Annotated in this window: 52 protein-coding genes, 2 pseudogenes and 2 riboswitches; of the genes and pseudogenes, 23 read left to right on the top strand and 31 right to left on the bottom strand. The window is 67.3% G+C overall.

What is annotated here, in order from left to right:
- The first annotated feature begins 47 nt into the window (after positions 1-47).
- The 3 genes from phnN (at position 48) to AC3WRR_RS28805 (ending at position 4,125) form a co-directional block, all read left to right on the top strand.
- A complete protein-coding gene (gene phnN / locus AC3WRR_RS28815) occupies positions 48-1,853 on the top strand; it encodes a phosphonate metabolism protein/1,5-bisphosphokinase (PRPP-forming) PhnN (RefSeq protein ID WP_492298760.1) in 1,806 nt (601 codons plus the stop codon).
- A 43-nt stretch (positions 1,854-1,896) separates the two neighbouring features.
- Positions 1,897-2,889, top strand: coding sequence for a tripartite tricarboxylate transporter substrate binding protein (locus tag AC3WRR_RS28810; RefSeq protein ID WP_010810403.1), 993 nt, complete (start codon positions 1,897-1,899; stop codon positions 2,887-2,889).
- Positions 2,890-3,399: 510 nt separating this feature from the next.
- Positions 3,400-4,125, top strand: a complete 726-nt coding sequence (locus tag AC3WRR_RS28805) for a hypothetical protein (RefSeq protein ID WP_492298758.1) — start codon at positions 3,400-3,402, stop codon at positions 4,123-4,125.
- Positions 4,126-4,215: 90 nt separating this feature from the next.
- Here AC3WRR_RS28805 and AC3WRR_RS28800 read toward each other — a convergent pair whose 3' ends face one another.
- On the bottom strand, positions 4,216-5,445 hold the full coding sequence (locus AC3WRR_RS28800) for an RtcB family protein (protein WP_011616675.1): 1,230 nt from the start codon (positions 5,443-5,445) through the stop codon (positions 4,216-4,218).
- Positions 5,446-5,520: 75 nt separating this feature from the next.
- Positions 5,521-6,486, bottom strand: coding sequence for a threo-3-hydroxy-L-aspartate ammonia-lyase (locus AC3WRR_RS28795; RefSeq protein WP_010810406.1), 966 nt, complete (start codon positions 6,484-6,486; stop codon positions 5,521-5,523).
- A gap of 336 nt (positions 6,487-6,822) precedes the next feature.
- Here AC3WRR_RS28795 and AC3WRR_RS28790 point away from each other — a divergent pair, with 336 nt between their 5' ends.
- Positions 6,823-8,274 carry a serine hydrolase gene (locus tag AC3WRR_RS28790; protein WP_492298756.1) on the top strand — a complete coding sequence of 484 codons (1,452 nt, stop codon included), beginning with the start codon at positions 6,823-6,825 and terminating at the stop codon, positions 8,272-8,274.
- Between the two features lie 110 nt (positions 8,275-8,384).
- Here AC3WRR_RS28790 and dmpG read toward each other — a convergent pair whose 3' ends face one another.
- From dmpG to AC3WRR_RS28705, 17 genes are all read right to left on the bottom strand, one after another.
- Positions 8,385-9,449: a 4-hydroxy-2-oxovalerate aldolase gene (gene dmpG / locus AC3WRR_RS28785; protein WP_010810408.1), complete on the bottom strand. Its 1,065-nt coding sequence runs from the start codon at positions 9,447-9,449 to the stop codon at positions 8,385-8,387.
- Between the two features lie 17 nt (positions 9,450-9,466).
- Entirely contained in the window at positions 9,467-10,411 is a 945-nt protein-coding gene (locus AC3WRR_RS28780) for an acetaldehyde dehydrogenase (acetylating) (protein WP_010810409.1), read from the bottom strand.
- A gap of 24 nt (positions 10,412-10,435) precedes the next feature.
- The gene (gene thmT / locus AC3WRR_RS28775) at positions 10,436-10,654 is read right to left on the bottom strand and encodes a 2-hydroxymuconate tautomerase (protein WP_255266301.1); all 219 of its coding nucleotides are present in this window, start codon (positions 10,652-10,654) and stop codon (positions 10,436-10,438) included.
- Complete coding sequence (dmpH, locus tag AC3WRR_RS28770) at positions 10,651-11,439, bottom strand: 2-oxo-3-hexenedioate decarboxylase (RefSeq protein WP_010810411.1); 789 nt, start codon at positions 11,437-11,439, stop codon at positions 10,651-10,653. Before dmpH ends, thmT begins: the two co-directional genes overlap by 4 nt.
- 36 nt (positions 11,440-11,475) lie before the next feature.
- Positions 11,476-12,258: a 2-oxopent-4-enoate hydratase gene (gene dmpE, locus AC3WRR_RS28765; protein WP_011616672.1), complete on the bottom strand. Its 783-nt coding sequence runs from the start codon at positions 12,256-12,258 to the stop codon at positions 11,476-11,478.
- A gap of 9 nt (positions 12,259-12,267) precedes the next feature.
- Positions 12,268-13,722 (bottom strand): 2-hydroxymuconic semialdehyde dehydrogenase, encoded by a 1,455-nt coding sequence (locus AC3WRR_RS28760; RefSeq protein WP_041687992.1) that lies wholly within the window; start codon positions 13,720-13,722, stop codon positions 12,268-12,270.
- Between the two features lie 115 nt (positions 13,723-13,837).
- Entirely contained in the window at positions 13,838-14,773 is a 936-nt protein-coding gene (locus tag AC3WRR_RS28755) for a catechol 2,3-dioxygenase (RefSeq protein ID WP_011616670.1), read from the bottom strand.
- 71 nt (positions 14,774-14,844) lie between these two features.
- Positions 14,845-15,168 (bottom strand): 2Fe-2S iron-sulfur cluster binding domain-containing protein, encoded by a 324-nt coding sequence (locus AC3WRR_RS28750; RefSeq protein WP_454749407.1) that lies wholly within the window; start codon positions 15,166-15,168, stop codon positions 14,845-14,847.
- An 11-nt stretch (positions 15,169-15,179) separates the two neighbouring features.
- The gene (locus AC3WRR_RS28745; protein WP_454749408.1) at positions 15,180-16,247 is read right to left on the bottom strand and encodes an NADH:ubiquinone reductase (Na(+)-transporting) subunit F; all 1,068 of its coding nucleotides are present in this window, start codon (positions 16,245-16,247) and stop codon (positions 15,180-15,182) included.
- A 37-nt stretch (positions 16,248-16,284) separates the two neighbouring features.
- A complete protein-coding gene (locus AC3WRR_RS28740; RefSeq protein ID WP_010810417.1) occupies positions 16,285-16,644 on the bottom strand; it encodes a phenol hydroxylase subunit P4 in 360 nt (119 codons plus the stop codon).
- Positions 16,645-16,676: 32 nt separating this feature from the next.
- Positions 16,677-18,197 carry an aromatic/alkene/methane monooxygenase hydroxylase/oxygenase subunit alpha gene (locus AC3WRR_RS28735; protein WP_058698501.1) on the bottom strand — a complete coding sequence of 507 codons (1,521 nt, stop codon included), beginning with the start codon at positions 18,195-18,197 and terminating at the stop codon, positions 16,677-16,679.
- A gap of 35 nt (positions 18,198-18,232) precedes the next feature.
- Positions 18,233-18,514, bottom strand: a complete 282-nt coding sequence (locus tag AC3WRR_RS28730; protein WP_010810419.1) for an MmoB/DmpM family protein — start codon at positions 18,512-18,514, stop codon at positions 18,233-18,235.
- A gap of 32 nt (positions 18,515-18,546) precedes the next feature.
- Positions 18,547-19,542 carry an aromatic/alkene monooxygenase hydroxylase subunit beta gene (locus AC3WRR_RS28725; protein ID WP_010810420.1) on the bottom strand — a complete coding sequence of 332 codons (996 nt, stop codon included), beginning with the start codon at positions 19,540-19,542 and terminating at the stop codon, positions 18,547-18,549.
- Between the two features lie 50 nt (positions 19,543-19,592).
- Complete coding sequence (locus AC3WRR_RS28720; protein WP_010810421.1) at positions 19,593-19,817, bottom strand: phenol hydroxylase subunit; 225 nt, start codon at positions 19,815-19,817, stop codon at positions 19,593-19,595.
- Positions 19,818-20,319: 502 nt separating this feature from the next.
- On the bottom strand, positions 20,320-22,047 hold the full coding sequence (gene poxR, locus AC3WRR_RS28715) for a phenol degradation transcriptional regulator PoxR (RefSeq protein ID WP_010810422.1): 1,728 nt from the start codon (positions 22,045-22,047) through the stop codon (positions 20,320-20,322).
- A 156-nt stretch (positions 22,048-22,203) separates the two neighbouring features.
- On the bottom strand, positions 22,204-23,199 hold the full coding sequence (locus AC3WRR_RS28710; protein ID WP_492298752.1) for a tripartite tricarboxylate transporter substrate binding protein: 996 nt from the start codon (positions 23,197-23,199) through the stop codon (positions 22,204-22,206).
- A 64-nt stretch (positions 23,200-23,263) separates the two neighbouring features.
- Positions 23,264-24,382 (bottom strand): muconate/chloromuconate family cycloisomerase, encoded by a 1,119-nt coding sequence (locus AC3WRR_RS28705; RefSeq protein ID WP_010810424.1) that lies wholly within the window; start codon positions 24,380-24,382, stop codon positions 23,264-23,266.
- Between the two features lie 112 nt (positions 24,383-24,494).
- Here AC3WRR_RS28705 and AC3WRR_RS28700 point away from each other — a divergent pair, with 112 nt between their 5' ends.
- A complete protein-coding gene (locus AC3WRR_RS28700; protein ID WP_010810425.1) occupies positions 24,495-25,385 on the top strand; it encodes a LysR family transcriptional regulator in 891 nt (296 codons plus the stop codon).
- A gap of 6 nt (positions 25,386-25,391) precedes the next feature.
- Here AC3WRR_RS28700 and AC3WRR_RS28695 read toward each other — a convergent pair whose 3' ends face one another.
- Positions 25,392-25,565, bottom strand: coding sequence for a hypothetical protein (locus tag AC3WRR_RS28695; RefSeq protein ID WP_010810426.1), 174 nt, complete (start codon positions 25,563-25,565; stop codon positions 25,392-25,394).
- 298 nt (positions 25,566-25,863) lie between these two features.
- Here AC3WRR_RS28695 and AC3WRR_RS28690 point away from each other — a divergent pair, with 298 nt between their 5' ends.
- Positions 25,864-26,061 (top strand): hypothetical protein, encoded by a 198-nt coding sequence (locus AC3WRR_RS28690; RefSeq protein ID WP_010810427.1) that lies wholly within the window; start codon positions 25,864-25,866, stop codon positions 26,059-26,061.
- A 46-nt stretch (positions 26,062-26,107) separates the two neighbouring features.
- Positions 26,108-28,312, top strand: coding sequence for a phosphocholine-specific phospholipase C (locus AC3WRR_RS28685; RefSeq protein WP_492298749.1), 2,205 nt, complete (start codon positions 26,108-26,110; stop codon positions 28,310-28,312).
- A gap of 123 nt (positions 28,313-28,435) precedes the next feature.
- Here AC3WRR_RS28685 and AC3WRR_RS28680 read toward each other — a convergent pair whose 3' ends face one another.
- Positions 28,436-29,362 carry an MBL fold metallo-hydrolase gene (locus AC3WRR_RS28680; protein ID WP_058698504.1) on the bottom strand — a complete coding sequence of 309 codons (927 nt, stop codon included), beginning with the start codon at positions 29,360-29,362 and terminating at the stop codon, positions 28,436-28,438.
- A gap of 52 nt (positions 29,363-29,414) precedes the next feature.
- Between AC3WRR_RS28680 and AC3WRR_RS28675 the strand changes: the two genes are divergently transcribed.
- From AC3WRR_RS28675 to AC3WRR_RS28665, 3 genes are all read left to right on the top strand, one after another.
- Positions 29,415-29,627, top strand: a complete 213-nt coding sequence (locus tag AC3WRR_RS28675) for a hypothetical protein (RefSeq protein WP_492298747.1) — start codon at positions 29,415-29,417, stop codon at positions 29,625-29,627.
- 62 nt (positions 29,628-29,689) lie between these two features.
- Positions 29,690-30,664, top strand: coding sequence for a Bug family tripartite tricarboxylate transporter substrate binding protein (locus tag AC3WRR_RS28670; protein WP_010810430.1), 975 nt, complete (start codon positions 29,690-29,692; stop codon positions 30,662-30,664).
- Positions 30,665-30,693: 29 nt separating this feature from the next.
- Positions 30,694-32,145 carry an N-acyl-D-amino-acid deacylase family protein gene (locus tag AC3WRR_RS28665; protein WP_051398593.1) on the top strand — a complete coding sequence of 484 codons (1,452 nt, stop codon included), beginning with the start codon at positions 30,694-30,696 and terminating at the stop codon, positions 32,143-32,145.
- A 13-nt stretch (positions 32,146-32,158) separates the two neighbouring features.
- Here the strand turns inward: AC3WRR_RS28665 and AC3WRR_RS28660 are convergent, their stop codons facing one another.
- Positions 32,159-33,067, bottom strand: a complete 909-nt coding sequence (locus AC3WRR_RS28660) for a LysR substrate-binding domain-containing protein (RefSeq protein WP_010810432.1) — start codon at positions 33,065-33,067, stop codon at positions 32,159-32,161.
- A 192-nt stretch (positions 33,068-33,259) separates the two neighbouring features.
- Between AC3WRR_RS28660 and AC3WRR_RS28655 the strand changes: the two genes are divergently transcribed.
- The 3 genes and pseudogenes from AC3WRR_RS28655 to AC3WRR_RS28645 all read left to right on the top strand — a co-directional run bounded on the left by AC3WRR_RS28655 (position 33,260) and on the right by AC3WRR_RS28645 (position 35,730).
- Positions 33,260-34,726, top strand: coding sequence for an amidase (locus tag AC3WRR_RS28655; RefSeq protein WP_492298744.1), 1,467 nt, complete (start codon positions 33,260-33,262; stop codon positions 34,724-34,726).
- A pseudogene (locus AC3WRR_RS28650) lies at positions 34,641-34,898 on the top strand (hypothetical protein); the annotation flags it as partial. The gene AC3WRR_RS28655 and the pseudogene AC3WRR_RS28650, both read left to right, overlap by 86 nt.
- A gap of 49 nt (positions 34,899-34,947) precedes the next feature.
- Entirely contained in the window at positions 34,948-35,730 is a 783-nt protein-coding gene (locus AC3WRR_RS28645; RefSeq protein WP_492298742.1) for a LysR substrate-binding domain-containing protein, read from the top strand.
- A gap of 31 nt (positions 35,731-35,761) precedes the next feature.
- On the opposite strand, the gene AC3WRR_RS28640 is transcribed toward AC3WRR_RS28645, so the two are convergent.
- A complete protein-coding gene (locus AC3WRR_RS28640) occupies positions 35,762-36,721 on the bottom strand; it encodes an aliphatic sulfonate ABC transporter substrate-binding protein (protein ID WP_454749411.1) in 960 nt (319 codons plus the stop codon).
- Between the two features lie 155 nt (positions 36,722-36,876).
- Between AC3WRR_RS28640 and AC3WRR_RS28635 the strand changes: the two genes are divergently transcribed.
- Entirely contained in the window at positions 36,877-37,242 is a 366-nt protein-coding gene (locus AC3WRR_RS28635) for a glyoxalase superfamily protein (RefSeq protein WP_058698510.1), read from the top strand.
- A 36-nt stretch (positions 37,243-37,278) separates the two neighbouring features.
- On the opposite strand, the gene AC3WRR_RS28630 is transcribed toward AC3WRR_RS28635, so the two are convergent.
- Positions 37,279-38,655, bottom strand: coding sequence for a DUF1214 domain-containing protein (locus tag AC3WRR_RS28630; protein WP_439672449.1), 1,377 nt, complete (start codon positions 38,653-38,655; stop codon positions 37,279-37,281).
- Positions 38,656-38,876: 221 nt separating this feature from the next.
- Positions 38,877-39,485, bottom strand: a complete 609-nt coding sequence (locus AC3WRR_RS28625) for a glutathione S-transferase family protein (protein ID WP_492298739.1) — start codon at positions 39,483-39,485, stop codon at positions 38,877-38,879.
- Positions 39,486-39,601: 116 nt separating this feature from the next.
- On the opposite strand from AC3WRR_RS28625, the gene AC3WRR_RS28620 reads away from it, so the two are divergent.
- The 4 genes from AC3WRR_RS28620 to AC3WRR_RS28605 are packed head-to-tail and all read left to right on the top strand — an operon-like array spanning position 39,602 to position 44,822.
- A complete protein-coding gene (locus tag AC3WRR_RS28620) occupies positions 39,602-40,342 on the top strand; it encodes a DUF3348 domain-containing protein (RefSeq protein WP_058698512.1) in 741 nt (246 codons plus the stop codon).
- 10 nt (positions 40,343-40,352) lie between these two features.
- Positions 40,353-43,490, top strand: coding sequence for a DUF802 domain-containing protein (locus AC3WRR_RS28615; RefSeq protein ID WP_492298737.1), 3,138 nt, complete (start codon positions 40,353-40,355; stop codon positions 43,488-43,490).
- Positions 43,487-44,134 (top strand): OmpA family protein, encoded by a 648-nt coding sequence (locus AC3WRR_RS28610; RefSeq protein WP_010813237.1) that lies wholly within the window; start codon positions 43,487-43,489, stop codon positions 44,132-44,134. The genes AC3WRR_RS28615 and AC3WRR_RS28610 overlap by 4 nt, the downstream gene beginning before the upstream one ends.
- Entirely contained in the window at positions 44,127-44,822 is a 696-nt protein-coding gene (locus AC3WRR_RS28605; RefSeq protein ID WP_011616653.1) for a DUF2894 domain-containing protein, read from the top strand. The genes AC3WRR_RS28610 and AC3WRR_RS28605 overlap by 8 nt, the downstream gene beginning before the upstream one ends.
- A gap of 16 nt (positions 44,823-44,838) precedes the next feature.
- Here the strand turns inward: AC3WRR_RS28605 and AC3WRR_RS28600 are convergent.
- A pseudogene (locus AC3WRR_RS28600) lies at positions 44,839-45,174 on the bottom strand (zinc-binding dehydrogenase); the annotation flags it as partial.
- Between AC3WRR_RS28600 and AC3WRR_RS28595 the strand changes: the two are divergent.
- Positions 45,154-45,576: a LysR substrate-binding domain-containing protein gene (locus AC3WRR_RS28595; protein ID WP_492298735.1), complete on the top strand. Its 423-nt coding sequence runs from the start codon at positions 45,154-45,156 to the stop codon at positions 45,574-45,576. The pseudogene AC3WRR_RS28600 and the gene AC3WRR_RS28595 overlap by 21 nt on opposite strands.
- 21 nt (positions 45,577-45,597) lie before the next feature.
- Here AC3WRR_RS28595 and AC3WRR_RS28590 read toward each other — a convergent pair whose 3' ends face one another.
- Positions 45,598-46,452, bottom strand: a complete 855-nt coding sequence (locus AC3WRR_RS28590) for an amidohydrolase family protein (RefSeq protein WP_058698513.1) — start codon at positions 46,450-46,452, stop codon at positions 45,598-45,600.
- A 119-nt stretch (positions 46,453-46,571) separates the two neighbouring features.
- Here AC3WRR_RS28590 and AC3WRR_RS28585 point away from each other — a divergent pair, with 119 nt between their 5' ends.
- From AC3WRR_RS28585 to AC3WRR_RS28575, 3 genes are all read left to right on the top strand, one after another.
- A complete protein-coding gene (locus AC3WRR_RS28585) occupies positions 46,572-47,321 on the top strand; it encodes a GntR family transcriptional regulator (RefSeq protein WP_010813242.1) in 750 nt (249 codons plus the stop codon).
- A 26-nt stretch (positions 47,322-47,347) separates the two neighbouring features.
- Positions 47,348-48,328 (top strand): tripartite tricarboxylate transporter substrate binding protein, encoded by a 981-nt coding sequence (locus tag AC3WRR_RS28580; protein ID WP_010813243.1) that lies wholly within the window; start codon positions 47,348-47,350, stop codon positions 48,326-48,328.
- Between the two features lie 61 nt (positions 48,329-48,389).
- Positions 48,390-49,379 carry a Bug family tripartite tricarboxylate transporter substrate binding protein gene (locus AC3WRR_RS28575; protein ID WP_011616649.1) on the top strand — a complete coding sequence of 330 codons (990 nt, stop codon included), beginning with the start codon at positions 48,390-48,392 and terminating at the stop codon, positions 49,377-49,379.
- 25 nt (positions 49,380-49,404) lie between these two features.
- Here the strand turns inward: AC3WRR_RS28575 and AC3WRR_RS28570 are convergent, their stop codons facing one another.
- The 3 genes from AC3WRR_RS28570 to AC3WRR_RS28560 are packed head-to-tail and all read right to left on the bottom strand — an operon-like array spanning position 49,405 to position 53,481.
- Positions 49,405-49,908 carry a TlpA family protein disulfide reductase gene (locus AC3WRR_RS28570; protein WP_011616648.1) on the bottom strand — a complete coding sequence of 168 codons (504 nt, stop codon included), beginning with the start codon at positions 49,906-49,908 and terminating at the stop codon, positions 49,405-49,407.
- Positions 49,905-51,128 carry a sialidase family protein gene (locus AC3WRR_RS28565; protein WP_037025598.1) on the bottom strand — a complete coding sequence of 408 codons (1,224 nt, stop codon included), beginning with the start codon at positions 51,126-51,128 and terminating at the stop codon, positions 49,905-49,907. Before AC3WRR_RS28565 ends, AC3WRR_RS28570 begins: the two co-directional genes overlap by 4 nt.
- 25 nt (positions 51,129-51,153) lie before the next feature.
- Positions 51,154-53,481, bottom strand: a complete 2,328-nt coding sequence (locus tag AC3WRR_RS28560) for a TonB-dependent receptor (protein ID WP_492298732.1) — start codon at positions 53,479-53,481, stop codon at positions 51,154-51,156.
- Positions 53,482-53,637: 156 nt separating this feature from the next.
- Positions 53,638-53,736: riboswitch (glycine riboswitch) on the top strand.
- Positions 53,737-53,855, top strand: a riboswitch (glycine riboswitch).
- Positions 53,856-53,911: 56 nt separating this feature from the next.
- Between AC3WRR_RS28560 and AC3WRR_RS28555 the strand changes: the two genes are divergently transcribed.
- Positions 53,912-55,180 (top strand): D-amino acid dehydrogenase, encoded by a 1,269-nt coding sequence (locus tag AC3WRR_RS28555; protein WP_010813248.1) that lies wholly within the window; start codon positions 53,912-53,914, stop codon positions 55,178-55,180.
- Positions 55,181-55,530: 350 nt separating this feature from the next.
- On the opposite strand, the gene AC3WRR_RS28550 is transcribed toward AC3WRR_RS28555, so the two are convergent.
- Positions 55,531-55,748 (bottom strand): T6SS effector amidase Tae4 family protein (locus AC3WRR_RS28550; protein WP_492298731.1); only part of this gene is annotated, 218 nt, incomplete at its 5' end.

Below are 55,748 nucleotides of genomic sequence, written 5' to 3'. Positions count from 1 at the left end.
GCCGGTGCTAGCATAGCCACATAACTTCGACATCTAAGGTAATACTCATGAAGGCGACCGGCACATTCTTCTTTGTTGTGGGGCCCAGTGGCGCTGGCAAGGACTCCCTGATCGACGGTGCACGTGCCGCGCTCGACGGCGACTACGTTTTTGCGCGGCGCGTCATCACGCGTCCCGACGGGTCTGCTGGCGAAGAGCACGAAGGTGTCACGGAGGCCGAGTTCGCGCGGCGCCAGCGAAGCGGAGAGTTCCTGGTGACCTGGGACGCGCACGACCTGCGCTACGGATTGCCCAAGTCCCTGATGTGCGAGCTCGAACGCGGCCGCAACGTCGTGGCCAATGGCTCGCGCGGCGTCATCGCGGAACTCGCGGCGCGCTTGCCCCGTTTCGTGGTGGTCCTGGTAACGGCACCGCATGACGTGCTTGCCCGGCGCATTGCCGCACGCGGGCGGGAATCGGGCGACCAGGTTGCCAGCCGCGTGGCACGCGCGGGAACTCCGGTGCCGCCACACGTCCCGTGTATCACGGTGTCGAACCACAGCACGCTGGAAGCAGGCACGGCACGCTTTGTCGAAGCCTTGCGCACCGGCACCAGGACATCCGCCGCCGAACGGCCGGCCAGCCGCACCAACCTTATGGCCAAGCTGCGCGGCGAGCCGCTCGACGAAGCGGCCTACGTTGCCGTGCTGCAGGACGCCATCGCCGGGCGCTACACCGAGGCCGAGCTGACCCAGTTCCTGGTTGCCGCAACCCGCACGCTCACGGACGAGGAAGTGGTGGCTCTGGCGCGCGCGCGTACCGCCTTCACACCCAGCATCGACTGGGACGAACCGGTAGTCGTCGACAAGCATTCGATGGGCGGCGTTCCCGGCAGCCGCATTACGCTGATCGTGGTGCCGATCGTCGCGGCCTACGGGCTGGCGATGCCCAAGACATCGTCACGCGCGATCACCTCTGCCGCCGGCACCGCCGATGCCATGGAGACCATCGCACGGGTCGACCTGGCGCATGAAGACGTGCGCCGATGCGTGGCCCAGGCACGCGCCTGCATCGCCTGGAACGGACGGCTGAACCATTCCGTGGTCGACGATGTGATGAACGCCATCACGCGACCGCTGCGGCTCGATTCGCGGCGCTGGTCGGTGGCGTCGATCCTGTCGAAAAAGTACACCGCCGGCGCCACCCACGTCATCGTCGACCTGCCCTACGGGCCGCAAACCAAGCTGGCAACACGCGCCGACGCCGAGGCGCTGGGCGCGCTGTTCGAACACGTCGGCAAGGGACTGGGCCTGCACGTACGCGCACTGGTCACGGACGGCAGCGGCCCGATCGGCCGCGGCATCGGCCCCGCACTGGAAGTGCGCGACGTCCGACTCGTGCTCGACAACGCTCCCGATGCGCCCGCCGACCTGCGCGACAAGGCCCTGCGCTTTGCCGGCGAAATCATCGCATTCGATCCCCGCGTGGACTCCCCCGAACACGGCATGCAAATTGCGGCGGCGCTGCTGCATGAAGGCAAGGCCAGGGCCGCGTTCGATCGCATCGCCGCCGCGCAGGGCGTTCGCTGCGATCCAGTGGCGCCGGGTACGCATACGCTGGTCGTTCCCGCCACCACGCAAGGCCGGGTGGCGGGCGTCGATGGCCTGCAGATTTCCGGCGTGGCGCGCGCCGCCGGCGCGCCGCGCGATGGCGGTGCCGGGGTCGACATGCTGTGCGCGATCGGTGCAAAGGTGGCGCCAGGGCAACCGCTCTACCGTATCCACGCGGACTCCGCTGAAGCGCTAGAGGCGGCTGCAGCACTGGTGCGCGCCGGCGGCGAGTGCTGCCAGGCGGTGCGTATAGACCCCGATTGACCGGCTTTCCCGCTTCCTTCACCCTAACCGACGAGGCATATCAATGAGACCCCTATCCGTCGTCAGCAGTCTGGCATCGCTCCTGTTTGTCGCAGGCAGCCTGGGCACCCTGCCCGGGCGCGCCGAAGCCAATATCGCCAGTACCTTCCCGCAAAAGCCGATCCGCATGGTGGTGACGTTCCCGGCCGGAGGGGGGACCGATTCTCTCGCGCGCCTGATCGGGGCCGACATCAGCAAGTCGCTGGGGCAGCCGGTGGTGATCGACAACCGGCCCGGCGCCAGCGGCAATATTGGCGCCGAGTTCGTCGCCAAGAGTCCTGCCGACGGCTATACGCTGCTCATCGTCAACAGCAGCTTTGCCATCAACCCGAGCGTCTTCAAGAAGCTGCAGTTCAATCCCAAGTCCGATTTCAGCGCCGTCATCACCTTCGCTTCGGTGCCATCGGTGATCGCCGTGCCATCGCACTCGAAACTCCGCACCTTCAGCGACCTGCTGGCGGCGGGCAAGAGCCCATCACCCCCCAGCTATGCGTCGTGCGGCAACGGCACCCCGCAGCATCTGGCCGGCGAACTGCTCAAGGTCTCGGCAAGGATGGACATGCTGCACGTGCCGTACAAGGGTTGCGCCCCCGCCATCGCCGACGTGCTCGGCAACCAGGCCGATGTCAGCGTCAACACGCTGACCAACACCATCCCCTACCTGAAAAGCAACAAGCTGCGCGCGCTGGCCGTCACGTCGAAGGCACGCTCGCCGTTCCTGCCCGACGTACCCACCGTGAGCGAGCTTGGCGTGGCCGGCTATGACGTCGACCAGTGGTTCGGCATCCTCGCCCCCGCAAATACGCCGCCCGAGATCGTGCAAAGGCTCAACACGGAAATCGCCAGGGCCATCGCCAGGCCCGAGGTCAAGGCATCGCTGACGCAGCTCGGCTTTGCCACGACGACAAGCACGCCCGCTGAATTCCAGAAGCTGGTGAGCGCCGACATCGATCGCTGGCAGAAATTCACGACGAAGATAAATCTGCTCGTCGACTGACCCGGCTGGGGCACCGGCCAGGCCACAGCAGACGGATCCCCCGACTTCCCGTAGTACATCGTTGCCACGCGGGCGCAAGCCAGCCCCGTGAGAGCGCGTTCGTGCCTGCGGGATGGCCGCGACAATCCGGTGGCACCGGGGGGGCGCATGCCAACTGGCCATCAGGCCGGATCAGAATCCGACCGTCGCCGACATCATCAAGGTTCACCTGCAGCGATGGGGTGCCGATGACGGCGCGTATCAAAAACGGAACCGATCTTGTTGTTTCGCATGTTTGCCGAATATACACGCTTGAAAAAACGTAGAAGAATCAAACGCGATGGCATGGATGGCATATTTGTTGCGCGAGAATTTTCGCGACGCCATCGTAAGCCAAGCCTTCCCGGCAGCCTGGCATTTTGAGGATCGGCAGGAACGAGAAGCCTGCGATTTACGCCAGAGCCTTCCTTTCCTGCCGCGGCGCGCCTTACAAAGATTTCGAATCCGGGGCACTTCCGTCAGGAGCCGGCGATGCCCAAGAGATTCTTATTTTTGTTCGCATTTTCGTTCTTACTTGGCAGCTGTGGCGGCGGCGGAGATGACGGCGGCAGCAGCGAGGCAGCGAGTCCGCCGGCGCAAACTCTGACAGTGCCGCTCACCACCGCCATGGCGGCGCTGGCGGCCAACGGCATAACCGCGAATTTTTCCATCTCCGGTTTAGTCGAGAATAAGCCAGTTTCAGGCTCAGGAACGCTCAACGCGGCGCCAGCCGATTCCGCCACGCTGAACAGCGCCGTTGTCCTGAAGACCACCGAAACCGTCACAGGCACAGTCATCACGAACGGAAACTCGGAGCCGTTTTCGGGCACCAGGTTTATCTTCAGAAACTCGGCAACCTTTGCCGTGGTCGCTATCGACCAGGGGGCGGATGGTTATGCGGCTTTCGCCGACTACACATTCCCGGCAACTGTAAAGGCTGGCGACTCCGGCCCGCTGGCAACCGCCACGATTTTCTCGGACAACACGCAAGCCGCGAAACTGGGCTCGCTCACCCAGTCCTTTTCCGTGGCACCCGATTCTGGGACCACGCTCCTCGTGACATTCCTCAACACAGAGTTCGATAACAACAATGCCCGGGTCGGAGAGGAGGAAACCACGTTCCGGATCGACACCAGCGGAAACATCAGCTTTGTCTCGTCCAAGTTCACTTTCTTCGGTGCAAACGGACAACCGGTGAGCACGCTGATCTTCCAGTAGAGTGGCCCCGGCTGCAATGCCTCTGCGCAGGGCGGATTCAGTGCCGGATGCCCCTGCCAGAGGCCGCTCGGCGGCGGGGGCAACCGCCGTTCAGCCTTTCACGCACACCACCTGCCGCAACGTGTGCACGATCTCCACCAGGTCAGCCTGCGCCGCCATCACCGCGTCGATGTCCTTGTACGCCATCGGGATCTCGTCGATCACCGCGGCGTCCTTGCGGCATTCGACCCCCTCGGTCGCATGCACCTGGTCGGCCACGGTGAAGCGGCGCTTGGCCTCGCTGCGGCTCATGGTGCGCCCCGCGCCGTGGCTGCATGAGCAGAAGGACTCCGGATTGCCCTTGCCGCGCACGATAAACGAGCGCGCGCCCATCGATCCCGGGATGATGCCCAGCTCGCCCACGCGCGCACTGACCGCGCCCTTGCGCGTTACCAGCACGTCGGCGCCGAAGTGATGCTCCTTCTGCACGTAGTTGTGGTGGCAGTTGACCGCCTCCAGCTGCGCCTGGAAGGGCTTGCGCAGCACGCGCTGCGCAGCGGCCAGCACCGCCTCCATCATCAGCTCGCGGTTGCGGCGCGCGTAGGCCTGGGCCCATGACACGGCGAAGATGTAGTCCTCGTAGTGCGTGGAGCCTTCGACCAGGTAGGCCAGGTCGCGGTCCGGCAGGTTGGCGAGGTGCTTGCGCATGTCCTGCTGCGCCAGCGAAATGAAGGTCGTGCCGATGGCATTGCCGACGCCGCGCGAGCCGCTGTGCAGCATGAACCAGACTGACTGGGCCTCGTCCAGGCACACCTCGATAAAGTGGTTGCCGGTGCCGAGCGTGCCCAGGTGATTGCGATGGTTGGTGCGCGCCAGGTGCGGATACTTGTCGGTGATGCGGCGAAAGCCCGGCGCCATTTCGGCCCATGCCGCGTCAACGGGCGCCGGCGCCGAGCCCCAGGCCCCCTGGTCGCGCCGCCCGCCCTGCGCGGTGCGACCGTGAGGCACGGCGTGCTCGATCGCGCTGCGCAGCGGCCCGAGGTTGTCGGGCAGGTCAGCGGCGGTGAGCGAGGTCTTCACGGCCATCATGCCGCAGCCGATATCCACGCCCACCGCGGCGGGAATCACCGCGCCCACGGTCGGGATCACCGAGCCGATGGTCGAGCCCTTGCCCAGATGTACATCCGGCATCACCGCAACATGGCGGAAGATGAACGGCATCCGCGCCGTGTTCAGCAGTTGCTCGCGGGCAGCGCCTTCCACCGGGACGCCGCGCGTCCACAGCTTGACCGGCTTGCCGGCGCCGGTGTCCAGCACGTCATAGTGGCGCTTGTCCGTCATGGCCGCCCCTGGCTTTGTCGTCGCGGATTGCAGGTTAGACGGCCAGGGCCAGTCCAGGATTCCCTGCCGCCCGACTCAGCCCAGCAGGAAGCTGCCGAAGGCGCCCAGGTCGACATTACCGCCCGAGATGATGATCCCCACGCGCTTGCCCTTCACATCCAGCTTGCCGTGCAGCACCGCGGCGGCGGCCAGGCAGCCGGTGGGCTCAGCCACGATCTTCATGCGCCCGGCGAAGAACTTCATGGTGTCGACCAGTTCCGCATCCGACACCGTGACGATGTCCGTCACCAGCTCGCGGATCACGGCAAATGTGTGGTTGCCCAGGAACGGCGTCTGCGCGCCGTCGGCAATGGTGCGCGGGGTGTCGATGCGGACGATCTCGCCGCTGCGCAGGCTGCGCTGGCCATCGTTGCCGGCCTCGGGTTCGACGCCGTACACGGCGCAGCCGGGCGACATCGCCCGGGCCGCCACCGCGCAGCCCGACAGCAGCCCGCCGCCGCCGAGGCACACCACCAGCATGTCCAGCGGCCCGGTTTCCTCGAACAGCTCCTTGGCCGCCGTGCCCTGCCCCGCCATCACGTGCGGATGGTCATACGGCGGGATCAGCGTCATGCCGCGCTCGGCGGCGATGCGCCGGCCCAGCGCTTCGCGATCGTCCTGGTAGCGGTCGTACAGCACCACTTCGGCGCCATAGCCGCGCGTGGCTTCGATCTTGATCGCGGGGGCGTCCTGCGGCATCACGATCACCGCCTGCACGCCCAGCAACCGGGCCGACAGCGCGATCGCCTGCGCATGGTTGCCGGAAGAGAACGCCAGCACGCCGCCCGCCTTCTGCTGCGGCGTGAACTGGGCGATGGCGTTGTAGGCGCCGCGGAACTTGAAGGCGCCGATGCGCTGGAAGTTCTCGGCCTTGAAGAACAGCTGCGCGCCGGTGGCCACGTTCGCGGTGGCGGAGGTCAGCACCGGGGTGCGGTGAGCCGCCGCGCGGATGCGTTCGTGTGCGGCGGCGACGTCGTCGAAGGAGATAGGCAGGGCGGTCATGGCGGTGGCAAGGAGGCTGGGACCGGCCAGTTTACCCGCCCCGGGGCCACCTTGCAGCCAGGCCGGCCCGGCGTGGCGCTATGCCGCGGCCAGCCTGTGCGCCGCGCGCCGCTGCGTGGCCAGCGTATCGGCACCCCGGTCCGTGCTCCTGTTGCGCTGGCTAACGACGCGACGCGCCGAACTGATCCCTACGAGAGAGGGGCATGGCGTGGCCAGCAGGAGGAATGGCTGTCAACGCTGGGGATGTTGCAAGCAAGGCACGGTCACTTCGACCCGGCGATGACTGCGTCGCCAGGACATGGCAGCATACGGAGCCCATGCCCCCAGGAATGCCCCATGCTGAACGGATTCGATGCACTGGTCGAAGAGTCGATGGCGGACTGGAAGATCCCCGGGCTTGCGCTGGCCGTGATCCGCGACGGCGAGCCCGTCCTGATGCTGGGCTACGGCGTCCGCGACAGCGCCGGATCAGCACCGGTGACAACGGCCACGCAGTTCATGCTGTGCTCGATCACCAAGTCCTTCACCGCGGCCGGCCTGGGCCTGCTGGTGGACGAGCGCAGGCTGGACTGGGCCACGCCCGTGCGCGACCTGATCCCGGGATTCCGGCTGCACGATGCCGTCACCACCGAGCGCATCACGGTGCGCGACCTGCTCTGCCACCACAGCGGCATGCCGCGCCACGACTGGCTCCATACCCCGGGCGACCTCGACACCGGCGAACTGCTGGCACGGCTGCGCCACCTGGCGCCCAGCCGTGACCTGCGCGAACGCTGGCAGTACCAGAACCTTGGCTACGTGATCGCCGGCCATGTGGCCGAGCGCCTCAGCGGCCAGCGCTGGGAGGACTTCACCGAGGAGCGCCTGCTGCGGCCGCTGGGTTTCTCACGCTTCGGTTTCTGCGCCGAGGCCCTGGCCGCCGCTCCCGACCACGCGCACCCGCATACGATGGTTGCAAGCGAGTGCTTGCGTGCGAACTGGTCCTCCATTGTGAAGCCGGCCGGTGGCCTCGCCACCTCGGTGGAGGACCTGGCGAAATGGATGCGCTGCCTGCTGGATGAAGGCAAGGTTGGCGGGCGTGCCCTGCTATCGCCGGCGATCGTGCGCGACATGATGACGCCAGGCGTGCATATCGGCATGTCGGAGTTCCCGGAGGTCGGCGATCAGCATTACGGCCTTGGCCTCACGGTCGAGCAATACCGCGGCGAGCGCACGGTCTCGCACAGCGGCAGCTGGCTGGGCTGGGCGGCGCTGATGACGCTGATGCCATCCAGGCGTATCGGCATTGCGGTGCTGACCAACCGGGCACCCAGCGCGGTGACCGCGCTGCTGACCTATGCGGCCCTGGACCAGTTGCGCGGCCATGCGCCCATCGACTGGCTCGGCCGCATGCGCGCCCGGCGCCAGGAAATGCTCGCGCAGCTGCGGGTCGACAAGTCGGCACAACAGGCGCGGCAACACACCGGCACCGCTCCCAGCCATCCGCTGCACGACTACGCCGGCGATTACTCCCATCCCGCCTACGGGCAGATCACCATCGATACCGATGGCGATGCACTCTCCTGGCGCTGGCGCGGCATGTCCGGCCAGCTCGCCCATCGTCATTACGATGTGTTCACCACCGCCGAAAAACCCGCCGAATTCCATCCCGACAACCTGGCCCTCACCTTCCACTACAATCGGGAAGGCACCATCGACCGCATTGCGGCACCGCTGGAACCGCTGGTCGACGATATTGTCTTCCACCGCATGGCAAGCGGCGACGCGACCACGGCGGGGACCGACTGACGCGCAGGTTGCCGCGCAGCCGGCCCTGGCCATCAAGCGTGAGCGCCCGATGCTGGCGATCGTTGCGGCGCGCGCCGCGCCGGCGTCGCCCTGACCGCGCCTGCCGACGGTCAGGCCACCGCCGCCGACGGCACTGCCTGCCCCGCCTGAGCACTGCGCCGCGCCAGCAAATCCAGCGCCACATCCACGATCATGTCTTCCTGCCCGCCCACCATGCGCCGCCGGCCCAGCTCGACCAGGATGTCGACCGTGCCCAGGCCGTAGCGCGCCGCGGCGGCCTCGGCATGGCGCAGGAAGCTTGAATAGACCCCGGCGTAGCCCAGCGCCAGGGTCTCGCGGTCGACGCGCACCGGGCGGTCCTGCAGCGGGCGCACGATGTCGTCGGCGGCATCCATCAGCGTGTAGAGGTCGCAGCCGTGCTGCCAGCCCAGGCGTTCGGCGGCGGCGATAAAGACTTCCAGCGGGGCGTTGCCGGCGCCGGCACCCATGCCGGCCAGGCTGGCGTCGACGCGGTCGCAGCCCTCTTCCACCGCGACGATGGAATTGGCCACGCCCAGGCTCAGGTTGTGATGGGCGTGCATGCCGGTCTGGGTTTCCGGCCTGAGCACATCCTTGAAGGCGCGGAAGCGCTCGCGCACGTCCTGCATGCCCAGCGCGCCGCCGGAATCGACCACATACACGCACTGGGCGCCGTAGCTTTCCATCAGCTTCGCCTGCTGCGCCAGCGCCGCGGGCGTGGTCATGTGGCTCATCATCAGGAAGCCGACGGTGTCCATGCCGAGTTCGCGCGCATATTCGATGTGCTGGCGCGAGACATCGGCTTCGGTGCAGTGCGTGGCCACGCGCACCACGCGCGCGCCGGCATCATAGGCGGCGCGCAGGTCGTGCACGGTGCCCACGCCCGGCAGCAGCAGCGTGGCCACGCGGGCATGGCGCACGGTCTCGGCCACGGCGGCGATCCATTCCAGGTCGGTATGGGCGCCAAAGCCGTAGTTGAAGCTGGAGCCCGACAGCCCGTCGCCGTGCGCGACCTCGATCGAATCCACGCGCGCGGCGTCGAGCGCGGCCGCGATGCGGCGCACGTGCTCCAGGCTGTACTGGTGGCGGATGGCGTGGCTGCCGTCGCGCAGCGTCACGTCCGAGATGTAGAGCTTCTTGGTGGGTTGTGCGGTCATCTTTGTCTCCCTGCGGCTCATGCGGACAGCCGGGTCTCGGCCAGGCGCTCGGCGCAGGCCAGTGCGGCGCTGGTCATGATGTCGAGGTTGCCGGCATAGGCCGGCAGGTAATGGGCGGCGCCCTCCACTTCCAGGAAGATCGAGGTCTTGAGCCCGCTCATCGGTCCCAGGCCGGGGATATTCAATGGCGCCGACGCGGCGATACGCTCGAACTGCACGCGCTGCTTGAGCCGGTAACCCGGTACGTAGCCCTGCACTGCCTGCGCCATCGCTTCGACGCTCGCCGCAATTTCCGCTTCATCGCCGTCCTCCGACAACGTGAAGACCGTGTCGCGCATCATCAGCGGCGGTTCCGCCGGGTTGAGCACGATGATGGCCTTGCCGCGCGCGGCGCCGCCCACCGAGCACAGCGCCTGGCTGGTGGTCTCGGTGAACTCGTCGATATTGGCGCGCGTGCCCGGCCCGGCCGACCTGCTCGAGATCGACGCCACGATCTCGGCGTAGTGCACTCTGGCCACGCGCGACACCGCCGCCACCATGGGGATGGTGGCCTGGCCGCCGCAGGTGACCATATTGATGTTGGGGGCATCCAGGTGCTGGTCCAGGTTGACCACCGGCACCACGTACGGGCCGATCGACGCCGGCGTCAGGTCGATCACGCGCACGCCGTGCTGCTGCAGCACGCGGTTGTGATGCGCATGAGCACCGGCCGAGGTGGCATCGAAGGCGATGCGGATATCGCCGAAGCCCGGCATGCCGACCAGCCCGTCGATGCCCTCGGCCGTGGTCGGCACGCCCAGGCGCGCGGCGCGGGCCAGCCCGTCCGACGCGGCATCGATGCCCACCATGGCGCCCATCTCCAGGCTCCGGCCGTGGCGCATTACCTTGATCATCAGGTCGGTGCCGATATTGCCGGAGCCGATGATGGCCACCTTGTGGTGGCCGCTTGCTTTCATGTCCATGTCGTTGTCCTTATCGCGTGGGCGTCAGCGGCCCAGTTCCGTGGCGGTCTTGCCGCCGATGCCGAACTGCGCCTTCGGCACCTCGGTGATCATCACGCGCACGGTTTCCACCGGTGCGCCCACCGCTTCGACCGCGGCATCGGTGAGCGCGCGGATCAGGCGCGCCTTCTGTTCGTCGGTACGGCCTTCGATCAGGAAGACCTGCATGATTGGCATGGTGTGTCTCCTTGCTACGCGGTTCAGGTGAAGCGCATCGATACCGTGCCCAGGTGCTGGTAGCGAACGGTGATGTTGTCGCCGGCCGCCACCGCGATGGCCTCGGTCACGCCGCCGGTCATGATGAAGGTGCCCGCCGGCAGCTCGCGCCCGCGTGCCCCCAGCATATTGGCCAGCATGGCGACGCTGTTGGCCGGATGCCCGAGCACCGCCGCGCCGGCCGCGGTGGCCACCACCTCGCCGTTCTTCTCCAGCACCACGCCCAGGTTCTTCAGGTCCAGCCCCTCGGCGCCGCGGTGCGTGCCGCCCACGACGAAGCGCGCCGACGAGGTGTTGTCGGCAATCACGCTCTTCAGGTCGAAGCGGAAGTTCTCGTAGCGCGAGTCGATCACCTCCACCGCCGGCACCACGAAGTCCGTCGCGGCCAGCACGTCGCCGATATGGCAGCCAGGCCCCTTGAGCGGCGCCTTCAGCACGAAGGCGATCTCGGCTTCCACCTTGGGATGGATCAGCGTGCCGGTATCGATGGCGGCGCCGTCCATGCAGGCGCCATAGTCGGTGAGGAAGCCGTACACCGGGTCGCTCACGCCCATCTGGCGCATCTTCGCGAACGAAGTCAGGCCCATCTTGAGCCCGGCGATGCGGGTGCCGCGCGCCTCCTTGCGCGCGCGGATGGCGTCCTGGATGGCGTAGGCGTCGTCCCAGTCCATGTCCGGGTATTCGTCGGTGATCTTGCGCACCGCCTCGCGCTGCAGCTCGGCGTTCTCCAGGTGCTCGGCGAGCCGGGCAATGGTGTCGTGTGTCAGGTTCATGGCATGTCCTGCGCTGAATTGAAAAATGGGTCGGGTTCAGACGAAGCGCACGCCGGCCGAGCCGATGCCGCCCAGGCTGATGCGCAGCTGGTCGCCGGCGGTTACGGGCACCATCGCGGCAAGAGAGCCGGACAGGATCACCTCGCCCCGCTTCAGGCCAATGCCCAGCCGGCCAAGCGTATTGGCCAGCCACGCCACCGCATTGACGGGATGCCCGAGCGCGGCCGCGCCGGCGCCGGTCGCGACGATCTCGCCGTTTTTCTCCAGCGTCATGCCGACCGTGCCCAGGTCCACGCTGCGCGGGTCCACCGCGGCATCGCCCAGCACGAACACGCCTGACGATGCGTTGTCAGCCACGGTGTCCTGGATGCGGATCTTCCAGTCGCGGATGCGCGAGTCGACGATCTCGAAGCAAGGCAGCACATAGGCGGTGGCGCGCAGCACGTCGGCATTGGTCACGCCCGGCCCCTCCAGGTCTTCCTTCAGCACGAAGGCAATCTCGCCTTCGGCCTTGGGCGCGATCAGGGTGTCGGCGGGAATCGCCGCGCCGTCGGGGTAGACCATGCCGGACAGCAGGTGGCCAAAGTCGGGCTGGCGCACGTCGAGCATGTCCATCACCACGCGGCTGGTCACACCGATCTTCTTGCCGACCACGCGCTCGCCGGCGTCGAGCCGATGCTGCACCATCGCCAGCTGGATGCGGTAGGCATCGTCGATGCTCAGCTCCGGCCACGATTCGGTCAGCGGCGCCACCGGGCGACGGGAGGCCAGCGCATGGTGCAGGCCGGCGCCGATCTCAAGGATAAGTTCGTTATGCATGACGGGACCTCACAGGCGGACGCAGACGTTGCGCAGCTCGGTGTAGAACTCGAGCGAATGGACACCGCCCTCGCGGCCGATGCCGGACTGCCTGGCGCCGCCAAAGGCGGTGCGCAGGTCGCGCAGGAACCAGGCATTGATCCAGCAGATGCCAACGTCCAGCGCGCTGCCCATGCGGTGCGCGGTGCCGAGGTCGCCGGTCCAGACCGTGGCGGCCAGGCCGTACGGGGTGTCGTTGGCCAGCGCGATGACTTCCTCTTCGGTGTCGAACGGGGCGATATGGCAGCACGGCCCGAAGATCTCCTCGCGGATCACGGCGGCGCTTTCCGGCAGGCCGGTCCAGATGGTGGGCTGCACCCAGGCGCCTTCGGCCAGCGCCCCCGGCATCTGCGGCACGCCGCCGCCGGTGACCACGGTGGCGCCGGCCCCGGCGGCCTTGCGGTAGTAGGACAGCACCTTGTCGCGGTGCTCGTGCGACACCAGCGGGCCCATGTTCACGCCGGGCTCGGTGGGCCGGCCCAGCTTCAGGCCCTCGGCCTTTGCCTTCAGCGCGGCGACAAAGCGCTCGAAGATCGGCCGCTGCACGTAGACGCGCTCGGTGCCCAGGCACACCTGGCCGCTGTTCTCGAACGCCGAGCGCGTGATGCCGGCCACGGCCTTGTCGAAATCCGCATCGGCGAACACGATGCCCGCGTTCTTGCCGCCCAGCTCGAACGACACCGGCCGCACGCCGTTGGCCGCTGCCTTCATGATGGCCTCGCCGGTGCGGGTCTCGCCGGTGAAGGTGATGCCGTTGACCTGCGGGTGCGCGGTCAGGAACGCGCCGGCCGAATCCGGGCCAAAGCCGTGCACCACGTTGTAGACGCCGGGCGGCACGCCGGCCTCGTTCATCACCTCGCCCAGCAGCGTCGCGGTGGCGGGGGTCTCCTCCGAGGGCTTGACCACCACGGTGTTGCCGCAGGCCAGCGCCGGCCCGACCTTCCATGTCATCAGCAGCAGCGGCAGGTTCCACGGGCACACCACGCCGATCACGCCGCGCGGGCTGCGCACCGCGTAGTTGATGGCCTTGCCGCCGTCGGGCGTGTCCATGGCAAAGCTTTCGGTCGGCACGTTGCGGATCAGGTCGGCAAAGACCTTGAAGTTGGCCGCGCCGCGCGGGATGTCGATATGACTGGCCAGCCCGAAGGGCTTGCCGGTATCGGCAATCTCGGCCTGCACGAATTCGTCGAAGCGGCGGTTGATGCCGTCGGCCACCGCGTGCAGCAGCTCGACCCGCTGCGCCACCGTCATGCGGCCCCACGGTCCCTGCAGCGCGCTGCGCGCGGCCCGCACCGCGGCGTCGACCTCGGCCTGTCCGGCCTCGTGCACGTGGCCGATCAGGCTGTTGTCGGCCGGATTGCGGTTCTCGAAGGTCCGCGCGGTGCCGACCCACTCGCCGTTGATGAAGTTCTTGAAGTCTTTCATGTTGTTTCTCTGGTATTGAAGCATTCGTGCACGGCAATCCTCCGCTCATCGATTGGGTGCTCCCTCTCCCGCAAGCGGGAGAGGGAGCAAACGAGCGGGAGGCGAGCGTTCGCGCTCAGGTCAGCACATTCAAGAACGCTTCGTTCAGCTTCCTGTCGTGGTAGAAGATCGCGCGCCCCAGCTCGTTGTCGGTCCAGGTGATGGTGGGCTTGTCCGGGTAGTGGATATAGCCGCCGGAGAAGACCTCGTTGCGGTTGCCCGAGGGATCGAAGAAGTAGATCGTCGCGCCACGCGTAATGCCGTGACGGGTCGGGCCGATGTCGAGCGACACGTCCTTCTTGGAGATGATGTCGGCCGCCTTCAACACTTCGCTCCAGTTATCAAGCAGGAACGAGGCATGGTGGAAGCGGTTCTTCTCCGGGTGGCGGATAAAGGCAATGTCGTGCGCCTTGTTCGAGCAGGTCAGGAAGGCACCGATCAGCATCTCGCCGTCGGCCCCGGCCACGACCTGCTCGGCCAGAGAAAAGCCCAGCACGTCGCGGAACAACTTGACGGTGCCGTCGACATCGTCGCCATACAGCAGGCAGTGGTCGAAGCGGCTGGGCGCCATGCCGCGCAGGTCGTCCGGCCACGGGTCGGGATTGAGGTCGCCGGTCTTGCAGCCAAGCTTGTCCTTGTCGGCAAAGAGTTCGATCGCATGCCCTGTCGGGATGGTGAAGCGAAAGCGCACGCCGGTATGCGGGTGCTCGCCCGCGGCGATCCACTTGCAATCGCTGGCCAGGCCGGATTGCTCCACCTCCTGCGCCAGCCGCTCCAGCGTGTGGCCGCTGTCGACGCGAAAACCCATGTAGTCCATGCCCGGGCTGTCGGCCTCGCGCAGCACCACGCTGTGGTGGTCGTGCTCGTCCCATGCCTTCAGGAACACCCGGCCCTGCGCATCGCGCGCGGTTTCGATCAAGCCGAGTACCTCGGTGTAGTGTTTCAGCGCCGGTTCCAGCTCCAGCACGCGCAGGGCTACGTGCCCCGGTCGCAATACGCCTGTCAATGCCATGATGGGTCTCCTGGTGTGGTGGGGTGGCGTTGTGTGGGTGCCACCTTCCTTGTTTGTGCTTCGTTTGCGTGCTACCGGCCCTGTTCGCGCCACCGCTGCTTTTCCAGGCAGCGCTGCAGCAGGGCCACCGGCCGCAGGCGGATATCGCTGTCCGGGTAGGTCTTGCAGGCCAGCACCAGTCCGTCGCGCTGCTCCGCTTCGGACAGGCAGGCGCGGCTCATCTTTCCGGCGTGAAAGTCGCCGGCTTCGATGCGGACCTTGCACACGCCGCAGCCGCCGCCGCGGCAGCCGGCGGGGATGCCGCGCTGGCCCAGCACTTCCATGGCCCGCAGCAGGTTCTGCTCGGGCGCGCAGGGGTAGCGCAGCCCGCTGCCGGCGATCTCGACGGTATGCATGGCCGGCCTCCTCAGATCTTGAACAGCGGACTGCGCGCGCTGTTCTGCGCATCGGCCGCGGACAGGAACTTCTCGGTGTGGATATCCGCCTCGAACAGCCGGCCCTGCATCAGCGTGCGGATGCAGGCCTCGATCATCGGCGGCGGCCCGCACAGGTAGGCCTTGTGGCCGCGGAAGTCGGCATTGCCGTCCTGCGCGTAGAGCTGGTGCAGCACGTCATGCACGTAGCCGCGCGCGCCGCTCCAGCCGCTGTCGGCGGGTTCGTCCGACAGCGCGGGCACGTAGCGGAAGTTGGGGTGGGCCTGCGCCAGTGCCTGGAACTCGGCGTCGTAGTACAGCTCGCCGCGGTTGCGCGCGCCCTGCACCAGCGTGATCGGCAGGGTCTCGCCGGCGGCCAGCAGGTCCAGGATCATCGCGCGCGGGCTGGACAGGCCGGAGCCGCCCGCGAGGAACAGCATCGGCACCTGCGCCGACTTGCGCACGAAGAAGCGGCCATAGGGCGCTGAGAACGACAATTCGTCGCCGACCGCCAGCTGGTCGTGCAGGTACCCGGTGGCCTGCCCGTCCGGCACGCGCCGCACGTGCAGCTCGACCAGCTCGTCGCCCGGCGCGTTGGCCAGCGAGAACGCACGCGGCTGGTCGCAGCCCGGCACGTTCAGGTTGACGTACTGACCGGCCTGGAAGGTCGTGCGTCCGCCATCCTTCACACGCAGCCAGATGCCCAGGATGGTGGGCGTCAGGGCGCGCGTCTCGACAACTTCGGCGCGATAGTCGGCCAGCGGCAGGCCCAGCGCATCGGCGTCTTCCTCGATGTCGGCCTCGATCACCAGGTCCGACTGCGCGGTCGCGCAGCAGGCCAGGCACTGGCCGTTGTCGCGCTCGAAATCCATCAGCGCGAAGCTGGAGGCCTCGCCCTGCTCGACCTCGCCGTCCACCACCTGCACCTTGCAGGTGGCGCACAGCCCGTGGCAGCAGGCATGGGGCAGCCACACGCCGTTGCGCAGGCAGGCGTCCAGCACGGTCTGCCCGGGAGCGATGGGGATGGTCTGCCCGATCGGTTCAATGGTCAGCGAATACATCTTGGTCTCCTTCCGGTGGTGCGTTCGACCATGCGCCTCAGCTGCGGCTGCCGCCGATGCCGTCCAGCCCCGGCGTGCGGAAGCGGATCACGTCCTTGTGGCCCAGGCCGTTCTCTTCCAGCGAGCGGTCCAGGTCGGGCTGCCAGGGCTGGCCGCCGCGCAGCCACTGCACCTGGCCCCAGTCGATGCGGGCAAAGTCGGGGTGGTAGCCGTAGACGCCGGGCAGCACCTTGTCGACCACGTCGCGCAGCGGCATCGACGGCGGGAACGGGAAGCAATGCGGCGCGCAGAACAGCAGGTGGCCGTCCCAGCCGATATAGAGCAGCCGGTTGCCGTGGAACACGGCCTCGCGGTCGGCCGCCTCGAAGGCGTAGTCGCCGATGGATACGACGGGCATGGTTGTCTCCTTGTCTTGTGATGGGGGCCGCTTCAGGCGGCGTCCGCGGCAGGCCCGATGCCCTTCCACGCGTTCCAGTTGCGCTGGTCCTGCGAGCCCTCGAAGTCCAGGTTGTCAGCGCCCGGGTTCAGCCGGTACCACTTGAGCACGTCCTCCAGCGTGGCGCCGCCGCAGTTGCCCTGGTAGATCTGGTGCACCGGCAGCCAGGCCTGCGCGTACTTGGCGGGCTCGTCGTCGAAGATGTCCTTGCAGCCGTCCGAGCAGAAATGGAACTTCATGCCGTGGTAGCTGCTTTCGCGGTAGCAGGTCTGGGTCGGGTCGTCCGGCTCCGAGAACACCATCGGGATCTGGCAGGTCTGGCACAGCATCGGCAGCGTGGTGTTGTAGAAGCGGTCGCCGGCCTGCTGGCGCTCCTGCCAGTGGTCCAGGCGCGGCTTGTAGTAGTGCTCGAAGGTCTGGGGGTACTTCTCGGCCAGCCATGCCATCTCGTCGGCCTTGGGCACCCAGGTGTGGAAGCCGGCGGCGCCCGCGTAGTTGTAGAAGGTGGCCCAGGCCTCGTGCGTGATGCGGTCCTTGGTCCTGGTGGCCACTTCGTGGTACTTGGGCATGCGCAGGCCGTAGCGCTCCAGGTCCTTGAACAGGGCCCCGCCCGCCTGCTCGAAGTACATCTCCCAGGCCTCGGCCCACGACATCACGCGCTTGGGCAGCATGTAGTCCATCATCATGCCGACCAGCGTGAGCAGTCGGAAGCCGCGCCAGAACCACTTGTCCAGCCACTTCTGCAGGATCGGGATATTGCCGGGGTCCTGCTCGCACAGGAACTTGACCACTTCCAGGCCCAGCGTCATGTGGCGCGACTCGTCGGACTGCGCGGAGAAGCCGAAGGTCACCGTGGCCATGTCGCCGTTGTAGGCGGCGCCGGACATGAACGGCATGAACAGCAGGTTGGTCAGCACATACTCGAACGAGAACGAGATCGCGGTGATGAACTCGAACGGGCCCGCGCTCATCGCGTCCTCGAAGTAGGACTTGGGCACCGACAGGTACCAGACCCGGTCGTGCATATGGCGCCATTCGCCAAAGCCGTGGAAGTACTTGTTGTAGACCGACAGCGTGTGCAGCTGGGTCTGGGCGTGGCGCAGCTCGTCGACCGACTGCATCTGCGCCGCCACGCGCGCGCCGGCGCCGCGGAAATGGCGGCCCAGGTGCGCGTAGCCGCGGTGGGCGGCGTATTCCAGCGGCGTCACGCCGGTCAGGAACAACCGCAGCGCGTTCAGGTAGCGCGGGTCGGATACGTTCAGGTGGCCGTTGTTCTGCACGAACGAGTCGATGATCGCGTACAGCTTGCGCTCCTTCTCCGACTGGTATTTCCAGTAGGCATCCATGGTCATGCGGAACGGGTCTTCCCATTTGTCCCAGTCGTGGATGCGGATGCCCTCGTACTTGTCGAACGGGAAGACCTTGTCCATCGGCTCGTAGGTCGTTTCCCAGGCCAGGTCCCGCGTCATCGAGGCGTACTTCTCGCGCAGGTTGAGCTTCTTGCGTGCGTCCATGATGTCTCCGTGATGTTCTGTGTGCCGCTGCCCGGTCAGGCGTTCCAGCGCAGCGTGAAGGCGTCTTCGTCTTCGTCGATGTTTCCGCACAGCGAGATCAGGTTCAGGTGGATCTCCTGCAGGTCCCAGTCGCGGCCGAGCTTGCCGGCCACCAGTTCGCGCACGATGGTCAGGTGGCCGGGGGCGTCGATCTTGACCATGGCGGGAAACTGCGACACCACCGCATGCGGGTTGGCCTCGGTGATGGCGTCGATGATGGGTCGGGTGTCGTCGTTGTTCTGCAGGGCGATATAGACGTTGGCAGCGGTGGCTGACATGGCGTGTCTCCGTGGGGTACGTCGTGGGCGGATCAGGCAGCCAGGCCGAGCCTGCCCAGGCGGACTTCGAACTGCTCGCGGCACAGCGCCACCATCTGCGCGCCGTCTTCGCCGGTGAGCGCATCGGCCACCGGCACCAGCGCCTGCGCCACCTCGGCGCAGGCGGCGCGCGCCCAGCCCGACAGCAGCGCGCGGTTGGCGTCGGACTCGGCCGCTGCGGCCTGGATCACGGCATCGACCCAGCGTGCGTGCTCGTCGCGCCAGTCGTTCATGAATTCGGTCAGCACCGCCAGCCCGGTGCCGCAGGCGCGCGCGATCACCGCGTCGGCATGCTGGTAGACCAGCGGGTAGAGCAGTCCGTCGAGCACCAGGTTCTGTGCGACGAAGGTCTCGAACCAGTCCCCGGTGACAAAGGTGTGCTCGACAAAGCGGCGCAGCGGCTGCCACGCGGCGCTCTCCAGCCAGGCCACCCTGGCCCGCTCCAGCGCCACGCCGGTATTGCCGTCCAGCAGCATGCCGATGCGCGACAGGTATTGGGCGATACCCAGGCGGTCCATCGCGCAATAGGTGCAGGCCTGCGTGATGGCCGTGCCCCAGCCATAGTCGGCGCAGTAGAAGTTGTTCATGTTGGCGCCCCACTCCACATGGCGCAGCGGCAGCAGGCCAACGGCCAGGCGTTCCTGCCATTCGGCCGGCAGCGCCTGCAGCAGCCCGCGCTTCTCGACGAAAGCAAAGCTCTTTTCGGTTGCATCCTGCTGGCGCCCACGCGCGGTCACGTAGGCGCCGTAGTAGAACTGGCGCGGGTCCTTCAGCGCGTACCAGTCCTGCATCACGATCGCCGTGCGGCGCTTGTCATACAGCTCGAAGCCTGGGTCCCAGGTGGGGCGGTAGTGGAAGTTCACCTCAGACTGCACGTCGTAGGTCGCCTCCTGGTAGCGCGACGCCGGCTTGTCGCCGAAGCGGCGCGCGACATGGCCGTAGGTCTGGCGCAGCGGCTGGATCTGCTGGGTCTTGATATCGACTTGCATCGCTTGGTCTCCTGTATCCCTTCTCTCTTTGTGATGCGGTGGCTGCGGCGTCAGTCGTCGGCTTGCGGCTGCGGCGCGGTTTCCAGCGGGGGCAGGAAGCGCACGCGGTTGACGCAGCAGAAGGCTTCGAACATCGGTTCCGGCATGATCAGTTCGACGTTGAGCTCCGGGTCGGCCACGCTGAAGGCGAACTGCACAAACCCTTCGGGGGTGCGGCCCTCGACCCGCACATAGCGCGGCGTGGCTTCGAACAGGGGAACCGACGGGGTGTTCATGGCGCGCTCCGTTGCGTTGGCTGGACGCAGGCCTTACTGCGAAGACCGTGCCAGCAAGCGCGCAGCGTTGTGGGACAAGGGTTACGGGGAATTGGCGATGGCGAGCGTGCGCGTTAACCCGGAAAGGTCCGCGCGAAACGCATCGATGAATTGATGAAGCTGCGCACAGGTCTTGATCAAATGATCAAAAGCCGCGCCGGGCGGGCGTTTGCGGGCAGCGAGCAGATGCGGATGGGATTGCCCTGCGGCGCAGCAGCGTGCGTGGGCAACCTGGGTGAGAAGACTTGATCTGGCAGGGAAAAATCGCTGGCGCGGTGCAGCATCGGGCAACTTCGGGCCGATGCGCGGCCCGGAGGGGCTGCATCAAATGATCAAGTGGGGAAGAAGCTGGAACTCGAGGCGCGTGGAAGACGCGATCGATGTTGATGACCACCGGCGCGCTCCCTCTCCCGCAAGCGGGAGAGGGGAGCAAACCCTCGGCACTTGAGGCGAGGAAACGGCGTCAGTTACCGTTGCCGTGCCCGTTACCGGCACGCGTACCGCGCATCTTCCACCGATACGCCAGCTGCGGCCGCGTAATGCCGAGCAACCGCGCCGCCTGGCTCATGTTGCCGTCGGCGCGCTGCATGGCCGCCTCCATCAGCACGGTCTCGACGTCGCCCAGCGCCAGCTGCTGCTCTGACATCTGGTCCAGCAGCGCATGGACCGCGGCTTCGCGCAGGTCTGGCAAGGTGCCGCCCGCGCCCAGCCGCGGCGCGGTATCCACCACCGGTGCCACGGTGCCCGGCAGGAACAGGTGGTCGGCGGTGATCTGGCCGCCCTGGCTGGCCAGGATCACGCCGCGCTCGATCACGTTCTCCAGTTCGCGCACATTGCCGGGCCAGTCATAGTGGCGCAGCTCGGCCAGCGCGCGGTCGGTGATGCCGACGATGCGCTTGCCGTGGCGCGCGCCGTAGCGGGCCACGAAGCGCTCGGCCAGCGGCCGGATGTCGTCCAGGCGCTCGCGCAGCGGCGGGATCGTGACCGGGTAGACGTTGAGGCGGTAGTACAGGTCCTTGCGGAAGGTGCCCTGCTTCACGGCTTCGGCCAGGTCGACATTGGTGGCGGCCACCAGCCGCACATCCACCTTGCGCGTGCCGGTGCCGCCCACGCGCTCGACCTCGCCTTCCTGCAGCACGCGCAGCAGCTTGGACTGGGCCGAGGCCGACAGCTCGCCCAGTTCGTCCAGGAACAGCGTGCCGCCATGCGCACGCTCGAAGCGCCCGGGGCGCGACTGGCTGGCGCCGGTGAAGGCGCCCTTTTCCACGCCGAACAGCTCGGACTCGATCAGCTCATCGGGAATCGCCGCGCAGTTCACGGCAATGAAGGGCTTGTCGGCGCGCCCGCTCACGCTGTGCAGCGCCTGCGCGAACCGCTCCTTGCCCACGCCGGTCTCGCCCAGCAGCAGCACCGTCACGTTGCTGGCCGCGGCCCGCTGCAGCAGGCCCCAGGCGGCACGGAAGCCGGGCGAGGTGCCGACCAGGTCGGCCGGCGTGGCCGGGGTGCCCTGCAGCGCGCGCAGGTGCTCTACCTCGCTCTGCAAGGCGATGATGGTTTCGATCACGGGATCGGGCTGGTACAGCGCCAGCGCCTGCGCGCCGTCTTCCCAGGCTTCCACCGGCTTGCCGATGATGCGGCAGTGCGGATGGCCGCAGGCGATGCACTCGACCTCGCGGTACAGGATGGTGCGCCCCATCAGCGCCGAGGTGTAGCCGGTGGCGTAGCCGATCTGCATCCAGCAGGCAGGCTCGTCGACGATGCCGAACAGCTGGCGGTGGACGTCGCCCTCGAAGGAGTCTTCCCACAGGAATTCGCCATCGTAGATGCCGGCGGCGATGTCGATGTCGACCTTGACCGGCGTGACCCGCACCACCCCCTCGATGGTATGCAGGCAGGGCCCGATCTCCAGCTGGCCGAAGTCGCTGTGGCCGGCGCGCAGCTTGCGCGCGACCTCCGCATCGCGCATGCCCGAATGGAAGCCCATGCGCATGAACAGGCCGCGCGCGCGCTCCATGCCCAGGGTGTCCACCAGTTCCTTGCGCAGCGCGCCCAGGGCGGCGGTATGGATCAGGATCATGCGCTGCTCGTCCAGCCAGATCGCACCCTCCTCCATGGCGAAGCGCAGGCGGCGGGCGAGATCGGCCAGGCCATCGCGCATGGTGGCCGAGAACTTGTCGGTTGAACTGCTCATTGTCTCCCCTCAGTGCCGGCGGGTGATCCGCTCGAGTGTGCCTTTCGGCTGGCATCTTACGCACATTATGTGCCAGGGAGACGGGGGCAGGGTAATGACATTCCCCCGGAGCATTTCCGGGGGCGTCTCCCTATGAACCGCGTTGGTCCGGGCCGCTCAATCCGCCCGGATACCCCGCTGGCGGATCAGCACACCCCACTTGTCGGTTTCCTTCGCCAGGTGCTCGCGCAGCACCGCCGGCGAACTGCCGATCGGCTCGGCGCCGATCAGCGCCAGCCGCTTCTGCACCGCAGGCTTGCGCAGCGCCTCGAGCATGGCGCGGTTGAGCGTGTCGATGACCGGCTGCGGCGTCTTCGCCGGCACAAAGGCGGCGAACCACGGCGACAGCTCATAGCCCGGCAGGCCGGCCTCCGCCACCGTCGGCACGTTGGGCAGCGCGCTGGAGCGCTTGCTGGTGGTGACCGCGATCGCCGTCAGCTTGCCCGATTCGATATGCGGCCTGGCCGAGGTGATGCTGTCGAACATGTAGTCGACCTGGCCGCCCAGCAGGTCCGTCATGGCCGGGCCGCTGCCCTTGTAGGGGATATGCAGCATGTCGACGCCGGCCATCGAGGTGAACAGCTCGCCTGCCAGGTGGATCGAGGTGCCATTGCCCGCGGAGGCATAGGTGTACTTGCCCGGCGCCGCCTTGGCGTGCGCCACCACGTCCTTGACGGTGCTTTCCTGGCGCCGCGCCTTGCTGGCCACCAGCACGTTGGGCACCACCGCCAGCAGCGACACCGGCGCGAAGTCCTTGACCGGGTCGTAGCTCAGCCGGCCGTACAGCGCCGGGTTCACGGCCATGCCGTTGGCAACGATGATCATCGTGTAGCCGTCGGCGGGCGCGCGCGCCACCAGTTCGGCGCCGATATTGCCGCCGGCGCCCGGCCGGTTCTCGACCACGATGGCCTGGCCCAGCGTGCGCGACATGTCTTCGCCCAGCGTGCGCGCGATATTGTCCATGGCACCGCCCGCGGGGAACGGCACGATCCAGCGGATCGGATGGTCGGGATAGGCCGCGTGCGCGGCCGGCGCTGCGAACGACAGGCCGGCAGCCAGTGCCAGCGCCCCTGCGCGGCTGGTGCTTGCCAGCCGCTGGAATAACGTCTTCATTGGTCTCCTCACTTGATGCGTGCAGGCACCGGTGTGCCATGCGGGGGGTGCGCTGCCTGCCAGTTCAGCCGCGCCGGTAGTGCGCCAGCTTGTCTTCGTCCAGCGCCAGCCCCAGGCCGGGGCCTTCAGGCAGGTGCAGGCTGAAGTCGCGGTACTCGGGGCGCTGCTGCACGATATCGTCCTTGAGCAGCAGCGGTCCGAACAGCTCGGTGCCCCAGGCCAGCTGCGGCAGCGTGCAGAAGCCATGCGCCGCGGCGATGGTGCCGACGCTGCCCTCCAGCATGGTGCCGCCGTACAGCGCGATGCCGGCGGCGTCGCCCACCGCGGCGGTGCGCAGCATGCCGAAGATGCCGCCGGCCTTGGCGATCTTCAGCGCGAACACGTCGGCGCCGCCGATGCGCGCCAGTTCCATCGCGTCTTCCGGGCCGCACACCGCTTCATCGGCCATGATCGGCACCACGAAGCGCGCGGCCAGCCGGGCCAGCGCCATGCGCTGCTCACGCGGAGTGGGCTGCTCGATCAGGTCGATGCCGGCGGCTTCCAGCATGGCGATGCCGGTGGCGGCGTCGGCCTCGTTCCAGGCCTGGTTGACGTCGACGGTGACGCGCGCCCGCTCGCCCAGCGCGCGCTTGATCGCGGCCACGTGGGCCACGTCGTCGCGCACGCTGCGCCGGCCGATCTTCAGCTTGAAGGTATGGTGGCGGCGCTCGGCCAGCAGTTGCTCGGCCTCCGCGATGTCGCGGGCGGTGTCGCCGCTGGCAAGCGTCCACAGCACCGGCAGGGTCGAGCGCACCGCGCCCCCCAGCAGCGTGGCCAGCGGCACGCCCAGGCGCTTGCCCTGCGCATCCAGCAACGCGGTCTCCAGCGCTGACTTGGCGAAGCGGTTGCCGCGCGCGACCTTGCCCAGGCGCGCCATCGCGCCATGCACGTTGGTGGCATCCTGGCCAGCCAGCGCGGGGGCCAGGTAGGTGTCGATGGTCAGCTTGATGCCTTCCGGACTTTCGTCGCCATAGGACAGGCCGCCGATGGTGGTGGCCTCGCCGATGCCCTCCACGCCGTCGCTGCAGCGCAGCCGCACGATCACCAGCGTCTGCTGCTGCATGGTGGCCATGGCCAGCTGGTGTGCCCGGATGGTGGGCAGGTCCACCAGGATGGCTTCCACCGAAGTGATAGTCGTGGTCATACCTTGTCGATGCGAATTGATCATTGAAGCCAAGTATGCGGCTTGACTTTGCCGGCGTCCAAGACCGATGATGTCTCAATCGATACCCTACAGGTATGGGAGCAGGACACCAATGGAACTCCGGCACCTGCGTTATTTCCAGGTCGTGGCCCAGGAACTCAACGTCACCCGCGCCGCCGAGCGGCTGCATATGGCGCAGCCGCCGCTGTCGCGCCAGATCCGCCAGCTGGAAGAAGAAGTGGGCGTGGCACTGTTCGACCGCGTCGGCCGCGGGCTGCGGCTGACCGAGGCCGGCCGCTTCCTGCTGGAGCAGACCACCCAGCTGACGCAGCGGCTGGAAGAAACCATCGAAGGCACGCGCCGCATCGGGCGGCAGGACAAGCGCTGGTTCGGCATCGGCTTCGTGCCGTCGGTGCTGTATGGCGTGCTGCCGGAACTGATCCGCGAACTGCGCGAATCAGACCGGCACGACCAGCAGGTGGAGGTAGGACTGGCCGAGATGATCACCGTGGAGCAGATCGAGGCGCTCAAGGCCGGCCGCATCGACCTGGGCTTCGGCCGCATCGCGCTGAACGATCCCGCCATCCGCCAGCAGGTGGTGATGGCCGAGCCACTGGTGGCAGCGCTGCCCGCACGCCTGCCCGCGCCGCGCCGCAAGGCGCTGACGCCACAGGCGCTGGCGGCGCAGCCGTTCATTCTTTACCCGGCCCGGCCGCGGCCCAGCTATGCCGACCACCTGCTGTCGATGTTCCGCGCGCAGGGCCTGCAGTTGCGTGTGGCGCAGGAGGCCAACGAACTGCAGACCGCGCTGGGGCTGGTGGCGGCCGGCATCGGCATCACGCTGGTGCCGGCCTCGATCCAGCGCCTGCATCGTGACGACGTGCGCTACTGCCCGATCGACGCGCCGGGCTTCGTGTCGCCGGTGATCATGAGCTATCGCGAAGGCGACACGTCACCGTTCCTGGCGCGGGCGGTGGAATGGGTGATGCGGCAGGCGCAGTAAGCTGCATCAGGTGCCGGTGAACTGCGGCGTGCGCTTTTCCTTCCAGGCCAGCGCGCCTTCGCGGATGTCCTGCGACTGGGTGGCCCGGCTGATGTCGCCAGCCAGCGCCTCGGCATCCAGCGCGCCGCGCCCGATCGCGTTCAGGTGCCGCTTGTGTGCACACGATGGGGCCCCACGCACGCCAGCCTGACTGAGAGCGGGCGGGGCCAGCCAGCAATTGCCAACTCTGCCAGCGCGACACTTTTGGTTACAAAACCAAATCGCCAAATGTGTTTGATGTCAAACATCTGACATTTGACCAATCAACAATCGCTCGCTGTCACGACAAGCCAAGGCCAACCGCACCCGAACCGGCCAGTTCCCCGCGCTTGTCGTCCGCGCGGCGGAAGTCCATGGGCCTGCATCCGATGTCGGCGCATGGGCTCGGCAATCGTTATCCCCCTCAACGACTACAGGGCATGCACACATGAGACCTTCATTGCTGTCGCGTTCCGCCCGGCCATGGCTGGCGGCCGGCACCCTCACCCTCGCACTGATGCTTACCGCCTGCGGCGGCGACGATTCGCCGGGCGCGACGGGCGGCACCCTCCAGCCCAGCGGCGCCAATGGCACCAAGCCGGACCAGCCAGGCAAGCCTGACCAGCCCGGCACCTGCACCACGCGTTGCGCCCCGTGATGCGGGCCCGCTTTCCGATCCAGCGACAGACCGACCAGCGACAGCCATGACCTTCAACCCGTCTAAGCGACATTTCCTCAAGACCAGCCTCGGCACCGGCGCCGCCGCCGCGGTGCTGGCCAGCTTTCCGCCCAGCATCCGCCGCGCGCTCGCCATCGAGGCCAACAACGCCACCGGCACCATCCAGGACGTCAAGCACGTCGTGATGGTGATGCTGGAAAACCGCTCGTTCGACAACTACTTCGGCACCTTCAAGGGCGTGCGCGGCTACGGCGACCGCTTCGCGATCCCGTTGCCCAATGGCAAGAACGCGTTCTACCAGACCGATGCCAACGGCAACCTCCTGACGCCCTACCATCTCGACGAAACCCAGGGCAACGCGCAGCGCGCGGGCGGCACGCCGCACACCTGGCCCGATGCGCAGGCCGCGTGGGACCACGGGCGCATGGACCGCTGGCCGGTCGCGAAGAAAGCGCTGTCGATGGGCTACTACGATGACGCCGAGATCCCGTTCCAGCGCGCGCTGGCTGACGCCTTCACGCTGTGCGATGCCTACCACTGCGCGATGCACACCGGCACCATTCCCAACCGCCTGTTCTACTGGACCGGCAGCAATGGTCCCACCGGCGACAACGTCGCGGTGATGATTAACGAGTTCAACGCGGGCGCGGATGTTGGCCCCTCCACCGAAGGCTGGACCTGGAAAACCTATGCCGACCGCCTGCAGGCCGCCGGCGTGGGCTGGAAGGTCTACCAGAACGTGCCGGACAACTATGGCTGCAACCAGATGATGAGCTTCCGGCACTGGCGCGCAGAGATGGAGAAGATGCCCGTCGGACGCAAGCTCTCCAACACCGCCGGCACCGGCGTCAACCCGCCCTACAACCCCGACATCGACGACCAGTACAGCCCGCTGGCCAAGGGCTTCTGCAACACCATGTCCGACGGCGGCTTCCTGCAGTCGCTGCGCGACGACGTGCTCAACGGCAAGCTGCCCGAGGTGTCGTGGATCATCCCGCCGGCCGAGTTCAGCGAGCACCCCGGCCCGTCCAGCCCGGCCAAGGGCGGCTGGTACGTGCAGGCCATCCTGGACGCGCTGACGGCATCGCCCGAGGTCTGGAGCAAGACCGTGCTGCTGATCAACTTCGACGAGAACGACGGCTTCTTCGACCACAGCCCGCCGCCGACCGCGCCGTCGCGCAACCTGGACGGCACGCTGGCCGGCAAGTCGACCCTCGACGACGCGCAGATGGCGTACGAGTACTTCAACTTCCAGCCCGCCACGGCCAAGCAGCCGCCGCAGGACGGCAAGCCCTTCGGCCCCGGCCCGCGCGTGCCGCTGTGGGTGGTGTCGCCGTGGAGCCGCGGCGGCTGGGTCAACTCTGAAGTGTTCGACCACACCTCGGTGCTGCGCTTCCTGGAGGCGCGCTTCGGCGTGATGGAGCCGCAGATCAGCGCCTATCGTCGTGCCATCTGCGGCGACCTGACCAGCGCCTTCAACTTTGCCACGCCCAACACCGAGATCCTGCCCACGCTGGCCGGCCGCACCACCCGTGCCGACGCCACCAGCCTGACCGCATGGCAGCAGACCCAGCCGGCGATCCCGGTGCCGGCCACGCCCGCGCTGCCTGAGCAGGACACCGGCACGCGTCCGTCGCGCAAGCTGCCATATGAACTGCATACCAGTGCACGCGTCGATGCCACATCCAAGGCAGTCCGCCTGCTGTTCGCCAACGCCAGCACCAACCAGGCCGGCGCGCTGTTCCACGTCTATGACAAGCTGCACCTCGACCGCATTCCGCGCCGCTACGTGGTCGAAGCCGGCAAGACGCTGGACGACGTGTGGAACATCAATGCCGACGGCGGCAAGTACGACCTGTGGGTGCTGGGGCCCAACGGCTATCACCGCTCGTTCTCCGGCGATATCAACGAAGCGGTGACCACGTCCACCGAAATCCAGGTCTGCTACAACCCGTGCAGGAAGCCCACGATCCAGGTGAAGCTGCATAACGACAGCGATGCCGACGTGACCTTCACCGTCACGGCGCTGGCCTACCGCGACGACGGCCCGTGGACCCAAAGCCTGAAGCGGGGCAAGGTGGAAACGCTGGAATGGCCGGTGGCCGACAGCGGCAACTGGTATGACTTCGTCGTGACCTGCGAGGCCAGCCCGTCGTTCGCGCGGCGCCTTGCGGGGCGGATGGAGACCGGCGAGGACGCGGTCAGCGATCCGGAGATGGGAGTGGTTTGATGCCCTGCCTGCGGGGATGAGCGGAGTCCGTCGTGCCTCGGCGTGGCGGGCTCTTGCATGCAGCATGCAGGATCAAGGCGCAGTCGCATCGACTTGCCAGGTACAGCCATCGCATTGACAGCCTCACCGCCCCATGCTGTATTCGGCCGGCACCCACGCGAACCCCTTGCCCTCGCGCCGCACGTGGCCGATACCCGGGAAGGAGATATGCGCCGCGCCCACCCAATAGCCCTTGGCCGCTGCATCCGCCATGGCGCGCTTGCGCATCTTCACCGCGGCCGTGGAATCCACGTCGAAATCGATGGCTACGCCGGGCTCGGGGAACTGCAGGTGCTGCGCATGGATGGTGTCGCCCCACAGTTGCAGCCGCTGTCCTTCGCTACTGATCTCATAGAACGTGTGGCCCGGCGTATGGCCCGGCATGCGCAGCGGACGGATGCCGGGAAACAGCTCATGCTCGTCGTCGAAGCTGCGGACCTTGTCGGCTTTCAGATAGGGTGCGAACACTGCCTCCGCCTGCGCGAAGTTGTGCCGCTGGCCCGATGCCGCCCTGGCGGCGTTGGCCGGATTCAGCCAGAACTCAGCGTCGCGGCGGTCGACGTAGACCACGGCATTCGGGAATATGGCCTTGCCATCGACGGCAAGCCCGCCGGAGTGATCCACGTGGATGTGGGTCAGCAGCACCGCATCGATCTGCTCCGGCTGGTAGCCGGCCGCACGGATGTTGTCCGGCAGCTTGCCGCCCACGCCCGGGCCAAACAGGCTGCCCGCGCCCGCATCGACCAGCACCAGGTGCTGGCCGGCGTTGACCAGGAACGCATTGACAGAGGTCTCGGGCTGAGTGGACTGGTAGTTGCGCGCCTGCACCGACGCAATGTGCTCATGCGACGCATGCTTGAGCAGCTTGCTGATCGGCACGTTGACAGTGCCGTCCGACAGCGCCGTGATCTCGAACTTGCCGAGCTTCATGCGGTAGTAGCCGGGCGCCTGCGTGCCGACCTGGGGTGCGCCGGCATGTGCCGGGATGGCTACCACTGACCAGAGCAGCATACCGACCAGAAGTGCGCGGTGCCACAGGGGGGGCTTAGCCGGGGAATGAGGTGTGTTCATTGTGTTTGCCTGGAAAATGACCGCGAGCGAAAGGGATGCCCGCGTGTTGCGCAGGATTCTGGCGGCCGCGGCGGCATCGCACAAATCGATTGGAATGATTGCCGGTATCGCTGCAGGCGATACCGCAGCGGAGGCTGCGCGAGCCCTGTGGCGCTCGCGTCATTCATTCCGCCACGGAAACTATCGCATCAAAAAACTTCACTAGGCCCGCACGGGGCCGTCGCCGATACTCGTCCACAGTTACACCACGACGACGAGGGAGTCAGCATGAGGAAGTCAGCAGTTCAAGTCCTGGCCGCGGGGATCTTCGGCGCGCTGCCATGGGCACCGGCGGCCGTGCAAGCGGCGTGGCCGGAGAAGCCGGTGCGCCTGATCGTGCCGACCGCGCCGGGCGGCGCGCCGGACATCGTCGCGCGCCTGTTCGGCGATGCGCTGTCCAGGCGCCTCGGCCAGGCCGTAATCGTCGAGAACCGGCCGGGCGCGGGCGGAAATATCGGCATGCAGGCGCTGCTGGCCGCACCGTCGGACGGCTATACGATCGGCTACGGCAACAATGCCACGCTGTCGACCAATCGCTTCCTTTACAGCAAGCTCCCCTACGATCCGGACAAGCTGGTGCCCATCGTCGGCCTGGTCACGACCTTCAACATCCTCGCCGTCAATCCGTCGCTACCGGTCAAGTCCACCGGGGAACTGGTGGCATACTCCCGCGCCAATCCGGGCAAGCTCTCCATGGGCTCGGCGGGCAACGGCACCACCAGCCACCTGGGCGGCGAGCTGTTCAAGGTCATGGCCAATCTCAGCATCACACACGTGCCCTACAAGGGCAGCACGCCGGCGCTGCAGGACCTGGTCGGCAACAACGTGCAGTTGATGTTCGACAATGTGCCTTCGATCGGACCGTACGTGACGTCCAACCGCGTACGCGCGCTGGCGGTGACCTCAAGCAAGCGCTCGCCGCACTTCCCGGATTTGCCCACCATGGCGGAGGCCGGCCTCAAGGGCTATGAACTGACGGCATGGGCGGGCCTGGTTGCCGCGCCGGGCACTCCCACCGAGGTGATTGAGCGGATCAACCGGGAAATCAACGCGATCATCAATGACCCGGCATTCCGTGCCCAACTGGACAAGCTCTCATTCGATCCGCTGGGCGGCACCGCGCGCGACTTCCAGGCGCTGATCGCGAGCGAGACCGTCAAGTTCGGCGAGCTGGTGCGCAAGAGCGGCGCCAGGGTCGATTGAGAGAGAACACCATGCAAACGCACCAAGACCTGCACTTCAAACTGATCATCCGCAATGGCGACGTCATCGACGGCACCGGCGCGCCGCGCCGCACGGCCGACGTCGGCGTGGCGGATGGCGAGATCGTCGCCATCGGCAACCTCGCGGCAGCGCGGGCAGATACCGAAGTCGATGCCACCGGCCTGATCGTAGCGCCTGGGTTCATCGACACGCACACGCACGACGACTGGATGGTGTTCCAGTCCCCCGACATGCTGCCGAAGGTCACGCAGGGCGTGACCACCATCATCGCGGGCAACTGCGGCATCAGCCTGTTCCCGCTGGTCACCGACAGCATTCCGCCGGCTCCGCTCGACATCATGCGTGGCGGCTACCGCTTCGATTCTGTGCGCGCCTACCGGGAAGCGTTTGCGGTGCGGCCGGCGGCTGTGAATGTCGCGGTGCTGGTGGGGCAGTCCACGCTGCGCGCCAGGCGCATGGGACAGCTCGGCCTGCCCGCCAGCGATGCCGAGATCGAGAGCATGCGCCAGGATGTGGAGAACGCCCTGCGCCAAGGCGCGATCGGAGTGTCCACCGGCACCTTCTATCCGCCTTCGGCCGCGGCACCCGAGGATGAAATCGTGCGCATGTGCGAGCCGATGAAGCGGCTCGGCGGTGTGCTGGTGTCGCATATGCGCGATGAGAGCGACAACATCAGCGAGTCGATCGACGAGACCGCGCGCATTGGCAAGGCGCTGGGCGTATCGACCGTCATCTCGCACCACAAGCTGGTAGGCAAGCAGAACCATGGCCGCAGCCGCCATACCCTGGCCCAGGTGCGCAACCTGGCCGAAACCATGCCGCTGTGCCTGGACTGCTATCCGTATGCGGCGTCATCGACCATGCTGCGGCCCGAACGGGTGCATCAGTGCGACCGCATCCTGATCACGTGGTCGGCCCCGCACCCTGAGGCCGCGGGGCGCTACCTGGAGGACCTGGCGCAGGAGTGGGGGCAGACGCGCCATGAGGTTGCAAGGCAGCTGGTACCAGGCGGCGCGGTTTACTTCATCATGGACGAGACGGACGTCCGCGACATCCTGACCTATCCGGACACGATGGTCGGCTCAGACGGCATTCCCTCCGACGAAACCCCACACCCGCGGCTGTGGGGCACGTTCCCGCGCGTGCTGGGGCTGTACTCGCGCGACCTGGGCCTGTTCCCGCTGGAACGCGCGGTCCACAAGATGACCGGACTGCCGGCGCAGCGCTTTGGACTGGAGCGGCGTGGAGAACTCAGGCCGGGCCATGTCGCCGACATCACCGTCTTCGATCCGGCAACGATCCAGGACCGCGCCACCTTCGACGACCCGCAGCAGCCGTCAGTGGGCGTGCGGCATGTGTTCGTCGCCGGTGAGGCCACCCTGCGCGACGGCCTGCCGGCCAGCACCCGTCCCGGGCGCTTCGTCACTTCCACCCTGGTGAAGGCGGACCAGGCCGGCTGAGGACGCGCTTCACCTAGCGCCCGCTTGCATCGGCGCTTTGCTCAAGCAGCCACGCGATGAAGGTCTGCATCGCCGGGCTGTCGCGCTTGTCCTCCGGACAGATGAAGTAGTAGGCCTTGGGTGAGACATAGGGCTCGTCGGACAGGCGCAGCAGCCGGCCGGCCTTGATGTCTTCACCCGCCACATAATCGGGCAGCAGGGCCACGCCCATGCCGCTGACGGCGGCCTGCAGACCCATGGTCAGCAGACCATAGCGTGAGCCGTCGTCGGGATGCGGCAGCTTGATCCCGGCCTGCCGGAGATAGGCGGGCCAGGCCTCCAGCGCGGCGATCTGGTGCAGCAGCGGCAAGCGCTTCACGGCCTTGGCCAGCGTTCCGCCGCCAGGCAGCAACTCAGGCGCGCACATCGGATAGAGCACCAGCGGCATGACCTTCAGGCTGAAATGGCGTGGCGGCGGCCCCGCACAATACATGATCGCCGCATCGAGCCCGGTGCTTTCCAGGTCGACCGGCCCCACCTTGGTCGTGACGTTTAGCTGGATCTGCGGCTGCGCCTTGACGAACCTGAGAATGCGCGGCAACAGCCAGATATTGCCCAGCGAAACCGGCACCGACAGGTTCAGCCGCCCGCCCGCGGCGCGGCCGGACTGCACCTCCATGGTCGCTTCCTCCAGCAGCGCCAGCGCCTTGCGCACGTTCCTGAGGTAATCCTCGCCCGCGGGTGTCGCCGCCACCGCGCCTTTGCGCCGGTTCAGCATGCGCGCGCCGAGGAACGATTCCAGCTCGGTGATCTGCTTGCTGACCGCGCTCTGCGTCAGGCAGAGTTCCTCGGCCGCCCCGGTGACGCTGCCCGTGCGGGCCGTGGTCTCGAATGCGATCAGGTTCGCCAGCGCAGGCAGGTGGCGGCCGTTTGTACTTTTCATGGCGGTAGGGCGTGACGGGAAGCCGACTTCGGTTTGAGGGGCCGTTCGCGTGCTGGCATTGTCATCCATTCATTCCCTGAAGGAAAGAAGCATGGACAAAACTTCCATTGCCTGCCGGCACGGCTGCACCAATACTGGCGTCATGCCGCCTGATTGCCGATGACTCCGATGCCTGCTGCCGCCCCTCGCCTTGTGCCTGATCGTTTCGACCTTCTCGAGGCCTCCATCGGGGAACTCGCCGCCGCCATGCACGCCGGCCGGATCAGCGCAGCGGGTCTGGTGGACTACTACCTCGCGCGTATCGCCGCCTTCGACAAGGACGGGCCGCGCATCAATGCGATCAGTTGCATCAATCCCGCTGCCATGCACGAGGCGCGAGTCCTGGACGACGAACTGCGCACGCACGGCCCGCGCGGGCCTCTGCACGGCATACCGATGGTGGTCAAGGACAATATCGATACTGTCGGCATGCCGACCACTGCCGGCTGCGCGGCACTGCGGCAGGCCTACCCGCGCGCCGACGCGGCCTGCGTGGCGCGCCTGCGCGCGGCCGGTGCCATCGTACTGGCCAAGACCAACATGTCGGAACTGGCCGCCTCTAACGGGCGCTTCGGGTACAGCTCTGCCAACGGCCTGACGTTGAACCCCTATCGCTTATCCCGCAACGCCAGCGGTTCCAGCAGCGGCACCGGTGCGGCAGTGGCGGCCAATTTCGCGGCGTTCGGGCTGGGGACCGATTCGTTCGGCTCCGTGCGCGGTCCGGCATGCGTGCATGCGCTGGCCGGTATCCGGCCTACGCATGACCTGGTGGAGTCGGCCGGCGTACTGCCGCTGGCCACATCGTTCGATATCGTCGGGCCCTTGGCCCGTAACGCCGACGATGCGGCCATGGTCCTGGATGCACTGGTGCCGGGCTCAGGCGTTATCGCACAGCCGGCGTCGCTGGCTGGCCGCAGGCTGGGCATCGTGACCGACTTCGCCGGAGGCAGCGACGAGGTCGACGCACTCTTTGCAACCGCAACGGAGGCGATGCGGGCGGCGGGCGCCGTGACGATACCCGTGCGTCTGCCGGCATTGGCGCTCACGCTCTACGCCGACCTGCTGGACGCTATCGTACAAGCGGAATGGGTGCGTGGGCTCGATGCCTACCTGGGACAGTTGCCTGGCGGTGCTCCGGCCAGCACGGCCGCACTGCTGGCGCACATCACCACCACGGACCTCTCCACGGATGCGCACCAAATGAACCCGCTTACGCTTGCCGCGCTGCGGCATGCGTTCGAGATGCGAGACACGCTGCCCCAAGCCAATGTTGCAGCGGCACGCCGCTTCGGCGCCATGCTCGACGACATCCTGCGCGGGCGTGGCCTGGAGGCCCTGGTATTTCCCACGCTGGCCTGCCCGGCCTCGCCGCGCTTTGACATGGCGGACGCCACTTACCATTGCCGGGCGCAGCAGCCGCTGGCGGCAATGCATATGGCAAGCGCCAGCGGCTTTCCGGAGGTCAGCGTACCCATGGGATTCACGTCGGCTGACATCCCAGCCGGGATGTCGTGGCTTGGACGTCCACGCAGCGATGCCGTGCTGCTGGCCATTGCGTCGGCCTTCGAGCGCGCGACCGGGCACCGCCGCCCACCCGTCAGCACGCCGGCCCTGGCATGACGACGGCCGGCTTGCCGCGGATTGCACGCGATGTTCCAATGCCCTATCTGCGGGGGAGGGTAGCAAGATGAGCATTAAGGAAGGCCATTTTCGCGGCGTCGACCTGAACCTGATGGTAACGCTGACCGTGCTGCTGCGCGAGCGTAGCGTCTCGCGCGCCGCGGCGCGCCTGCACCTGGGACAGCCAGCCGTCAGCGGTGCACTGGCACGGCTGCGGGAAGATGTTCGACGACCCGTTGCTGGTACGCACCGCTCACGGCATGGAGCCGACCGAGCGCGCACTGGAACTCGAGCGGCGCCTGCTGCCGGCCCTCGGCGAGATCGAGGCCGCCCTGCTGCAGCGGCGCGACTTCGACCCGCTTACGTCGGACCGGACTTTCGTGGTCGGGATGCCGGACTGGGTGGAGCTATGGCTCGCGCCGCGCATTCTGCCGAGCCTCAGCACCTGCGCGCCGGGCGTGCGACTGGCCATCGTGCCGACGGACCCGTTCCGTGGCACCGAGATGCTCGAGCGCAATGAGATGGACCTCGGTATCGGGCCATTCGCCAAGGGCGCGGCATGGCGGCGCGAGCGCGCCTGGCAGACCATGGGCTTTCGCTGCGTCTATGGGGCCGCGCCGCTGGATGCCTGCCAGATCCTGTCGCTGCAAGACTATCTGCGGTTTCCGCATGTGCTGGTGTCATATCGCGGCGCTTTCGACAGCACCGCCGATACGTGGCTGGCCACCCAGGGCCAGGCGCGGGACGTGCGCTACAGCAGTGCGCGCTTCGCCAGCGTACCGGCCATCCTGAAGGGAACCGCTGCACTGGCAACGGTGCCGGCGGTGCTGGCGGACCAATGGTGCGCCACCGAAGGCATGCGCCAGCTTCCCTGCCCCGTGCCGATGCCTGACTTCACGGTGACCGCAGTCTGGTCCGCGGCAAGGGACAATGATGCGGGCCTGATGTGGCTGGCAAATACGTTCGCCGGGCTTGCACAGGATGGCGTGCCCGCTGGCATATGACGCTTCCCTGACGGGTGATGCTCGGACCCGGTCAGGCCTTGCGCCAGACTGGCGAAGAAGAAATCGCCACCTTGCGCGGCAGGATCTGCTGCGCGGTGAAGGCATCGGCGATGCGCTGCTGCTCGGCCAGCGCGGCGGCGTCGACCGTGCGCACCGCATAGCTGCGCCGTGCGTTCGCAGCTTCCACCGTGGCCGCATCCAGGCCGATCAGCGGCGCGTGCCAGCGCGCTGCCTCGGCCGGATTGCGCTTGACCCAGTCGCCCGCGTCGCGCAACGCATCGAACACCACCTCGAGCACCTCCGCATGCGCGCGCGCGAACGGCGTCGCCGCCAGGTAGAAGCGCCGATAGCTGGCCAGCCCCTCGCCATCGCGCAGCAAGCGCGCATTGGCCTGGCGCTGCACCGCGGCCAGGAACGGGTCCCAGATCACCCATGCCGCCACGCTGCCGCGCTCGAACGCCGCGCGGGCGTCGGCCGGGCTCAGGTATGCCGGTTCGATATCGCGGATCGACAGACCCGCGCGCGCCAGCGCTTCCAGCACCAGGTAGTGCGCGCCTGCGCCCTTGGCAAATGCCACCCGCTGCCCCTTGAGCTGCGCCACCTCGCGGATCGGCGAGTCGCCACGCACGACAATGGCCTGTGCCTGCGGCGAAGGCGTCTCGCTGGCGTAGTAGGTCAGCGCGGCACCCGCGGCCAGCGCAAACGGCGGCACCGCATCGGCCACGTCGGCGCTCAGGTCGATATTGCCGAGGTTCAGCGCTTCAAGCAGCGGCAAGCCCGAGGTGAATTCGTACCACTGCACCGTCACCCCCTTGGGCGCCAGCGCCTTCTCCAGCGTCTGCCGCGACTTCAGCAGGATCATCAGCGTGGAGGACTTCTGGTAGCCGATGCGCAGCACGGTCTGTCCCTGCCCCCAGCTGACGCCTGGCAGCGCACTGGCGGCGACTGCGGTCAGAAGCAGGCGGCGGCGTGAATCGTGGGTCGGGTTCATGACGGTGCTCCGGGCTTTCATCAGGAGCGCCAGCTTAGTCACGGGCCCGCACAAAGCCAACGAAGATTGTCGCGGATGCTTATGCGCCGCGCGCGCGGATCACCGCGGGCCGGCGCTATCATCTGCCATTCCTGCGCAACTACCGAACGAAAACCATGAACCTGTCTGCCGGCATCCCCATCCTCCGGATCTTCTCGGTCGACAAGGCCAAGGAGTTCTACCTCGACTTCCTCGGCTTCACGCTCGACTGGGAGCATCGGTATGAAGAGGGATTTCCGCTGTACGCGCAGGTCAGGCGCAGCGGCCTGACGCTGCACCTGAGCGAGCATTATGGCGACGCCACGCCCGGATCGACGGTGTTCGTGACGGTGGAGGATGTCGATGCGCTGCAGCAGGAGCTGTCTGCCAAGGACTATCCGTACGCGAGGCCCGGTGTGGCGGATGTGGGCTGGGGGCGGATGCTGCAGGTGGCCGATCCGTTCGGGAACCGGCTGCGGTTTTGCGAGGTGGCGGAGGATTAGGTCAGCACTGGCAGGCGCCTTCCAAGACTGGCCCGCTCAGTTGCGCTTGACCAGCGGCGCCGGGAACCACTCCCCGGACAGGACCGGCTGGTCCGCCCCATAGAGCCGGAACGTCAGGTGGTAGTTCTTTCCCTTGGGCGTGGGCAGCCAGTTGCCGTCAGGCGCGTCCTTCGGCCTGGCAGGCGCGAAGTACAGCGTCAGCGAACCGTCCTCGCCATAGCTCAGCCTGGACTGCTTGTTGATCAGGAACCGGTTCTTCGCATTCGGGATCACGCGGAAGTTTTTGGCATCCACCGCAATCACCGACCAGAAGTATTTGACGTGGCGCGCGGGCAGCTCGTCCTTCGGGAAGGTGATGGTGTAGGTATTGCCGCCGTCGAGCTTGGTGCCGGTCCCGTCTGCATCCGTCTTGAAATAGACGACCTCATCCGTGCTGTTGGCCCAGATCCCGCCCAGGTTGATGCGGGTGCGGGTCTGGTAGTCGCTGCCGTACTTGCCGATGGTAGCGGGCCGGTTCCAGCCGTTCCTGATGGTACCTGCGGTGGAGAACGACTGTAAGAACGCCGGCAGCGTCTTCTCGCGGATGACCTTGTCCACCCGCGCGCGTTCGGCGAGGCTGCTGGCCACCGCGGCACTCACCGCGCGCACCTTGGCCTGGATGGGCTCCATGCCCGGATTGATGTCCGGCTCGGAGCGAAGCGCAACGGCTGCCGAGTCAAAGGCTTCAACGCCGGGGAGCTTGTCATTGCTGAAGGCGGGCGTGGCAGGTACCGGGGCAATCGTCGCCGTGCCAGTGATCCGTGTCGTGATCCGATGCTGCAGGGCAATGGCCTGCTTCTTGTCTGCGCCGATTTCCACCCGGGCCAGCACCCGCGAGGTCTTGCCCGGCAGGTCGATGCGCCTGGCATTGGGCGAAAGTGCCGCAGTGGCACCCTTCAGGCACATCGCGAATTCGCCGCCTGGATGGTCCGGATAGTTGCGTTCGTTGATATTGGCGACGGTTTCGCCCCAGCCGTTCAGGAACTGAATGGTGTAGTAGCGCCCCTTGATGGCCGGCACGCTGAAGACCGTGCAGGTCTTTTCGTCGACCGCAATCCAGGCCTCGCTGTAGGCGACATCCAGATTGGGGTTGGCCCACGACACACCGCCGACGTCGCGATGAATGATCCGGTTCCACTGGAAACCTTCTTTCCGGAAGTCGATTTGCTGCTGGCGCAGGACAAGCAGCCGGCCCAGCAGGTAGATGTAGGCATCGTTGATATCCTGTTCCGACACTGCGGTCGTCGCGGAGCCCGACGTGACAGCCGACGCCGCAGCCAACGCCGCGGCCGACGGGCTATGGCATCCGGCCAGGCCCGCCAACATGGAAACGGCCAGCATGGAGGCAGCGACAGCGCGGTTTGAGATAGACATGGGGCCCTCTCTTTCCAGTATCGCGATTTGCGGTCGCTAGACTGTCGCCGAGAGGTCGAAAAAAGTGAACTAAATAAATTCTTCAGGTGATCTGAATAAAGTCGATCCGGACAATTCTTTCGCCCCGGAGATGCCTGAGTGGGACCTACCACAGGGGGACTGATGTTGCATCGGAATGCCTGCGATTGGCACCCTACCGCGGTAGGCGCGCCAGCGGCCACCTATGCGCAGGGCAATGCCTCGAATGCGGGTAGCCGCTCAAGCGCCGCGGTCAGCGCAACCAGCGCCGGATGCCGCGCCGGATCGACCGCGCCCGGCATCATGAACTGCGCAAAGGTCCAGGTGACCGCGGCGGTCAGCTCGGCCTGGCCGGTTTCCGCCTCGCCAGCCGGGACCGGACGCGTGGCGAGTTCCGCCTCCAGCAGGGCAAAGGCGCTCTCGCGCTGGGCATCGACACGGTCCAGCCACGGCTGGTGCAGCTTGCCCGCCGGCCGCTGGCTGTGCTCATAGAAGTTCTGCACCACCTTCTCGCTCGCCGCCAGCGCCAGCCCGACGATGCGCAGCGCGGCCTGCCGTGACGCGGTTTGCGCCGGCATCAGGCTGCGGCCCGCCAGGGACTCGGCATAGTCGATGATAAGCGTCGAGTCCATCAGTACGGCCCCGTTGTCGCAGACCAGCGAAGGCGCCTTGACCACCGGGTTGATGGCATGGAAGCGCTCGAATTCACGGAAGACGGACACCGACTCATGCGTGAACGGCAACCCGAGCAGGCGCAGCGAGATCGCCGTGCGGCGGACATAAGGGGAATCAAGCATGCCAACCAGTCTCATGGTTTCACTCCGTGGTGGGATGGGTCCGGGACGGATTCCCGCCAATCATCCACCACGCCAGCCGGCCACGCCACCGCCCGGGCGTGTAAACTGCTGGATTTTTCGAATCCGGCGCAATGTTACAAGTGCCCCGGCGCACAGGTTTCAGCGGCCCGACACTCGTCCGCCTGCTGGCTCGCCTGACTGACGCCGATGCCCCTCCTCCTGCAAGCTCGCTCTCGAGCCAGCTGAGCCAATGGCTTGGCTGGGCGGATGCGATCGCGCTGTCATCGGCGCTGAAGGCCAATGCGCCGGCAACGCCGCCTGCCGCACGTGCTGCCGACAGCACTGAGGCACGCGAATGCGCGCGCGTGCGCGCCGCGCTGGCCGATGCCATCGTGGAAGACACCTCGCTTGCCGGCAAGCGGCGCGGGCCGGGCCGGCCGTCCGCGCTGCCCGACCCCGTGGACGCGCAGGTCGACTACGCGGTCTATCGCCAGCGCTACCTCACGCTGCAACAGACCATGGAGACCGCGATCGGCGACCTGCGCAGGCGCCTGCGCGGCGCGTTGTCCGGCCACGCACCCGGCATGGCCAAGCTGGCCATGGTCGATGCCGTGATGGAGCGCGTGCTGGGCGCGCGCGAACAGAGCCTGCTGGGCGCCGTGCCGACGATGCTGGAGCCGCACTTCCAGCGCCTGCGCCAGGCCGAAGCCGCGGCGCTGGCCGAAGCCCAGGCCGCGGGACAGCCCGCAACGGCCAGGCCCGGTGCATGGCTGGGGGTATTCCGCAAGGATATGCAGAGCGTATTGCTCGCCGAACTCGACATCCGCTGGCAGCCCCTTGAAGGCTTGCTGGCGGCGCTGCAGGACAGCTAACCAGAACATCATGACCCGATACCTTACCCATATTGTCGCTTTCCTGGCGGGCCTGGCCATCGTGTGCTGGATCGCCGCCGGCTATGCAGGCACGAACTTCCTGGCGCTGGCCGTGACGCTGCTGATCGGCGGCTGCTACCTGGCGGGGGCGTTGGAGCTGTACCGCTACCGCCAGGCCACCGCCACGCTGGCGCAGGCCGTCGCCGGATTGTCCGAAGCGCCGGCCAGCCTTGGCAACTGGCTGGAACGGCTGCATCCCAGCCTGCGCGACAGCGCCCGCCTGCGCGTGGAAGGCGAGCGCGTCGGCCTGCCCGGCCCCGCGCTGACACCCTACCTGGTCGGCCTGCTGGTGCTGCTGGGCATGCTGGGCACGTTCCTGGGCATGGTGGCGACCCTGCGCGGCACCGGCATCGCGCTGGAGACCGCCACCGACCTGCAGGCCATCCGCGCCTCGCTGGCCGCACCGGTCAAGGGCCTGGGCTTTGCGTTCGGCACCTCGGTCGCGGGCGTGGCCACGTCCGCGATGCTGGGGCTGTTGTCGGCATTGTGCCGGCGCGAGCGGATCCAGGCCGCGCAGGCGCTGGATGCCCGCATCGCCACCACGCTGCGTCCCTACTCGCGCGGCCACCAGCGTGATGAAGCGGTCCGGCTGCTGCAGCGCCAGGCCGACGTGATGCCGGCACTGGTCGAGCGCATGCAGGCCATGATGACCACGATGGCCGAACAGAACGAGGCCCTGACCGAGCGCCTGGCCGCCAGCCAGGACGCCTTCCACGGCAAGACCGAAGTGGTCTACACGCGCCTGGCGTCTTCGGTCGAGCAATCGCTGAAGGACAGCATCGCCGACAGCGCCCGTGCCGCAAGCGCAGCGATCCAGCCCGCGGTGGACGCGACCATGGCGGGCCTGGCACGCGAAACCTCGGCCTTGCGCGACAACGTGACCCAAGCCGTGCAACAGCACCTGGATGGGGTATCGAGCCGCTTCGAGAGCGCCACCGCGGGCGTTGCGGATACCTGGAACCAGGCGCTGGCCGGGCATCAACGCGCGAGCGAGGCACTGGCAGCGGACCTGCGCACATCCCTCGACGGCTTTGCCCAGACCTTTGAACAACGCTCGGCCGGGCTGCTGGACAATGTCGCCACCCGGCTCGACACGGCAGCCGCCAGCGCTGCCGACGCATGGCGCGAGGCGCTGGCGCGCCAGGAGCGCACCGGCGAGAAGCTCGCCGGCGACAACCGGCAGGCCCTGACGGCCGCCGCAGCCGCGTTCGGCGAGCATGCGGCGACACTGGTGCGCACCGTGGGCGAGTCGCATGCCGGGCTGCAGACGCAGCTGGCCGCGCACGACGCGCAGCGCCTGTCGGCCTGGACCGATACGCTCGGCACCATGACGACTGCCCTGCGCCAGGAGTGGGAACAGCTGAACGCGCATACGGTAAGCCGCCAGGACGAGATCAGCACTACGCTGGCGCAAAGCGTGCGCGACATCTCGGCCCAGACCCAGGCGCATGCCAGCCAGACCCTCGCGGAAATCGACCGCCTTGTGCAAGCCGCTTCGGACGCCCCGAAGGCGGCCGTTGCGCTGCAGGCGGAACTGGCCTCGCGCGACGAACAGCGCTTTGCCACCTGGGCCGATACGCTCGACAGCATGACCGCAGCGCTGCGCCAGGAGTGGGAGCAACTGAACACCCACACGGTAAGCCGCCAGGACGAGATCAGTACAACGCTGGCGCAGAGCGTGCGCGACATCTCGGCCCAGACCCAGGCGCATGCCAGCCAGACCCTCGCGGAAATCGACCGCCTGGTGCAAGCCGCGTCGGACGCGCCGAAGGCGGCCGTCGCGCTGCAGGCGGAACTGGCTGCGCGCGATGCACAGCGCTTCGCCGCCTGGACCGATACGCTCGGCACCATGACAGCCGCGTTGCGCCAGGAGTGGGAACAGCTGAACGCGCACACGGTAAGCCGCCAGGACGAGATCAGCACGACGCTGGCGCAGAGCGTGCGCGACATCTCGGCCCAGACCCAGGCGCATGCCAGCCGCACCCTCGCTGAGATCGACCGTCTGGTGCAGGCCGCAACGGATGCCCCAAAGGCGGCCGTTGCGCTTCAGGCCGAGCTGGCTGCGCGCGATGAGCAGCGCTTTGCCGGCTGGACCGATACGCTCGGCACCATCGCCGCCACGCTGCGCCAGCAGTGGGAACAGGCCAGCACGCACGCCGCCACGCGCCAGCAGGAGATCTGCGAGGCGCTGGCGCAGACCGCGCGCGCGATCTCGACCGAGACGCAGGCGCATGCCAGCACCACACTCGCCGAAATCGACCGCCTGGTGCAAGCCGCGGCCGAGGCACCCAAGGCCGCCACCACATTGCAGGCGGAACTGGCATCGCAGGACGCGCAACGCATGGCCGCCTGGACTGACACGCTCGGCACCATGGCCGCATCGCTGCGCCAGGAATGGGAACAGGCCAGCGCGCACACCGTCAGCCGCCAGCAGGAAATCTGCGAGACGCTGGCCGTCACCGCGCGCGACATGGCAGCCCAGGCGCAGGCCCAGGCCACCGGCACCATCGCCGAAGTCGCCCACCTGATGCAGGCCGCATCCGAAGCGCCCAAGGCCGCCGCGGAGGTCATCGCAGAACTGCGCGAGAAGCTCACCGACGGCATGGCGCGCGACAACGCCATGCTGGAAGAGCGCAGCCGCATGCTGGAAACGCTGGGCACGCTGCTCGATGCCGTGAGCCGCGCCTCCACTGAGCAGCGCAGCGCGGTCGACACCCTGGTCGCCACCACGGCGGACCTGCTGGACCGCGTCGGCACGCGCTTTACCGACAAGGTCGAAGCCGAAACCGGCAAGCTCACCGACATCGCCGCGCAGGTCACCGGCAGCGCGGTCGAAGTCGCGAGCCTGGGCGAGGCCTTCGGCGTGGCGGTGCAGCTGTTCAGCGAATCCAACGGCAAGCTGATCGACCACCTGCAGCGCATCGAGGCCGCGCTGGACAAGTCGATGACGCGCAGCGACGAGCAACTGGCCTACTACGTGGCGCAGGCGCGCGAAGTCGTCGACCTGAGCATGCTGTCGCAAAAGCAGATCCTTGAGGACCTGCAGCAGCGCGCCGGCCAGCAAGCGCCCAGCGCAGAGGCGGCATGAGAGAGGACCTTGACGCCGGCGTCGAGCCGACCGTACCGGCCTGGGCCGTCTTCGGCGACCTGATGTCGGTGCTGCTGGGCGCGTTCGTGCTCGTCCTGCTGGGGGTCATCGGCGTGCAGATGGAACTGTCGGCCAGGCTGGAAGCCGAGGTGAAGCAGCGGCAGGAGGAAGCACAGCGCCGCGAGACGCTGGAAAAGGCGCTGGCGGCGCCGCTGGCGGCCGGCCGCGTGACGCTGGTGAACGGCCGCATCGGCATCAGCGGCAACGTGCTGTTTGCGCTCAACTCAGACCAGCTGCAACCTGAAGGCCGCGATCTGCTGAAGAGCCTGGCGCAGCCGTTGTCGGCCTACCTGCGCAGCCGCGACGAGATCCTGATGGTGAGCGGCTTTACCGACGACCAGCAGGTGCGCGAAGGCAACCGCCGCTTTGCCGACAACTGGGAGCTGTCGGCGCAGCGCGCGCTGACCGTGACCCGCACCCTGATCGATGCCGGCATCCCGCCCACCTCGGTGTTCTCGGCCGCCTTCGGTTCGCAGCAGCCGGTGACACCGAATGCCGATGCCGAGGGCCGCGCGAAGAACCGGCGCGTCGAGATCTCGCCGGTGCCGCGTGTGACCGCGGGCACCGTGAAGCCGCATGGCTAGCCTCGACGTGGCAACCGATATCCGCGCGCAACTGGACGCCTGGCAGGCCAGCGGCGCCGATCAGGCCGATCCCGTGCGCTTCCGCCTGATGGAAGCACTGGCCCGCCGCGCCGCCGCACACAGTGGCGCGGTGCGGGGCTTGCTGGATGAGCGCCTGCGTGGCCTGGCCGCCGCGTATGCAGCCATCGTGCAGCGGCACACAGGCCAGGATAGCGATGGTGCCGATGGTGCCGCGCCGTCCGCGCCAACAGCCGGCCCGACAGCCAGCGCGCTTGGCGCACTCGTGCACGACATCACCGCACGCGCCAGGCCCGCCATCGCGATCGCCTCGAACGATGCACGATCGCCCACGCCGGTGCCGGCAACCGCACCCCAGTCCGACGCGCCGCTGGTCGACGCCCTGGCCGACTACTTCCGCGAGACCTGGGCCAGGGTCAGCGTCGAGCAGCACTTCCGCCTGTCGCTGGAACGCGTGCCGGAGAATGCCGGGCCGCTCAATACCGACCATCTCGTGCATCGTTCGCTGTCCCTGATGCGCGAGACGTCGCCGGAATACCTGCGGCATTTCCTGTCCTATGTCGAGGGCATGTCCTGGCTGGAGCAGTTGGGCGCGGCGGCAGCGGCCGAAAAAGAAGCGGCGCGCGCCGCCGCGGCCAAGAAGAGCGTGCGCGGCAAGGCTCGCAAATAGCAGTCCGGCCCGCGCCTCAGCGCAGCCGCACCACCACCTTGCCGAAGGCCCCGCGTTCCAGGTGGTCGAGCGCCGCGGGCAAGTCCCCGAACCCGTACTCGCTCTCGATCACCGGGCGCAGCCCCAACCAGTCCACGGCACGCACCAGGTCCTGCAGCGCGCGCCGGTGCGACACGCCGATCCCCTGCACGGTCACGCGGCCATGCAGCACCGGATAGACGCTGGCGCGCAGCTCATCCCCCTGAAGGTTGCCGATCACCGAGATCCGGCCGCCCTGCGCCAGCGCGGCAAGCGACCGGCCGAAGTTGTCTCCGCCAGCCAGTTCCAGCACATGGTCGGCACCGCGGCCTCCGCGCCCGGCTACCTGCGCAAGCATGGCACGCCGGCCAGCATTGCCGACCTGGCCTCGCACCGCTGCCTCGTCTACATGCATGGCGGCCAGTCCGTGCCCTGGTCACTGGCCGGGCCCGACGGCAATATCGCGCGGCCTGAGCTGGCTCACCATCTCGGCTTTGACGATATCGACACCATCGCCGCGGCAGCCATACGAGGCGCGGGCCTGGTCAATGTCCCCTTGTGGCTGGTGCGGGAACCGCTGGGCCAGGGCACGCTGGTGCGCGTGCTGCCGCAAGCCTCGGTGATCCGGACCCCGCTGCACCTGGTGTGGCCGCGCACCCGTTTCCTGCCGCACAAGCTGAGTGTGACGATCGATTTGCTGGTGGAGGCGATTCCCGGGGTGCTGGCGCTGGATTGACGCCGGCGTGCAAGCCGCCCGCTACCCCTTCACCGCAAACCCGTACAACGCTGCCGCGTTCCGCCACCGGAGCGCAGCGGACAAGGCCGCGCCGGCCTCCTCGCTGTCACCGGGCGCCCCTTGTCCCGGCCATGCGGCAAGCATCCGGCACTCGTCGACCCGAGCCGGCGCCTCGTGGTTGGTCCATGGCCAGTCGCTGCCCCACAGCAAGCGGTCATCGCCCACGACTTCGCGCCATCTCTGCGCAAGCCCGTGCCAGTCCTGAGGGGATGCAAGCCGGTACGGCGCGCTGATCTTCACCCAGACCTGGCGGCGCGCGCGCACGGCAGAGGCCACGTCGAAGATCGCGTCCGCGGTTCCTGCGGGACCGGGCCGGCCAAAGTGGTCAAGCACGACCGGCGCGCCGGTATCGCCAAGGGCCGCGTCAAGCTGCGCCAGCACCATGGCGCCATCGCCGTTGCGGGTATGGAGCTCGACATGCCAGCCGAGCCCGGCGATCCTGGAGAACAGCCCGCGCCACGGCACGGTGGCGATGCGCTGCCAGTCCGGATCGCCGTACAGGTTCAGGCGGATGCCCCGCACGCCGGCCGCGTGCAACGTAGCCAGTTCCGCATCCGTTACCTCAGGGCCGACCACCGCGACGCCGCGCAAGCGCCCGGGCATGGCCTGCAGCGCGGCCAGCAGCGCCGCATTGTCGGTGCCGAGAAAACTGGTCTGCACCACCACCCCATACATGTCCCCCAATCCGGCAAGCCGGGCGTGCCAGTCCTTCAGGTCAGCGGCATAGGGCGGCCGGTAGCGGGCCGATGGCGCGGCCGCTCCGGCATCGAAGACGTGGAAGTGGGTATCCACCAGCGGCAAAGCGCGCTTGCTCATCAGTCAGCCCCTCCGTGGCGCGGCTCAGTGGCGCGGGTATATCCGGATATGGCATCCGTATCCGCGTCAGTATTCTAGTCCTCTAGATGACATCGACATCAATTTAGCACGGGTTCGGCATGCCAGACAACGCGCTGCTCCAGACTACAACCACCGCCGCTGGCCTGAGCCGCTACGGCCAGATCGCGGCGGAACTGCAGGCAAATATTGTTTCGGGCGCGTGGACGCCCGGCAGCGCCATCCCTGCGGAAGGCGCGCTGGCCAGGGAGTTCGGCATTGCGCTGGGCACCATCCGGCAGGCCATCGCCGTGCTGGTCCAGCAGGGCCTGCTGGAGCGCGTGCAGGGCAAGGGCACCTTTGTGCGCAAGGGACTGAGCGGGGCCAGCCTGATGCGGTTTTTCCGCTTCGGCGGCGTCGATGGCGCGCCGGCGGTGCCGCGCTCGGAAATCCTGTCGTGCCGCGCCGTGCGCCTGGACAAGGCCATGGCAACCCGCTTCGGGCTGCCGACCGGCGCGCGCGGGCTGGCGATCTCGCGCCGCCGCTGGCTGGAGGACACGCCCCGGCTGCTGGAATCGATCTGGCTGCCGCTGCCGCGCTGCGAAGCCCTGCAGCAACTCCCGCCGGCGCAATGGGGCGACCTGCTCTACCCGCTGCTGGGCAGCGCCTGCGGCATCACGGTCCATCGCGCCGTTGACGAAGTGACCTTCCGCACGCTGGCAGCAGACGAGGCGGCCTTGCTGGACCTGCCGGATGCGCATCCGTGCGCGGTCGTGACCCGGCATGCCTTCGACCTGGGCGGCAACTGCATCGAATACCGGCTGACGCGGGGCGACGCCTTTGCCTTTCGCTATACCGCGGACGTCCGCTGACGGACCGCACCCGAGGAGACAGACCCATGCACGCACGCCACGCGATCGCCGCCACGGTCGCTGCCATGATCGCCACCACCACGCTGGCGCAGGCCGCCGACACCGCCGCGGCTTGGCCGGCACGGCCCATCACGATCGTGGTGACATATCCGCCGGGCGGCGGCGCGGACCTGATGGCACGGCTGATCGCGCCGGGCCTCGGGCGCGAGCTGGGCCAGACCGTCGTCGTCGAGAACCGCCCGGGTGCCGGCGGGCAGATCGGTGCCGCCTATGTCGCCAAGGCGGCACCGGACGGCTACACGATGATGGTCGATGCCTCCTCTTATGCGGTGAATCCCAGCCTCTATCCGCGCCTGCCCTACGATCCGGACAAGGCCTTCCGGCCGGTCGGCGTGCTGGCGCGCTATCCCAACGTGCTGGTGGCCACGGCGGGCTTCCCCGCCAGCAAGGTCAGCGACGTCCTGGCCATGGCCAGGCAAAAGCCAGGCTCGGTCGCCTTTGCGTCCTCGGGCAATGGCTCGGCGCAGCATCTGGCCGGCGTGCTGTTCGAGCAGCGCGCGGGGGTCGATCTACTGCATGTGCCCTACAAGGGCGGCGGCCCCGCCATGACCGATGTCATCGCCGGCCAGGTGCCGCTGTTCTTTGCCAACGTCGCTTCGAGCCTGCAGCACATCAAGGCCGGCAAGCTGAAGCCGCTGGCGGTGACCAGCCATGCCCGCACCCAGGCATTGCCGTCAGTGCCCACCATGCAGGAAGCCGGCGTGGCGAGCTACGAGGTCTATGAATGGAACGCGGCCTTCCTGCCCGCCGCAACGCCGGACCCGATCGCAGCGAAGCTCGCCGACGCCCTGCGGAAAGTCATGACCAGCCCCGAGATCCGGCAACGCGTGGCCGAGCTGGGCGGCGAGGTCGTGGCTGCGCCGCCAGCACAGGCACGGCAATTCATCGACGGGCAGGCCCGGCTATGGGCCAAGGTCATCCGGGACGGCAACATCAAGCCCGAATAGCACCAATTGGCACCGACTCTGCCCCACCACGGCCCAGCTACAGAACTTTGAGGAGAAATACATGACCCCGATAAATCCCCTTCGCCGCCATCTGCTCAAGACCACCGCCGCGCTGGGCGCGTGCGCGCTGGCACCAACACTGGCCCGCGCACAGGCCTGGCCGGCCAAGCCGATCCGGCTGGTGGTGCCGTTCGCGCCGGGCGGCAGCTCGGAGATCGTGGCGCGCTCCACCGCGGCGGAGCTGACCAAGCTGCTAGGCGTGTCAGTCTTCGTCGAGAACAAGCCCGGCGCGGCCGGCAATATCGCGATGGCCGAAGTCGCGCGCGCCGATGACAACCACACGCTGATCCTCGGCCATATCGGCACGCTGGCGGTCAATCCGTTTATCTTCCCGAAGCTGCCCTACGACCCCGTCAAGGACTTCCGCGCGATCTCGCTGCTGTCCAAGGTGCCGAGCCTGTACGTGGTCCACCCCGACGTGCCCGCGAAGAACCTGAAGGAGTTCGTGGCGCTGGCCAAGAGCAAGCCTGGCAAGCTGAACTACGGTTCGGCCGGCAACGGCAGCGCCGGCCACCTGGCCTTTGAATACCTGAAAGCCGCGAGCGGCACCTTCATCACCCATGTGCCGTATCGCGGCAGCGGCCCGCAGATCACTGACCTGCTGTCCGGAAGGCTGGACGCGGCCGCGGTCGGCGCGCCGGCGATCATCCAGTTCATCAAGGCCGGCAAGGTGCGCTGCATCGCCACCGGCACGACCCAGCGCATTGCCCAGCTGCCTGACGTGCCTACGGTCGCGGAACAGGGCTATCCCGGCTTCGAAATGACGCAGTGGTACGGACTGCTGGCGCCGGCATCGCTGCCGCAGGCGGCCGCCGACAAGCTGGCGGACGTCACCGCAAAAGCCGTGAAAAGCCCGACCTCGGTCGAGCGCCTGAGCGCGGATGCGGCGATTGTCGTGGGCGGCACGCCGGCGGAGTTCTCGCGCTTTATCGCGCAGGAGCAGCAGCGCTGGAAGCCCATCATTGCGCGCGCCGGGATCAAGCCGGATTGAGCGGACAGCCGCTCCCGGCACAGCCTCAGCCGGCGATGCCAGCCCAGCGCAGGTGCTTGTCCCAGTCGGCGTCGCTGATCACGCCGGACACGCCCTGCCGCTGGCCATCGGCGCGATAGAAGTAGGTGCGCGGCATCTCGCCCATCCAGTCCGGATCGACCGCATAGCGCAGCCGCTCCTGCGGCTCGTGCCCGAACACCCACGCGTTGCGCGTGAGCCTGACGCGCTGGAGCAGTTGCTGCACCTGTGGCAGCGCGTCGGGGTTGTCCGTCGCCAGCGTGACGACGCGCAGGTTTGGATGCTGCGCGCGCAGCTTGCCGATGGTGTCGAAGTTGCGCTTGCAATAGACGCAGTCGAGCGACCACACCACCAGCACAAAGGGCTTGCCCTGCTGGCTGGCTGCGAGCTGGGCGGCGCTGGCCGATGCGAACACGGCAACGCGCTCGGCCGGTTGACTGCCGGCATTGGCGGCAGTCATCGCCAGGGTCAGGACTGCAGCGGCGAGCAGCTTGCGGCGGGATGGCATCATGCGCCCTCCTTGCCCAGCGGGAACACCTGGAAGCCCTCGGCCTCGGTACGCCACAGCACGTAGGCGCGGCCGGCGTGCTGCAGCAGGTGCGGCTGGTCCGAGTCGCGCTCCGTGCCGGCCAGCTTGCGCGTCTGCCAGGTCTTGCCGCCATCGTGCGACAGCATGGCGGACAGCCGTGTCTGCCGGCCGTCGAACGATTTCCAGGCCACCGCGATCTCGTTGTCGTTCAGCGCGACGATGTCGGCATGCTGCGCACGCGGATCATCCAGCGGGCGCTGTGCCTGCAGCTTGCCGTCCTTCCAGCGCCCCACCGAGACCGTGGGCTTGCCTTCGCGCACGTTGAACCAGATCATGTGCACCGTGCCATCGGGCGCCACCGAAGCGCCGGGGCCGTGGTGCGGACAGGCATCGATGCGCCAGTCGTCGAAGGTGGCGCGCTGCACCGGCGTGGCCTTGCCGTCGGTGCCCAGCAGCGCCAGCGCGTGGTCGCGCGCGTTGGGCGGGAATACATGGCGCCACAGCGCCAGCATCTTGCCGTCGGGCGTGGGCGACAGCGCGATGCGGCAGCATTCGCACGACTGGTCGGCGACCTTGTAGTCGCCCTGGAAGGTCTTGCCGTGATCGGCCGAGACCGCGTAGTAGACCGCGGCGCCGGCGTACGGCTGCTTGCGCGCCTCGGCGGCAACCACGTCGCGCTTGTCGATCCAGCTGACGAAGACGCGCCCGGCATTGTCCACCGCGATGGCGTCGAAGCGGTGGGCGATCTGGTCGCGGTTGGCATGCACCGTCAGCGGTTCGGCGAAGGACTTGCCGCCATCGGTGGAACGCGCAAAGCGGATAAAGCCGGTCCACGGCTTGGGCAGCGGCTGGGTCCAGGTGACGAAGATATCGCCGTCGCGCCCGGTGGCGACCTTGGGCCGGCTTTCGTGATCGGCGGCGACCTGCTCCGGCACGCTGTTGACATGCTGCGCCGGCCCGAAGCTGCGGCCGTAGTCGGTCGATGCACGTACCGCGACGTAAGGGCCGTCCTTGTAGGCGACCCATAGCTTGCCGTTTCGATCGAACGCGGCGCCGGTGCCCAGCTCGCTCATCTTCGCGGCCTTGGCCTGCGCGCCGTGGCCGCTGTGATCGCCGTGCGTTTGCGCGGTCGCGGCCAGCGCGGCACCGGCCATCATCAGCCCGGCAACGATCAAGCGGAAACCGGGGCGAACGCCTTGCATGGTTGTGGTCAGCCTGTTCACGTGCTCAGAAGGAGAGTTTCGCCTCGGCGTAGAACGTCCGGCCCGGATACGGGTGATAGACGTAGTAGCGCTGGTCGGTAAGGTTGTCGATGCCAAGCCCGAGGCGCACGTTCTTCGCGGGCCGGTACGTCAGCTTGACGTCAAAGGTCAGGAAGCTGCTGGTGCCGCCGAAGGTGTCGGGGTTGACGTCGGAATTGTCGAGCGTATTGTACTGCCGCCCCGAATAGGTCATGGCCAGCGTGCCGGCCCAGGCCGGCGTGATGCGATAGGTGCCCATCAGGTTGGCCCGCCACCTGGGGATGCGGTAGAAGTACTTGCCCACCGAGGCCGGGTTGTTGGCGTTCTCAAGCGTCTTCGAATGGTTGTAGGCCCCGCTGGCCGACAGGTCGAAGCCGCTGACGAACACATCGCGCGCGTCATAGGCCAGCTCGATGCCGCGGGTGCGCACGCGGTCGACGTTCTGAAAGCTGGTGACAGTCGGGAATACCGTGGTGTTGGTCTGGCTGACCAGGGCATCGCGGATATCGTCCTCATACACCGAGACCCGGAAGTATGACGAATCCAGCGTGCGCTCGAAGGTCAGGTCCTTCGAGAACGACCGCTCGGGCTGCAGGTTGGGATCGTTGTTGATCAACGCGGTCCCGGTGATGCGGCCCTGGAACAGCTCGCTGACAGTCGGATAGCGATAGGCCTGGCCCAGCGACAACCGGCCCAGCCAGTCCTGCCCGAATGCCTTCTCCAGCGCCAGCTTGGGCGACCAGTTGGATTCGCTGCGCACCGGGTAGCCGATATCCACGCCGGGCTGGCTGCGGCTGCCGTCATAGGCGCGCCAGTGTTCGTAGCGCACGCCGGGGATCAGCTTCCAGTCCTCGGCAAAGTACCAGGCGTCTTGCGCATACAGCGCCTGGGTCTCGGTCTTGCCGGCAAAGGCGTTGTTGAAGGCGCTGATGGTGGCCGCCTGCCAGTCCGAGGTGTTGTAGGTGGTGTTGCTCAGCCGGTAATTGTCATAGTGGTAGCCGAACGTGACCCAGTGCCCGCCCTGCAGCTGCCGCGGCCGGTAGTCGGCCTTCAGGTCGAGCGTGCGCCAGCCGGTGCCGTCGCCATAGGTCACCGTGCCCGGCCCGCTGCCGACGGTGTTGGCGCTGCGGCTGATGTCCTTGCTGACATCGAACAGCGACGCCACGCCCGAGAAATTCCAGCCGGTCTCGTTGCGCGTACGCAGCGACAGGCCATAGAGCCAGCGCGCGTCCTCGCCATTGCTCGGGGCGAAGGCGTTGGCGGGAATCACATAGCGATAACCGCCGATATTCACGGGACCGCTCGACACAACATTGCCATCGGCATCGCGCAGGTAGCTGCCGGTGGCACTGGAGCGGTCCTGCTGCCAGTAGGCCGCGGTGAACTGCGCCTGCAGGGTATTGGTGATGTCGTAGCCGAGCTTGAGCCTGAGCTGGTCCTGCACGGTATGCGTGACGCCCTCGCTGTTCACGCCCATCACCACGCGCTCGCGGCCGGTCTGGTCCTGGTCGAAGTGCGCGCCGGTGACCGGCTTGTCGGCGGAAGTGGCACGGGCCGTGGAGCGCGCCGCGGTATAGAAACTCAGCGGCTGGCTCTTGCTGTCCTGCCGGTCCACGCTGACCAGCCACGAGAACTGGCCGACGCGGTCGCCCACATAGGCGTTGGCGTGGACCCCGTTGAAGTTGTCGTGCGTGCCATACAGGCTGAAGCGCTGCGTGAACAGCTGCACGCTGGCATCGCCCTCGAACTTCTCCGGCGTGCGCGTGGTGATCAGCACCGTCGCGCCCAGCGAGTTGCCGGGATACAGCGCCGAATACGGGCCGTACAGCACATCCATGCGCTCGATCTCGGCGCTGTTGACCAGCGACCAGCGCGGCGGGAAGCTGAAGTCCGATCCCAGCAGGTTGGACAGCAGCAGGCCGTCCGCATAGACCAGCCCCCGCGCCGACTGGCGCGAACTGGTGCTGCGCACCGAGATGATCGAATTCATATCGCCGATGAAGCGCTTGCGTACGGCGAGGTTGGGCGCGTACTTGAGGGCGTCTTCCGTGTTCACCACATTGAAGTCGGCCATGCGGCGGCGGCTGATGCCGTAGGCCGGCGAGGGCGTGTTGGGCGGTATGGCCGGCGTCTCGGCGCGCTCCGACTTGGCCGAGACCACCACCTCCTGCAGCGGCTCGGGCGCGTCCACCACCTGGGCGGCGGCGACGGCGGGGCCCATCAGCACCGCCGAAACGGCCAGTGCAATGCGATTCTTCTTCACTGGAAAACCTTGTTGTCGTCTTTTTCGACTCACTCCACCTGAGCGCAGCATACGGCGCCTCTCCCCGAGAGCGAGCGCTGACATTTTATGGGGCACGGGCGCGCAGGCCGATGCGACATAGCGACGCGGGCGGCAGGCTGCCTAAGCGTTAACCCGCATATCCAACGTCGAGCCTTGTCACTACATTGCCCGGATTGGCGTCAAGCCAATGTGATGCAGGGAGAGACTGTCGCGGCGCCCGCCGCGGACAGCGCCGAAGGAGCAACCGCCCCGGAAACTCTCAGGCAAAAGGACCGGCATCACCAGTCAGTGCACTCTGAAGAATGCCGGACGCTATCGTCCGCCGGCATACCGAAGGAGCAAGCGCGCCCCGCCCTCGCGGCCGGGTGGCGTGAATCTCTCAGGTCCAGAACAGAGGGGGCGTCCGCCACGCATATTGCGTCCGGGCTCCCACCATCGACGTTCCTGGAACCTGCAGATCATGAAATCAATCGCTGTCATCGGCGGTGGCATCACGGGTGTCACCACGGCCTACGCGCTGGCCCGGCGCGGATTCTCCGTCACGCTGTTCGAACGGCACCGCTATGCCGCCATGGAGACCTCGTTCGCCAACGGCGGCCAGTTGTCGGCCTCCAACGCCGAGGTCTGGACCCACTGGTCGACCCTCGTCAAGGGCATGAAATGGATGCTGCGCAACGACGCCCCGTTGTTGGTCAATCCCCGGCCCAGCTGGCACAAGCTGTCCTGGTTCGCCGAGTTCATCGCCGCGATCCCCCACTACCGCCGCAACACCATCGAGACCGCGCGCCTGGCCATCGCGGCGCGTGAGCACCTGTTCGCCTGGGCGGCGCAGGAAGGCATCGATTTCGACCTGAAGAAGGAAGGCATCCTCCATATCTACCGCGACAAGACCGGCTTCGAGCATGCCGGCCGGGTCTCGGCACTGCTGGCGCAGGGCGGGCTGGAACGGCGCGCCGTGACGCCCGAGGAGATGCGCGCGATCGAGCCGACGCTGGCCGGCTCGTACTACGGCGGCTACTTCACCGAGAGCGATTCCACCGGCGACATCCACAAGTTCACCAGCGGCCTGGCCGCAGCCATCGATCGGCTGGGCGTGCGCTGCCTGTACGGCCAGGACGTGCGGGCGGTGAAGACCGACGGCAGGCGCGCCACCGTGACCGTGCAGGACGGCGCCGACACGGCCACCTCCACCTTCGACGGCGCCGTGATCTGCGCCGGCACCGCCAGCCGCGCACTGGCCGCGGGGCTGGGCGACCGCGTCAACATCTATCCGGTCAAGGGCTATTCAATCACGGTCAACCTGACCGATGAGGCCAGCCGCGCCGCCGCACCGGTGGTCAGCCTGCTCGACGACGAAACCAAGCTGGTCACCAGCCGCCTGGGCGACGACCGCTTCCGCGTGGCCGGCACCGCCGAGTTCAACGGCTACAACCGCGATATCCGCGCCGACCGCATCCGCCCGCTGGTGGAATGGGTGCAGCAGTGCTTCCCCGGCGTCAGCACGCGCAGCGTGGTGCCTTGGGCCGGGCTGCGGCCGATGATGCCGGATATGCTGCCGCGCGTGGGGCGCGGGCGTGCGGCATGCATCTTCTACAACACCGGGCATGGGCACCTGGGGTGGACTTTGTCGGCGGTGACGGCGGATATGGTGGCAGGGGTTGTCGACCAGCATCTCGGCGCGAGGGTGGCAGTCGCGGCGGGTGCGCCGATGGCATTGGCCAAGGCTTGAGTTCGCGGGTGTTTTCTCCCCCTCTCCCATTTGTGGGATAGGGGCCACCGTGCTCGAACAGCGCCGCGTCATGATGGAAGCATGGCGCGGCGCATGTATACGCTTGAAAAATAGTGGATGTGTGCCCTATTTTCGCCCGGATGAATACCCAAGCCATCCACCAATTAATGAGGCTGCGACCATAGACACGAACCAGCCAACAAAGAACAGATTCGCTGCATGCTGATTCGTGTCGAACAAACTTCCTGTCCCGCGCAAAACTACAACGCCGAAGAGATATAACCCGCCCCAAGCAGCAAGCGTAGCCAGGACAGCACCAGTCATAGCGCCGATGACTGCTCTCAGTATCTTCATTTTACGGGGAAGAAAAGAATTGTTTTCGAGTTGCGAAAATCTGACCAAATACCCGGAACCACAATATTCAAACTTACTCTTAGACCAGTACCAAAGCCTGTGAGCTTTTCTCCATTCCATAAATCGATATGGCCTCCGCTAGCATTCCCTGCCACCTCTCCGTCACGCGTCCAATAGCCATCGAACATTATTATTCCGGTTCGCCCCTTTACCT

Source organism: Cupriavidus sp. FW305-3-2-15-C-LB2 (genome assembly GCF_058787575.1).
This window is presented reverse-complemented; position numbering and strand designations above follow the sequence as displayed.

What these genes read in the sequence shown, in the direction of transcription:
- AC3WRR_RS28635 (WP_058698510.1), top strand. Translation starts at nt 36,877, where the DNA reads ATGAACCTGTCTGCCGGCATCCCCATCCTCCGGATCTTCTCGGTCGAC.
- phnN (WP_492298760.1), top strand. Translation starts at nt 48, where the DNA reads ATGAAGGCGACCGGCACATTCTTCTTTGTTGTGGGGCCCAGTGGCGCT.
- AC3WRR_RS28725 (WP_010810420.1), bottom strand. Translation starts at nt 19,542, where the DNA reads ATGCAAGTCGATATCAAGACCCAGCAGATCCAGCCGCTGCGCCAGACC.
- AC3WRR_RS28580 (WP_010813243.1), top strand. Translation starts at nt 47,348, where the DNA reads ATGCACGCACGCCACGCGATCGCCGCCACGGTCGCTGCCATGATCGCC.
- AC3WRR_RS28565 (WP_037025598.1), bottom strand. Translation starts at nt 51,128, where the DNA reads ATGCAAGGCGTTCGCCCCGGTTTCCGCTTGATCGTTGCCGGGCTGATG.
- AC3WRR_RS28810 (WP_010810403.1), top strand. Translation starts at nt 1,897, where the DNA reads ATGAGACCCCTATCCGTCGTCAGCAGTCTGGCATCGCTCCTGTTTGTC.
- AC3WRR_RS28590 (WP_058698513.1), bottom strand. Translation starts at nt 46,452, where the DNA reads ATGAGCAAGCGCGCTTTGCCGCTGGTGGATACCCACTTCCACGTCTTC.
- AC3WRR_RS28555 (WP_010813248.1), top strand. Translation starts at nt 53,912, where the DNA reads ATGAAATCAATCGCTGTCATCGGCGGTGGCATCACGGGTGTCACCACG.
- AC3WRR_RS28670 (WP_010810430.1), top strand. Translation starts at nt 29,690, where the DNA reads ATGAGGAAGTCAGCAGTTCAAGTCCTGGCCGCGGGGATCTTCGGCGCG.
- dmpE (WP_011616672.1), bottom strand. Translation starts at nt 12,258, where the DNA reads ATGCATAACGAACTTATCCTTGAGATCGGCGCCGGCCTGCACCATGCG.
- AC3WRR_RS28760 (WP_041687992.1), bottom strand. Translation starts at nt 13,722, where the DNA reads ATGAAAGACTTCAAGAACTTCATCAACGGCGAGTGGGTCGGCACCGCG.
- AC3WRR_RS28645 (WP_492298742.1), top strand. Translation starts at nt 34,948, where the DNA reads ATGTTCGACGACCCGTTGCTGGTACGCACCGCTCACGGCATGGAGCCG.
- AC3WRR_RS28700 (WP_010810425.1), top strand. Translation starts at nt 24,495, where the DNA reads ATGGAACTCCGGCACCTGCGTTATTTCCAGGTCGTGGCCCAGGAACTC.
- AC3WRR_RS28720 (WP_010810421.1), bottom strand. Translation starts at nt 19,817, where the DNA reads ATGAACACCCCGTCGGTTCCCCTGTTCGAAGCCACGCCGCGCTATGTG.
- AC3WRR_RS28570 (WP_011616648.1), bottom strand. Translation starts at nt 49,908, where the DNA reads ATGATGCCATCCCGCCGCAAGCTGCTCGCCGCTGCAGTCCTGACCCTG.
- AC3WRR_RS28710 (WP_492298752.1), bottom strand. Translation starts at nt 23,199, where the DNA reads ATGAAGACGTTATTCCAGCGGCTGGCAAGCACCAGCCGCGCAGGGGCG.
- AC3WRR_RS28795 (WP_010810406.1), bottom strand. Translation starts at nt 6,486, where the DNA reads ATGACCGCCCTGCCTATCTCCTTCGACGACGTCGCCGCCGCACACGAA.
- AC3WRR_RS28745 (WP_454749408.1), bottom strand. Translation starts at nt 16,247, where the DNA reads ATGTATTCGCTGACCATTGAACCGATCGGGCAGACCATCCCCATCGCT.
- AC3WRR_RS28800 (WP_011616675.1), bottom strand. Translation starts at nt 5,445, where the DNA reads ATGACGGACAAGCGCCACTATGACGTGCTGGACACCGGCGCCGGCAAG.
- AC3WRR_RS28805 (WP_492298758.1), top strand. Translation starts at nt 3,400, where the DNA reads ATGCCCAAGAGATTCTTATTTTTGTTCGCATTTTCGTTCTTACTTGGC.
- AC3WRR_RS28735 (WP_058698501.1), bottom strand. Translation starts at nt 18,197, where the DNA reads ATGGACGCACGCAAGAAGCTCAACCTGCGCGAGAAGTACGCCTCGATG.
- AC3WRR_RS28705 (WP_010810424.1), bottom strand. Translation starts at nt 24,382, where the DNA reads ATGACCACGACTATCACTTCGGTGGAAGCCATCCTGGTGGACCTGCCC.
- AC3WRR_RS28610 (WP_010813237.1), top strand. Translation starts at nt 43,487, where the DNA reads ATGAGAGAGGACCTTGACGCCGGCGTCGAGCCGACCGTACCGGCCTGG.
- AC3WRR_RS28730 (WP_010810419.1), bottom strand. Translation starts at nt 18,514, where the DNA reads ATGTCAGCCACCGCTGCCAACGTCTATATCGCCCTGCAGAACAACGAC.
- AC3WRR_RS28585 (WP_010813242.1), top strand. Translation starts at nt 46,572, where the DNA reads ATGCCAGACAACGCGCTGCTCCAGACTACAACCACCGCCGCTGGCCTG.
- dmpH (WP_010810411.1), bottom strand. Translation starts at nt 11,439, where the DNA reads ATGAACCTGACACACGACACCATTGCCCGGCTCGCCGAGCACCTGGAG.
- AC3WRR_RS28780 (WP_010810409.1), bottom strand. Translation starts at nt 10,411, where the DNA reads ATGGACATGAAAGCAAGCGGCCACCACAAGGTGGCCATCATCGGCTCC.
- AC3WRR_RS28630 (WP_439672449.1), bottom strand. Translation starts at nt 38,655, where the DNA reads ATGTCTATCTCAAACCGCGCTGTCGCTGCCTCCATGCTGGCCGTTTCC.
- AC3WRR_RS28660 (WP_010810432.1), bottom strand. Translation starts at nt 33,067, where the DNA reads ATGAAAAGTACAAACGGCCGCCACCTGCCTGCGCTGGCGAACCTGATC.
- AC3WRR_RS28595 (WP_492298735.1), top strand. Translation starts at nt 45,154, where the DNA reads ATGGTCGGCACCGCGGCCTCCGCGCCCGGCTACCTGCGCAAGCATGGC.
- AC3WRR_RS28750 (WP_454749407.1), bottom strand. Translation starts at nt 15,168, where the DNA reads ATGCATACCGTCGAGATCGCCGGCAGCGGGCTGCGCTACCCCTGCGCG.
- AC3WRR_RS28620 (WP_058698512.1), top strand. Translation starts at nt 39,602, where the DNA reads ATGTTACAAGTGCCCCGGCGCACAGGTTTCAGCGGCCCGACACTCGTC.
- AC3WRR_RS28605 (WP_011616653.1), top strand. Translation starts at nt 44,127, where the DNA reads ATGGCTAGCCTCGACGTGGCAACCGATATCCGCGCGCAACTGGACGCC.
- AC3WRR_RS28560 (WP_492298732.1), bottom strand. Translation starts at nt 53,481, where the DNA reads ATGCTGCGCTCAGGTGGAGTGAGTCGAAAAAGACGACAACAAGGTTTT.
- AC3WRR_RS28680 (WP_058698504.1), bottom strand. Translation starts at nt 29,362, where the DNA reads ATGCTGCTCTGGTCAGTGGTAGCCATCCCGGCACATGCCGGCGCACCC.
- poxR (WP_010810422.1), bottom strand. Translation starts at nt 22,047, where the DNA reads ATGAGCAGTTCAACCGACAAGTTCTCGGCCACCATGCGCGATGGCCTG.
- AC3WRR_RS28575 (WP_011616649.1), top strand. Translation starts at nt 48,390, where the DNA reads ATGACCCCGATAAATCCCCTTCGCCGCCATCTGCTCAAGACCACCGCC.
- AC3WRR_RS28685 (WP_492298749.1), top strand. Translation starts at nt 26,108, where the DNA reads ATGACCTTCAACCCGTCTAAGCGACATTTCCTCAAGACCAGCCTCGGC.
- AC3WRR_RS28625 (WP_492298739.1), bottom strand. Translation starts at nt 39,485, where the DNA reads ATGAGACTGGTTGGCATGCTTGATTCCCCTTATGTCCGCCGCACGGCG.
- AC3WRR_RS28740 (WP_010810417.1), bottom strand. Translation starts at nt 16,644, where the DNA reads ATGCCCGTCGTATCCATCGGCGACTACGCCTTCGAGGCGGCCGACCGC.
- AC3WRR_RS28790 (WP_492298756.1), top strand. Translation starts at nt 6,823, where the DNA reads ATGCTGAACGGATTCGATGCACTGGTCGAAGAGTCGATGGCGGACTGG.
- AC3WRR_RS28615 (WP_492298737.1), top strand. Translation starts at nt 40,353, where the DNA reads ATGACCCGATACCTTACCCATATTGTCGCTTTCCTGGCGGGCCTGGCC.
- AC3WRR_RS28755 (WP_011616670.1), bottom strand. Translation starts at nt 14,773, where the DNA reads ATGGCATTGACAGGCGTATTGCGACCGGGGCACGTAGCCCTGCGCGTG.
- AC3WRR_RS28640 (WP_454749411.1), bottom strand. Translation starts at nt 36,721, where the DNA reads ATGAACCCGACCCACGATTCACGCCGCCGCCTGCTTCTGACCGCAGTC.
- dmpG (WP_010810408.1), bottom strand. Translation starts at nt 9,449, where the DNA reads ATGACCGCACAACCCACCAAGAAGCTCTACATCTCGGACGTGACGCTG.